The sequence below is a fragment of the Mycobacterium hainanense genome (genome assembly GCF_041890355.1).
In the GTDB taxonomy this organism is placed as follows: domain Bacteria; phylum Actinomycetota; class Actinomycetes; order Mycobacteriales; family Mycobacteriaceae; genus Mycobacterium; species Mycobacterium hainanense.
In genome coordinates, this window is record NZ_CP169059.1 from 2,401,632 (window position 1) to 2,458,949 (window position 57,318).

The following is a 57,318-nucleotide window of genomic DNA, read 5'->3' on the forward strand; positions in this document are numbered from 1 at the left end:
CCCGCTTGCGGATCCGATGGATCGCCTCGTCGCGCTCATGGGGATGGTCGGGGTGGCTTTCGTCAACCTGGGCGGCGGCCTTCGCGGCCTTGCGAACCTTCTTGTAGGCGGCGTCGATGGTGACCGGGGCGTGCTCTTCGCCCGTGGCGCTGCCCGGCGGTTGGGCCGCGATCGCATCGAGGGCGTCGAGCAGGCGGAAGTAGCGCTGGGACCGCATGGCCATCAGCGACCGGCGCAGCCCGGTCTGGTAGCGGCGCTGGGCGCCGCCCACCAGGCGTTCGTGCACCGGCCCACGCACCAAATCCGGTGCCAGCCCGTTCAATTCGTGCTCGTAACGCTCCGCGAGCACCTCGGCGTCGCGCGCGATGCCCAGGATGCCTGCCAGCTCGCGCAGTTCGTCGAGCACCCATCCGTCGTCGGGCAATCCGAACGATTCCTGATAGTCGCGCAGCAGGCTGCGCAGCTTGCGGGTGGTGACCCGCATCTGGTGGATGGAGTCGAAGGCGTCGGCCCGCACGGCGCGGTCCCACACCAGCAGTTCGCGGATCTGCTCGGCCACCGCGCGTTGCAGCGGGTGCTCGGCTGGATCGGCGTCGGGTGTCGGTGTCGTGCCGAGCACCCGGGCCAGCTTGGACGCATGGCCCGCGGGGACGGCGCCGGCGTCTAGCAGCCGGTTACCAAGCCGGTTGAGCAGCTCGGTGTCCGGGGCCCCGTTGGACTCGACGAGTTCGAGTTCCCACTCGCGCCACTCCTGCTGGGTGGGCTCCAGGTCCGCGTCCTCGGAGGTACGGGCCGACCACGCGGTGACGTGGTCATTGCTGAACTCCGCCACCGGCGCGCCGTCGGCGGCGTACAACATCTGGCTCTCGCGCCGGGTGGTGATGCGCGCGACCGGTACCAGGGGGCGGTCGCGGACGATCGCGAGCACGACGTCCACCAACTCCTCGGGCACCGCGTCGGGCTCGGACGCGTCCAGCGGCATCCGGACCTCGGTGCGCGCCTCGGGGCCGGTCGGCAGCTTCAGGTGCCATCCCGCGTCGGAGCCACCGGTCCGGCGGCGCAGGGTGACCTTGTTGCGGGCCAGGTCCTGGTTCGGGGTGTCGAAGTACGTCGCGTCCAGCGTCTGGGTCGGCGACTTGTCGACGTGCGCCACCGCGGCAATCCCTTCGAAGGAAGGTGACACGGCGGACTCGCCGACATCGAACTTGCGCTCGACCTCCAAATGGCGGGAGGTCTGTGGCGCTTTTGCAGGCATTTTCGGCTCCGTTGAGGGCGCGTCGCCGCGGCCTTGAACGTCGGGGACGGTGGTGATGGGCTCCCATAGCCTGCCATACCGGGGTTAAGCGAATGGCGGCGATGGGCGCCGTGTCCCAGGGTCCGACTTCGCAGAATGGGTGCCCGAAGCTCAGCCGGGCGGCGGCCCTTCGCGCAGATGCATCGCCAGCCCGCTCAGCTCGCGAATCGCCTGAACCTCGGGATCGCGGAACGGCCGTCCGTCGGGCGCGAGCAGGTCGTGGAACCACTCGGCGGGCACCGCGGGATACGGGTGCTCCCATGAGTCCCAGGGGAATACGGTCTGGGTTTTTCCGGCGACCAGCCCCCAGTTGAACGCGCCGACGTTGTAGCGCTTGGCGACGGGCAGAATGCCCTCGACGGTGCTGCCCAGCGACCGAGCCATGTATTCGGTGCACAGGATGGGGCGCCCTTGGGGTGTGAGGTCGGCGATGCGGCTCTCGAACTCCGCCGGCTCGGCGTAGGAGTGGAACGTGATCACATCGGAGTTGTCCAGCTGGATGCCGCTGATCACGCTGCGGCGCGCGGGGTCCGCCCATTCGCCGTCCCAGACGCCGCTCGTGAGCGGTTGCGACGGATCGACCGAGCGGGCCCAGCCGAACACCTGGGGGAGCAGGTCGGCGACCAGATCGAGCTTGTCGTCCCGCTCGACCGAGCGGTAGTACTTCGACGGATTGTCGGGCTCGTTCCACAGGTCCCAGCCCAAAACGCGGTCGTCGGTGCGGAACTGGGTCAGCACCCCGGTGACGTAGCCGCGCAGGGTCTGAACGTAGCCGCGGTCGCCGAGCCGCTGCGCGCCCGGGCTCTGCACCCAGCCGGAATTGTGTACCCCCGGCGTCGGCGCGCGCTGCGGACCGGCCTCGGGCCGCGGATCCCAGCAGGAGTCGAACAAGACGAACAGCGGCTTGATGTCGTGGCGCGCGGCGATGTCGACGAACTGGGCGAGTCGGGCCTGGAACCCTCGACCGTCCTGCGCCCACAGTTGGTCGTGCAGGAAGACCCGCACCGCGTTCAGCCCGTTGGCGCGGGCCCACCCCAGCTCGGTGTCAATGCGTCGGGGGTCGAACGTCTCTTGCTGAAACATCTCCAGCTGATTGATCGCGTTCGACGTGATGTAGTTGGCGCCCACCGGCCAGCCCTGCGCCTGATACCAGCGGTTCGCGCGCTCGACGGACCAGCGGCCCGCCTGCGGAGATGTGCCGGGCGCGGGCTGCGCCCCCGCGCGTGGTGCTTTGGCCAGTGCGGCGCCTCCTGCCAGTAGCAGCGGTATCTTCAGCACCGTTCGGCGGTGCACGAAGTCACCGCGAGTCCCCCGGTCGATGTGCTCACCCTTGCTCTCGGTGTTGTGACCTTACCCAAGAGCAATCGTACCCGCTTGCCACACAACGAGTTTCGATGTCGGTGGTTAGCGGGGTCCGGATCTCCTCAGAAGCAGTGCTCGTCGGCGGGAAAAGCGCCCTCGGCCACCTCTTGCGCATATTGCATTGCGGCCCGCCGCAATTCCCCACCGATGTCGGCGAACCGCTTGACGAAGCGGGCGGCCTTGCCGCTGCTGACGCCGGCCATGTCCTGCCAAACCAGTACCTGGCCGTCGCAGTTCGGGCCCGCGCCGATGCCGATGGTCGGGATGGTCAGCTTCCCGGTGATCTGGGTGGCCAACTCGGCCGGCACCATCTCCATCACGACGGAGAACGCTCCGGCTTCGGCGACGGCGATCGCGTCGTGCACGGTTTGTTCCGCGCCGTCGCCGCGGCCCTGCACCCGGAAGCCGCCCAGGCTGTTCACGCTCTGCGGCGTGAACCCGATGTGGGCCATCACCGGGATGCCGGCCGCGGTGAGGCAGGCGATCTGCTCGGCCACCCGCTCGCCGCCCTCGAGTTTGACGGCGTGCGCGCCACCCTCCTTCATGAAGCGAGTGGCGGAGGCCAACGCCGCGGCGGGTCCCGCCTCGTAGCTGCCGAACGGCAGGTCCGCGACGACCAGGGCGTGCCGGGCGCCGCGCACGACGCCGCGGACCAACGGAATCATCTCGTCGATCGAGACGGGCACCGTGGTGTCGTAACCGTAGACGACATTGGCGGCCGAGTCGCCGACCAGCAGGACCGGAATGCCGGCCTCGTCGAAGATCCGGGCGGTCGAATAGTCGTAGGTCGTGAGCATGGCCCACTTGTGCCCTTCGGCCTTCATCTTCTGCAGGTGGTGGGTGCGGATTTTCGTGAGCGGCGGAATGTGCTCGGACGCGGCTGCACCATAAACGTTGTGCTCAGACATCATTGTCCCTAGTGGTGGTCGGGTCGATCCTCGTGGCCCTGATCGGGTCCCCGGGTTCGTCTGACGGTGCCATTCTGCCATCTCCGCTGCGCCGTCGCACCGTCGGAGTGATGTGAGACATACCATGCGGGCACGCAGCGCTCGGTGGCCGATGAGTTTGCGGTGGCGATGGAAGAGCTGCCGGCCGTCACCCGGAAGCCGGACCGTGGTGCCGCTCACGAGGATCTCAGGTTTCCTCTGGCAGCATATGTGGGCATGGGTCTGTCTCGTCGCGTCAAGGTCGCGCGCACGCTGCTGGTTTGGACAACGGTTGCTGCCGTAGCGCTCCTTCTCGCGGGCTGCGTGCGCGTCGTCGGCGGGCGCGCCGTGCTGGCCGAGCCGAAGCTGGGGCAGGCGGTCGAATGGACGCCCTGCCGGTCGGCGAACCCGAAGGCCAAGATTCCGGCCGGCGCGCTGTGCGGCAAGCTGGCGGTGCCCGTCGACTACAACCACCTCGACGGGGACGTGGCCACGCTGGCGATGATTCGCTTCCCGGCGACCGGGGACAAGATCGGCTCGCTGGTGATCAACCCCGGCGGTCCCGGTGAGTCCGGCATCGAGGCCGCGCTGGGCGTTGTGCAGTCGCTGCCCAAGCGGGTCCGCGAACGGTTCGATTTGGTGGGCTTCGACCCTCGCGGGGTCGGGTCGTCGCGGCCGGCGGTCTGGTGCAACTCCGACGCCGACAACGACCGGCTGCGCACCGAGCCGAACGTCGACTACAGCCCGGCGGGCGTGGCCCACATCGAGGACGAGACCAAGGAATTCGTCGGCCGCTGCATCGACAAGATGGGCAAAAACTTCCTCGCCAACATCGGCACGGTCAACGTCGCGCGCGATCTGGACGCGATCCGCGCGGCGCTCGGCGACGACAAGCTGACCTACCTCGGCTACTCCTACGGCACCCGGATCGGCTCGGCCTACGCCGAGGCCTACCCGGACAAGGTGCGGGCGATGATCCTCGACGGTGCCGTCGACCCCAACGCCGACCCGATCGAGGCGGACCTGCGGCAGGCCAAGGGATTTCAGGACGCCTTCAACGACTACGCCACCGAGTGCGCGAAGCAGCCGACCTGCCCGCTGGGCACCGACCCCGCCAAGGGTGTCGACGTCTACCACAGCCTGGTCGACCCGCTCGTCGACCCCAACAACCCGATGGTCGGCAGGCCGGCGCCGACGAACGACCCACGGGGACTGAGCTATAGCGACGCCATCGTCGGCACCATCATGGCGCTGTACTCGCCGACGTTGTGGCACCACCTGACCGACGGGCTGAGCGAACTGGTCAACCACCGGGGCGACACCCTGCTCGCCCTGGCCGACATGTACATGCGCCGCGACGCGCACGGTCACTACACCAACGCAACCGACGCTCGGGTCGCGATCAACTGCGTCGATCAGCCGCCGATCACCGACCGGGCCAAGGTGATCGACGAGGACCGGCGCTCGCGGGAGATCGCGCCGTTCATGAGCTACGGCACCTTCACCGGCGACGCGCCGCTGGGCACCTGCGCGTTCTGGCCGGTACCGCCAACCAGCAAGCCGCACACCATCTCCGCGCCCGGGCTGGCGCCGACCGTGGTGGTGTCGACCACCCACGACCCGGCGACCCCGTACAAGGCCGGGGTCGATCTGGCCAACCAGCTGCGCAGTTCGCTGCTCACCTACGACGGCACCCAGCACACGGTCGTATTCCAGGGCGACGGGTGCATCGACAATTACGTCACGGCGTACCTGGTCGGCGGCGCCACGCCGCCCAGCGGGGCAAAGTGCTAGCGCGCGTACGGGTCTGAGGTCGAAGCTCAATCCAACGCGCCGGACGAGGGGCGCAGGCGAGACCAAGGCGTAACCGTTTCGCGCCGCTTCGGGTACCCGAGGCTGACACGATGACAGCCATGTCGCGCCTGAGATCCTTGAGCTCGGCGCTGTTGTCATTCGGGCTGTTGGTCGGCCAATCCGCGGTGGCATCGCCGGTGGCCGGCGCAACCCCGGAACCCGGTGCGGGGCAGACCCCGGCCCCGAAGCCGTCCGCCGCGACGCCGCTCACATGGGGGAGTTGCGGTCAATTCGCAACGGACACAAAGGATATCCCCACCGCGCAGTGCACCACTGTCTCCGTTCCGGTCGACTACGACAATCCCGGTGCGGCACAGGCCAAGTTGGCGGTGATCCGCGTCCCGGCGACCGGCCAACGGATCGGCTCGCTGTTGGTCAACCCGGGCGGACCCGGCGGGTCCGCGGTCGACATGGTGGCCGGCATGGCGTCGGATCTGGAGGCCTCGCCCATCAGGCGCAACTTCGACCTGGTCGGTTTCGATCCGCGGGGGGTGGGCCACTCGACGCCGGCGCTGCGCTGCCGGACGGACGCGGAGTTCGACGCCTACCGGCGCGAGCCGATGGTCGACTACAGCCCGGCCGGGGTGGCGCACATCGAACAGCTCTACCAACAGGTGGCTCAGCAGTGTGTGAGCCGGATGGGCACCGGTTTTCTGGCCAACGTCGGCACCGCGTCGGTGGCCCGCGACATGGACATGGTGCGCCAGGCGCTGGGCGACGACCAGATCAGCTACCTCGGCTACAGCTACGGCACCGAGCTGGGCACCGCGTACCTGGAAAAGTTCGGTGCCCACGTTCGGACCATGGTGCTCGACGGCGCGATCGACCCGACCGTCGGCCCGGTCGACGAAAACATCCAGCAGATGGCGGGATTCCAAACCGCCTTCAACGACTACGCCGCCGACTGCGCCCGCTCGCCGGGTTGCCCTTTGGGCACCGACCCGGCCCAATTCATCAACCGCTACCACGCCCTGGTCGACCCGCTGGTGGCCAAGCCGGGCCGCACCTCGGACCCCCGCGGCCTGAGCTATGCGGACGCGACCACGGGCACCATCAACGCGCTGTACACCCCGGCGCACTGGAAGTACCTGACCAGCGGGCTGCTCGGGCTGCAACGCGGCACCGACGCGGGCGACCTGCTGCTGCTCGCCGACGACTACGAGGGCCGCGACCGCAGCGGGCACTACACCAACGATCAGGATGCTTTCAATGCGATCCGGTGCGTCGACGCGCCCACGCCGAAGGACTCGGCGAGCTGGGTGTCCGCCGACCAGCGCATCCGCCAGGCGGCACCGTTTCTGAGCTACGGCCAGTTCACCGGGAACGCGCCCCGCGACCTGTGCGCGCTGTGGCCGGTGCCGGCCACGTCGACGCCGCACGCCGCCTCACCCGCCGCGCCCGGCAAAGTCGTCGTCGTCTCCACCACGCACGACCCCGCCACGCCGTACCAGGCCGGGGTCAACCTCGCTCGCCAGCTGGGCGGGCCGCTGATCACCTACGACGGGACGCAGCACACGGCGGTGTTTAACGGCGACCAATGCGTGGACTCCGCCGTCACGCGCTATCTGGTCGCGGGCACGTTGCCACCTCCGGCCTACCGCTGCCGGCCCTGACCGCACTGAGCAGCCTGTTTGCAATGTTCGCAACGGTTCCGATCGCGAGTCGGTAACACAGAATTAACAGCTGTTGCCTACTGTTTCGGTTATGGATCGCCAGAAGGAATTCGTCCTCCGCACCCTGGAGGAGCGGGATATCCGCTTCGTTCGGCTGTGGTTCACCGATGTGCTCGGCACGCTCAAATCGGTGGCCATCGCCCCGGCTGAACTCGAAGGCGCCTTCGAAGAAGGCATCGGCTTCGACGGCTCCTCGATCGAGGGCTTCGCGCGGGTCTCGGAATCCGACACGGTGGCCAACCCCGACCCGTCAACCTTCCAGGTGCTGCCCTGGGCCACCCCCTCCGGTCACCATCACTCGGCGCGGATGTTCTGCGACATCACCATGCCCGACGGCTCGCCGTCCTGGGCGGACCCGCGGCACGTGTTGCGCCGCCAGCTGCAGAAGGCCAACGACCTCGGCTTCTCCTGCTACGTGCACCCCGAAATCGAGTTCTTCCTGCTCAAGCCCGGCCCGGACGACGGGACGAGGCCGGTTCCGGTGGACGCCGCCGGCTATTTCGACCAGGCGGTGCACGACTCGGCCTCCAACTTCCGTCGGCACGCCATCGAGGCCCTGGAATTCATGGGCATCTCGGTGGAGTTCAGCCACCACGAGGGCGCGCCCGGCCAGCAGGAGATCGACCTGCGCTTCGCGGACGCCCTGTCGATGGCGGACAACGTGATGACGTTCCGCTACGTCATCAAGGAGGTCGCGATCGAGAACGGCGCGCGGGCGTCCTTCATGCCCAAGCCGTTCGCCGAGCACCCCGGTTCGGCGATGCACACCCACATGAGCCTGTTCGAGGGGGACGTCAACGCGTTCCACAGCCCGGACGACCCACTGCAGCTGTCCGACGTGGGCAAGTCGTTCATCGCCGGGATCCTCGAGCACGCCTCCGAGATCAGCGCGGTCACCAACCAATGGGTCAACTCCTACAAGCGGCTGGTGCACGGCGGCGAGGCGCCCACCGCGGCGTCGTGGGGCGCGGCGAACCGGTCGGCTCTGGTGCGGGTGCCCATGTACACCCCCCACAAGACGTCGTCGCGGCGCATCGAGGTGCGCAGCCCGGACTCGGCCTGCAACCCGTACCTGGCCTACGCGGTGTTGCTCGCCGCCGGGCTGCGCGGGGTGGAGAAGGGGTACGTGCTGGGGCCTCAGGCCGAGGACAACGTATGGGACCTGACGCCCGAGGAGCGGATCGCGATGGGCTACCGCGAGCTCCCCACGAGCCTGGACAGCGCGCTGCGCGCGATGGAGTCCTCCGAGCTCGTCGCGGAAACGTTGGGGGAGCACGTTTTCGACTTCTTCCTGCGCAACAAACGCTCGGAGTGGGCGAACTACCGCAGCCACGTCACGCCCTACGAGCTGAGCACCTACCTGTCGCTGTAGTCGACGCGAGCCCGCCTTACCCCTGCCGGGTACGGGGGTTGCGATACCGTCGTGGTCGTGACCAAACCCGCGACGCAGCGCCCGCGGCTGCCCAGCGTCGGACGGCTCGGCTTGCTCGATCCCCCGGCGGGCGATCGGCTGACGCAGCTGGGTTGGTATGACCACGACGACCAGGCCCACGTCGACCTGCTGTGGTCGCTGTCGCGCGCACCCGACCCCGACGCCGCGCTGCGCGCCCTGATCCGGTTGGCGGAGAACCCCGAGACCGGCTGGGACGAGCTCAACGCCGCGCTGCTGACCGAGCGCCCGTTGCGCGGGCGGCTGTTCGCGGTGCTCGGCTCGTCGCTGGCGCTGGGGGATCACCTGGCTGTGCACCCGCAGTCGTGGAAACTGTTGCGCTACAAGGTGAAACTGCCCTCACACGAGGAGCTGTGTGCGTCGTTCACCGCATGCGTCGACGAGGTGTCGGCCGACCCCGCGTCGGCCGTGCAGCGCCTGCAAACCCTGTACCGGGACCACCTGCTGCTCGTGGCCGCGCTCGATCTTGCCGCGACGGTCGAGGACGAACCCGTGCTGCCGTTCACCGTGGTGGGCGCCCAGCTGTCGGACCTGGCGGACGCCGCGCTGGCCGCCGCGCTGCGGCTGGCCGAGGCGACCGTGTGCGGCGACGGGGCGCCGCCACGTCTGGCGGTCATCGCAATGGGCAAATGCGGTGCGCGCGAACTGAATTACGTCAGCGATGTCGACGTCATCTTCGTCGGTGAGCGTAACGATGCGCTGACCACGCGGCTGGCCAGCGAAATGATGCGGGTGGCCTCGTCGGCCTTCTTCCAGGTCGACGCCGGGCTGCGGCCGGAGGGGCGCAGCGGTGAGCTGGTCCGCACCGTCGAATCGCACATCGCCTACTACCAGCGCTGGGCGAAGACCTGGGAGTTCCAGGCGCTGCTGAAAGCCCGCGCGGCCGTTGGGGATCGGGAACTGGCCGAGCGGTACCTGAGCGCGCTCATGCCGATGGTCTGGGTCGCCTGCGAGCGTGAGGATTTCGTGGCCGAGGTGCAAGCCATGCGCCGCCGCGTCGAGCAGCTGGTGCCCGCCGACGTGCGCGGCCGCGAAATCAAACTGGGCAGCGGCGGGCTTCGCGACGTGGAGTTCGCGGTGCAGCTGCTGCAGCTGGTGCACGGCCGCAGCGACGAGTCGCTGCACGTGGCGTCGACGGTGGACGCCCTGGCCGCGCTGGGCCAGGGCGGCTACGTCGGGCGCGAGGACGCCGCGAACCTGACCGCTTCCTACGAGTTCCTGCGCCTCCTCGAGCACCGGCTGCAGCTGCAGCGGCTCAAGCGCACCCACCTTCTGCCCGAGGCCGACGACGAGGAAGCGGTGCGCTGGCTGGCGCGGGCCGCGCACATCCGGCCTGATGGCCGCCACGATGCGGCGGGCGTGCTGCGCCAGGAGCTGCGACACCAGAACCTGCGGGTCTCCCAGCTGCACGCCAAGCTCTTCTACCAGCCCCTGCTGGAGTCGATCGGGCCGGCCGGCCTCGAGATCGGACACGGCATGACCGCGGAGGCCGCCGAACGGCAGCTCGCCGCGCTCGGTTACGAGGGGCCCCAGACCGCGCTGAAACACATGTCGGCGCTGGTCAACCAGAGCGGTCGGCGGGGCCGGGTGCAGTCGGTGCTGTTGCCCAGGCTGCTGAACTGGATGTCCTACGCCCCCGACCCCGACGGCGGGCTGTTGGCCTATCGGCGCCTGTCGGATGCGCTCGCCGCGGAGACCTGGTATCTGTCCACGCTGCGCGACAAGCCCGCGGTGGCCAAGCGGCTCATGCACGTGCTGGGCACGTCGGCGTACGTCCCGGACCTGTTGATGCGCGCGCCCAGGGTGATTCAGGACTACAGCGACGGCCCGGCCGGGCCCAAACTGCTCGAGACGGACCCCGCTACGGTGGCCCGGGCGCTGGTCGCCTCGGCCGGCAGGCACCACGACGCGGTCCGCGCGATCGCCGCCGCCCGCACGCTGCGCCGCCGCGAACTGGCCCGCATCGGGTCGGCCGATCTGCTCGGCTTCCTCGAGGTCACCGAGGTGTGCCGGGGACTCACCTCGGTGTGGGTGGCCGTGCTGCAGGCCGCGTTGGACGCCATCATTCGCGCCAATCTGCCCAGGGACGGCTCCGAAAAAGGAAAAGCGCCGGCGGCCATCGCGGTGATCGGCATGGGCCGGCTGGGCGGCGCCGAGCTGGGGTACGGGTCCGATGCCGACGTGATGTTCGTGTGCGAGGCGGCGCCCGGTGTCGAGGACTCGGTGGCGATCCGGTGGTCGACGACGGTCGCCGAGCAGGTGCGCACGCTGCTGGGCACACCCAGCGTCGACCCCCCGCTGGAGGTGGACGCCAACCTGCGCCCCGAGGGCCGTCAGGGTCCGCTGGTGCGCACGCTGGGTTCCTATGCCGCCTACTACGCACAGTGGGCGCAGCCCTGGGAGATCCAGGCCCTGTTGCGCGCGCACGCGGTCGCCGGCGACGCGGACCTGGGCCAGCGGTTCTTGTTGATGGCCGACAAGACGCGCTACCCGGCCGACGGGGTGTCCGCCGAGGCGGTGCGGGAGATCCGCCGCATCAAGGCCCGGGTGGACGCCGAGCGGTTGCCGCGCGGCGCCGATCCGAACACGCACACCAAGCTGGGCCGTGGGGGATTGGCCGACGTCGAATGGACCGTGCAGCTGCTGCAGCTGCGGCACGCGCACGAGATTCCCGCCTTGCACAACACCTCGACGCTGCAATGCCTGGACGCGATCGCGGCGGCCGAGCTGGTTCCCGCCGAGGAGGTCGACCTGCTGCGGCAGGCGTGGCTGACCGCCACCCGGGCCCGCAACGCGCTGGTGCTGGTCCGCGGCAAGCCGACCGATCAGCTGCCCGGGCCGGGGCGCCAGCTCAACGCGGTGGCGGTGGCCGCGGGCTGGCCCACGGACGACGGCGGGGAGTTCTTGGACAACTATCTGCGGGTGACGAGGCGGGCAAAAGCCGTGGTAAGGAAGGTGTTTGGGAGTTGAGTCAGGAAGCCGGCGCGTTGGACGCCATATTCGAGGTGCTCGACGCGGCGGAGGCTGACCGAGTGACCGCCCTGTATGCCCCGTTGGCCGCTGCCGTGCGCGAACTCGTCGACGCCACCATCCGCACGGAGGTCGACGACGACGTCGTCGCCCAGGCGCGATCGGCGATCGAGGCTGTCACCGCGTCCTTGCGGCAACGGACCCGGCCGGTCGGCGTGAGCTACCGCGTCAACGGTCGTCCGCTGCCACTGGGCAACGCCGCCATCGGCGTGTGCAACCCGATCGCGCCGCCGATCGTCGTCCACCACGACGGGGGCGGCCGCTGCTCAAGCGAGTTCGTGCTCGGGACGGCGTACGAGGGCCCGCCCAAGCTTGTGCACGGAGGCGTCAGCGCCCTGGTGCTCGACCACATGCTCGGCGAGGCGGCCAGTGAGGGGCTGTCCAAGGCGCGCTTCACCGGCACCATCACCGTGAAGTACCTGCGGGGTACGCCGCTGGGCCCGCTTCGTTGCGACGCGTGGGTCGAGGGCAAGGAAGGCCGCAAAGTGTTTGCACGCGGCACGATTTCGGATGCCGCCGGGGTTACCGTCGAGGCCGAGGGCGTGTTCATCGAGCCGGCGTGGGCGCGGGACGCGGAATGAAGTTCTACATCAGCAGCGCCTTTCTGAACACCCGGGAGATCATCGAACTCGCCAAAGCCGCCGACGAACTCGGCTACGACGGCATCGGGATCCCCGACCACGTCGTCAACCTGGAGACCCTGGACACCCCGTACCCGTACACCAAGGACGGCGAGCGACGCTGGCAGCCGTTCACCGACTGGCCGGATCCGTGGGTGCTGATCGGCGCGCTGGCTCAGGTCACCACGCGGCTGCGATTCGTCAACACCGTCTACATCCCCGCGATGCGGAACCCCTACTCTGCGGCCAAAGCCATTGGCACGGCGGCCGTTTTGGCGTCCGGCCGGGTGGAGCTCGGCATCGGCGTCGGGTGGTGCCGCGAGGAGTTCGCGTTGATGGGCGAGCGGTTCGAGGCCCGCGGGAAGCGGACCGACGAGATCATCGAGTTGATGCGGGCGCTGTGGCAGCCGGGCTGGACGGAGTTCGAGGGCGCGTTCTATCGGACACCGCGGCTGGAAATGGAGCCGACGCCGCCGCCGATACCGGTGTACGTCGGCGGGCTCAGTGACATCGCGCTGCGCCGCGCCGCCCGCAACGACGGCTGGATCGGCGATCTGATCAAGACCGAACGCGCCATTGAGGCGGTGGGCAAGCTGCGGGAGCTGAGGGCCGAAAACGGTTTGCCGATGGACGATTTCACGGTCCTGACGCCGCTGACCGACGCCTTCACCACCGCCGACTACCGGCGCGCCGCCGACGCCGGCATCACCGGGATCATCACCATGCCGTGGATGTTTTACGCGGGTCCGGATGCGTCGTTGGACGACAAGATCGACGGCATGCAGCGCTTCCGCAAGGACCTGGCGCTCGACGGTTAGGTCTCGCCTTCTCGCCTTTTCGCCTTCTCGCATTCTCGCCGCGACACACCTTCTCGCCGCGACACATAACCTATGGCGACGACGCGCCGCGGAGGCGCGCCATACTTTCAGTCTCGCGAATTCGATGGCGAGGGATCGCCGTTTGTCCCTTGCCGGCCTGGAAGAATGATCCGCATGCCAATCGGCCGGGTGCGTCCGGCGTCCGCGCGGGATGCCGAGGCGTGCCTGGGCATCTATCGGCCGTATGTCGAGGACACGGCCATCAGTTGGGAAATCGAGGTACCCAGCGTCGGGGAGATGGCCGCCCGCATCGTCGACGCCCACGAATGGCTGGTGCTCGAAAGGGACGGTCAGGTCGTGGGTTTCGCCTACGGCCATGTGTTCTGGCGCTTGCCCAGCTTCCAGTGGTCGGTCGAGACCGGAATCTATGTCGACCGCGACCGTCACCGCACGGGTGCCGGCCGCCAACTCTATGCGGAGCTACTGCGCCGGCTCACGGAACGCGGTTACCGGCAGGCTTTCGCCGGAATCACTCAACCGAACGAGGCCAGCAACGGATTTCACCGGTCGTTCGGGTTCCACGACGTCGGCCTATATCGTCGCGTCGAATGGAAACACGGCCGTTGGCACGACGTCGCGTGGATGCAACTCGACCTGGGTGGCGCCGCCGAACGCGAGGAGCCGCCCGGGCCGATCGTGTGATCGGTTAGCGGCCCCCGCCGGCACCGCCGCCGACGAAGCCTCCGCCGGCACCGCCGCCGACGAAGCCCCCGCCGGCACCGCCACCCACGAAGCCCCCGCCGGCACCCCCACCGACGAACCGGCCCCCGCCGGCACCGCCACCGACCATTGCTTGCGCGCTGCTGATAATCATGACCGAGAAGCTAACGCCGGATCGGTTGCCGCCGCAAGAGTTTAAATCTGAACTTTCGGCTTCGACGAACAGGGCTCGCGGCGTTGATGGCTTGTATTGCGGCGGTCGGCTTTTGCGGTCGGGCGACCTACCGCCGGATCGCGTTCGAAAACCCACGCGCCCTGCCTCTCCGGCGCCGGCGGCCAAGCCGGGGTCCGCCGCCAAAACGAAACCACCCGCGCGGCGGCTGCCGACGCGGGTGGTTTCGTTTGCGGATTACACGTCGTAGTAGAGCGCGAACTCGTACGGGTGCGGGCGGATCTGCACCGGCAGGATCTCGTTCTCGCGCTTGAAGCTGATCCACGTCTCGATCAGGTCGGGCGTGAAAACGCCTCCCTCGGTGAGGTATTCGTGGTCCTCTTCGAGACGGTCGATCACCGCGGACAGCTGGGTGGGAGCCTGCGGGATGTTGGCGGCCTCCTCCGGCGGAAGCTCGTAGAGGTCCTTGTCCACGGGGGCCTGCGGCTCGATCTTGTTCTTGATGCCGTCCAGCCCGGCCATCAGCATCGCCGAGAACGCCAGGTACGGGTTGCCCGACGAGTCGGGGCAACGGAACTCGAGGCGCTTGGCCTTCGGGTTGCTGCCGGTGATCGGGATACGCACACACGCCGAGCGGTTGCGCTGGCTGTAGACCAGGTTGATCGGCGCCTCGTAACCCGGGACCAGTCGCTTGTAGGAGTTGACGGTCGGGTTGGTGAAGGCCAGCAACGACGGGGCGTGGTGCAGCAGCCCGCCGATGTAGTGCCGCGCGGTGTCCGACAGGCCGGCGTAACCGGTCTCGTCGTACATCAACGGGCTGCCGTCCTTCCACAGCGACTGGTGCGTGTGCATGCCCGAGCCGTTGTCACCGAACAGCGGCTTGGGCATGAAGGTGACAGTCTTGCCGTTCTGCCAGGCCGTGTTCTTGACGATGTACTTGTACAGCTGCATGTCGTCGGCGGCGTGCAGCAACGTGTTGAACTTGTAGTTGATCTCGGCCTGCCCGCCGCTGCCCACCTCGTGGTGGCCCTTCTCCAGGCTGAAGCCTGCCTTGATGAGGTTCGACAGCATCTGGGCGCGCAAGTCGACGTAGTGGTCGACGGGCGCGACCGGGAAGTACCCACCCTTGGGGCGGACCTTGTAGCCGCGGTTAGGGGTGCCGTCGTTCTCGGTGGGCTCGCCCGTGTTCCACCAGCCCGAGATCGCATCCACCTCGTAGAAGGAGCCGTTGGTGCGCGAGTCGAAGCTGACCGAGTCGAAGATGTAGAACTCCGCCTCGGCGCCGAAGTAGGCGGTGTCGGCGACGCCGGTGCTGATCAGGTAGTTCTCGGCCTTGCGAGCGATGTTGCGCGGGTCGCGCGAGTAGGGCTCGAGCGTGAACGGGTCGTGCACGAAGAAGTTCAGGTTCAGCGTCTTGTGTTCGGTGAACAGGTCGATCTGCGCCGTCGCGGGGTCGGGCAGGAGCAGCATGTCGGATTCGTGGATGGACTGGAATCCGCGAATCGAGGAGCCATCGAACGCCAGGCCGTCCTCGAAGACGCTCTCGTCGAAAAACGAAACCGGAATCGTGAAGTGCTGCATGATGCCTGGCAAGTCACAGAACCGAACGTCGACAAACTCGACGTCCTCGTCCTTTACGAGTTTGAAAACGTCGTCGGGCGTCGTTTCCGTCACAGAAATGCTCCTTTACTTGGTGAGATCCGCGGCCTGACGCTATGGAGCAGATGTTGCCCGCCAGTCAACCCCGTGTTGCGCGCACGTTACGCGACCCATGTTGTTCACAAAAGAGGCGCCGCCCCCGGCGGGTTCTATTGTGGGGCCATGGACCGCTGGATCGTATCTCTTCCGGTGCCCGGACGCAGCGTTCAGTCGGGGTTGGCGAACGCGCTGGTGGCCGAGTCGAAGCCCGGTTGCAGACGATGACGCCGAACTCGCCGTCCACCTATCCCGGCGAGCGGCTGGGACTGCCGCAGACCGGACCGGGTTCCCTGGCCCCGATGGGTCGCCGGTTGGGCGCGCTGATGATCGACTGGCTGATCTCGTATGGCTTGGCGGCGCTGGCCTTGCGGTTCGGCGTCTTCTCCGAACACACGCTGGCGACGGCGGTGCTGGGGATCTGGTTCGTGCTGGGCGTGGTGTCGGTGCGGCTGTTCGGCTTCACGCCCGGTCAGCTGGCGCTGGGTCTATTGGTGGTGACGGTCGACGGGCGCGGGGCGGTCGGCATCGTCCGCGCGGTGGTCCGCGGCGTGCTCGTCGGAATGGTCGTCCCGGCGCTGTTCACCGACTGGGACGGCCGAGGCATGCAAGATCGGCTGACGGCGACGGCGGTTGTGCGGCGCTGACCGCTCGGCGACCCGCCGCGCCCGGCTTCGCCGCGCTTGCGATCGCCGCGGGGTTGACCGCTCGGCGACCCGCCGCGCCCGGCTTCGCCGCGCTTGCGATCGCCGCGGGGCCTACTTCCGGCGCACGGTGCGCTGCACCCCGCGCATCTTGCCGGCGTTGGGCAGCGGGCCCTTCGGCAGGACGGCGGCGCCGGCCCGCGTGCCCAGCGCGGCCAACCGAGACTCGAGCGTGTCCATCTGTTTGGCGGTGATGTTGGCCGGCAGGCGGTTGAGGTGACGCTCCAACTTGGCCAGCGGAACCTCGTCGTCGCCGTTGCCGACGACGATGTCGTAGATCGGCACGTCGCCGATCAGCCGCGCCGTGCGCTTCTTCTCCTGCGCCAGCAGCGGCCGGAGCCGGCCCGACGACCCTTCGCCGACCAGGATGACGCCGGGCCGGCCGATGACCCGGTGCACCGCGTCAAGGTGACCCGTCGCGGCCACCCCCGGCGTCACCCGCCACTTGCCGCGCAGGTTGTCCAAAGCCCATGCGGCCGCGCCGGTTTGGCCCTCGGCCTTGCTGTAGACGCTCTTCTGGGCGCGACGGCCGAAGACGATGAACGCCGCCAGCGCGCCGAGTACCACGCCGAGCGGGATCACGGTGATCATCGTCAGCCCGCCGGCCCACACACCGACCGCCACGGCGATGGCCACGATGACGACGAAGGCGCCGATCATGTAGGGCAGCAGCCGCTTGTCCTCCCGGCGCTGCAGGTTGAACGCCTGCCACAGCTGGGCGCGGCGCTCCTTCGCGGCGGCCTTGCGCGCGGCCTGCGCCTGTGCCCGGGCGGCCTTGTTCTCAGCGGCGGTGCGGGGTTTAGCCATAGTCAAAGAATACGTATCGACGTGCACCGCCACGGCGGCGCGGCAGCTTCAGGCGCGGGCGCGCGCCGCTTGCTCGTAAAGCCGGCCCGCGCGGTAGGACGAGCGCACCAGCGGCCCGGCCAGCACCCCGGAGAAGCCCAGCCCCTCCGCGTCGCGGGCGAACTCGACGAACTCCTCGGGCCGCACCCAGCGCTCGACCGGGTGGTGCCGCGTCGACGGACGCAGGTACTGGGTGATGGTGACGATGTCGCAGCCGGCGCCCCGCAGGTCGGCCAGGGCGGTGCGCACCTCGTCGGGGGTTTCGCCCAGCCCGAGGATGAGGTTGCTCTTGGTAACCAGCCCGAAGTCGCGCGCCGCGGTAATGACGTCCAGGCTGCGCTGGTAGCTGAAGGCGGGCCGGATCCGCTTGAAGATCCGCGGCACGGTTTCGACGTTGTGCGCCAACACTTCCGGGCGTGATTCGAACACCTCGGCAAGCCGCGCGGGCTCACCGTTGAAGTCGGGGATCAGCAACTCCACCCCGGTCGACGGGTTGAGTTCTTTGATCGCGCGGACGGTCTCCGCGTACAGCCAGGCCCCGCCGTCGGGCAGGTCGTCGCGGGCCACGCCGGTGACCGTCGCGTAGCGCAATCCCATGGTCAGCACGCTTTCGGCGACGCGCCTCGGCTCGTCGCGGTCCAGGTCGGCGGGCTTGCCGGTGTCGATCTGGCAGAAGTCGCAGCGACGGGTGCATTGGTCACCGCCGATCAGGAAGGTGGCCTCGCGGTCTTCCCAGCACTCGAAGATGTTGGGGCAGCCGGCCTCCTCGCAGACCGTGTGCAGTCCCTCGCGGCGGACCAGGCCCTTCAGCTGCGTGTATTCGGGGCCCATGCGGGCCCGGACCTTGATCCACGGCGGCTTGCGCTCGATCGGGGTTTGCGCGTTGCGGACCTCGAGGCGCAGCAGTCGCCTGCCTTCGGGTGCAACAGTCACATGGCTGATGCTACGCGCGTGCCCGGGTGTTCCTGGACCGGCAGGACCCCGTCGAGGGCGTCGCAGACCGCGTCGGCGACGGCGGCACGGACGTCGTCGACCGGCACCGGGCGCCCCAACTCGGCCGACAACGAGGTCACGCCGGCGTCGCTGATGCCACAGGGCACGATGGTGCCGAACGCGTCGAGGTCGCAGTCGCAGTTGAGCGCGAACCCATGCAAAGTGGTCGCCCGCGACACCCGGACGCCGATGGCGCCGACCTTGCGGTCGGGCCGCCCGGCGCCGGCCGCGACCCACACCCCGGACCGGCCGTGCACCCGGCACGCCTCCAATCCCAGTTCGTCGCACACCTTGATCAGCGCCTCCTCGAGGCGTCGAACGTAATTCACCACGTCGAGAGGCTCACTGAGGCCGATGATCGGATAGCCGACCAGCTGCCCCGGGCCGTGCCAGGTGATCTTGCCGCCCCGGTCGGTGTCGACGACGGGCGTGCCGTTCACCGGTCGCTCGTGCGGTTCGGTGCGCCGCCCCGCGGTGTAGACCGGCGGGTGCTCCAGCAGCAGCAGCGTGTCGCTGCCGCCGGCGACCCGGGCGTCGGCCAGCTCGCGCTGCAGCTGCCAGGCCGTGCGGTATTCGACGGTGCCGAGCTGACGGACGTCGATCGCGGCCCGGCTGGACCGGATGGAATCGATCACTTCCGCGACGGTACTCGCCGGGTGAGTGAGCCGCGACGCGGCGTCACGCTGGCGTGACGCTGGGCGGCGTCAGCCACGCTGGCGTGACACTCGCCGGGCAGGCGCTAGTCGTGATCGCGCTGGGCGGTGGCGTAGCCGAGCGCCTCGCCAATGGTGTTGTGGTGGAACTCGAAACCGGCCCGCTCGAGCGCGGACGGGATGGCGCGCTGGCCGATGAGCAAGCCCTCGTCGGCGAACTCGCCGAGCGCGGCCCGCACCGCGAAGCCCGGCAGCATCAACGGGGTCGGGCGGTTGACCGCACGGCCGAAGGCGGTGGTGAATTCGGCGTTGGTGACGGGTGCGGGCCCGGTCATGTTCACCGGGCCGGACAGCGCGGCGTTGGAGATCGCGAACAGCAGCGCCCGCACCTCGTCCTCCAGGGTGATCCAGGACATGTATTGACGGCCGCTGCCCAGCCGAGCCCCCAGGCCCGTGCGGAACAACGGCCGCAACCGCCCCAGCGCTCCGCCGGCGGGGGAGAGGACCAGGCCGGTGCGGGCCAGCACCACCCGGGCGCCGCTGTATTGGGCCGGCAGCGTGGCGGCTTCCCAGTCCTCGCACAGCTGGGCCAGGAAACCCTTTCCCGCGCGGTCATTTTCGTCGACCACCCGGTCCTTGGTGTCCCCGTAGTAGCCCACCGCGCTGGCGTTGACCAGCGTCGCCACCCCGGCGTCGGCGACGGCGTGCGCCAGGACTTCGGTCGGGGCGATGCGGCTGTCGCGCAGGCTCTGCTTGAAGGCGCCCGACCAGCGACGCTGGCCGACGTTGACGCCGCAGAGGTTGACGACGGCGTCGACATCGCTGATCGCGTCGACGTCGAATTCGCCGCTCTCGGGGTTCCAGTGCAGCTCGTCGGAATTCGACGGCGCGCGGCGCACGATGCGCAACACCCGGTGGTCGGCCGCCCGCAGGGCGGCGGTCAAGGCGGATCCGATCAGGCCGGATGAACCCGCGATGGCGATGACGGGCTTGGCCACGGTTCGCCAGTCCTCCTAAAGACCCAAGTCGGCCTCGAACGCGCCCTCTTCGAGCCGGTGCTTGATGGTGGTGAGGAAGCGTCCTGCGTCGGCGCCGTCGATGAGCCGATGGTCGTAGGTCAGTGGGAGATAGCAGATGGACCGGACCCCGATGGATTCGTTGCCGAATTCGTCGACGATCACCCGGGGCCGCTTCACGATCGCGCCGGTGCCCAGCATGGCGGCCTGCGGCGGAACCAGGATCGGGGTGTCGAACAACGCGCCCTGGCTGCCGATGTTGGTGATGGTGAAGGTGCCACCGGACAGCTCGTCGGGCTTGAGGTCGCCCGACCGGGCGCGCGCGGCGATGTCGGCGATGGCCCGGGCCAGCCCGGCCAGCGACAGGTCGCCGGCGTTGTGGATGACCGGGGAGAGCAGCCCCTGCTCGGTGTCGACGGCGAAGCCGAGATGTTCGGCGTCGTAGTAGGTGATCTCCTTGGTCTGCTCGTTGTAGCTGGCGTTGATGTTGGGGTGGATCTTCAGCGCATCGATCACCGCCCTGGCGATGAACGGCAGGAAGGTGAGGTTGACCCCCTCGCGCTCGGCGAACGCGGACTTCGCCCTGGCCCGCAGCCCGACGATCCGGGTCATGTCGACCTCGTGCGTCTGGGTGAGCTGGGCGGTGGCCTGCAGCGATTCCCGGGTCTTGTTCGCGGTGAGCTGGCGGATCCGGCTCGCCTTCTGCGTGGTGCCGCGCAGGTGCGCCAATGCCGGCGCAGGGGCGGCTGCGGCCGCCGGGGCGGGCCTGCCGTCGGCGGCGGGGGCGGCGGGTGCCTGGGCCGGCGCGGGCGCCTTCTGCGCCTGCTGCTTCTTTTCCGCGGCGGCGAGCACGTCCTGCTTACGGATGCGCCCCCCGACGCCGGTGCCGGTGATCTCGGCCAGGTCGATGCCGTTCTCGGTGGCCAGCTTGCGCACCAGCGGGGTCACGTACGGCGCACCGTCGGGGCTCGAGCCGCCCGGCTCGGCGGCCGGTTGTGCTTGTGCCGGTTGGGCTTTGGGCGCGGGCGCCGGCTGGGACACCGGCTGCGGTTCGGGCTTCGCCTCGGCCTTGGGTGGTTCGGCCTTGGGCCGTTCGGGTGCCGGCTCGGGCTTGGGTTCCGGCTTGGGTTCCGGCTTAGGAGCGGGCGGGGGGGTGGGGGCGGAGGCTGCCTCGGAGCCGGTGCCGATCCGGGCCAGCTCCCCGCCGACCGGGACGGTGGCGTCCTCCTCGGCGGTGATGCTGACCAGCACACCGGCCACCGGCGACGGGATCTCGGTGTCCACCTTGTCGGTCGACACCTCGACCAGCGCCTCGTCGACGCCCACCGAGTCGCCGACCTTCTTCAGCCAGCGGGTCACCGTGCCCTCGGTCACCGACTCACCCAGCTCGGGCATCAGCACCGGGGTCGCGTCGCCGCCGCCGGAACTCTGCGGCGCGGGTTCGGGCTCGGGCTGGGCGGGTGCGGCCGCTTCGGGCTCGGGTTGGGCAGGCGGGGCGGACTCGGCCTGCGGCTCAGGCTGGCTGGGCGCCTGGGGGGCCGCCTGCGCATCGCCGCCGTCGGACGAGTCGCCGATGACGGCCAGCTCGCCGCCGACCTCGACGGTGTCGTCCTCCTGGGCGACGATCTTGGTCAGGACACCGGCGGCGGGCGACGGGATTTCGGTGTCGACCTTGTCGGTGGACACCTCGACGAGGGGTTCGTCGAGTTCGACCGTGTCGCCTTCCTGTTTGAGCCAGCGGGTGACCGTCCCCTCGGTGACGCTCTCACCGAGTGCGGGCATCTGGACGGAGAAGGCCATCGTCTTTGACTCCTCGATCGCTCGTGGGTCGGTGTGGGTCGAACATCTCGCTAGCCGTTGCAAGTAGCTAGCCAAAACTATCCTGTCACTGCGTCCGCGCCGGCACACATCCAGGGCGGACCGCCGCGGTTGCCGGGACGGCCCCAACACCCTTGCTACGGTGTGGCCACTGCAGTTGGAGCGGGGAGGTCGAAGATGCCGGCAACACAACAGCGACCCCAGCATTTCGTCGACAGCGCCGACGGCGCGCGAATCGCGGTCTACGAAGAGGGGAACCCGCACGGCCCGACCGTCGTGCTGGTGCACGGCTTTCCCGACTCGCACGTGCTGTGGGACGGTGTCGTGCCCCTGCTGGCCGATCGGTTCCACATCCTGCGGTACGACAACCGCGGCGTCGGTCTGTCTTCGGCGCCCAAGCCGGTGTCGGCCTACACCATGGACCGGTTCGCCGACGACTTCGCCGCGGTCACCGGCGAGCTCAGCCCCGGCCGGCCGGTGCACGTGCTCGCCCACGACTGGGGCTCGGTGGGCGTGTGGCACTACCTGAAGCGGCCCGGCGCCGGTGACCGGGTGGCCACCTTCACGTCGGTGTCCGGCCCGAGCCAGGAACAGTTGGTCGACTACATCTTCAGCGGCCTGCGGCAACCGTGGCGCCCGCGCCGGTTTCTGCGATCGGTCAGCCAGGCGCTGCGGTTCAGCTACATGCTGTTCTTCTCGATCCCGCTGCTCGCGCCGCTGTTCCTTCGCCTGACGCTGTCGATCCCCGCCCTGCGGCGCAACGCCGTCGACAACATCCCGGTCGAACAGATCCACCACTCGCCCCAGCTGGCCCGCGATGCCGCCCGTTCGGTGAAAACCTATCCCGCCAACTACTTTCGCTCATTCTCCGGCCGCGGGCACGGCGTCCACGTCGTCGACGTGCCGGTGCAGTTGATCGTCAACACCAAGGACAAGTACGTGCGGCCGTATGGCTACGACCACACGCCGCGGTTCGTGCCGCGGCTGTGGCGGCGCGATATCAAGGCCGGTCATTTCTCCCCGATGTCGCACCCGCAGGTGATGGCCGCCGCGGTGCGTGAGTTCGCCGATTGGGCCGAGGGCAAGCCGCCGAGCCGCGCGCTGCTGCGCGCCCAGGTCGGCCGCCCCCGCGGCTCCTTCGGCGACACCCTGGTGTCGGTCACAGGCGCGGGCAGCGGAATTGGCCGCGAGACGGCGTTCGCGTTCGCGCGCGAGGGCGCCGAGCTGGTCATCAGCGACATCGACGAAGCGGCCGTCAAGGCCACGGCCGCCGAGGTCGCCACCCGTGGCGGCGTCGCGCACGCCTACGTGCTCGACGTGTCCGACGCCGAGGCCGTCGAGTCTTTCGCCGAGCGCGTGAGCGCCGAGCACGGAGTACCCGACATCGTCGTCAACAACGCCGGCATCGGGCATGCGGGCGGATTCTTGGACACCCCGGCCGAGCAATTCGACCGGGTGCTCGACGTCAACCTGGGCGGCGTGGTCAACGGCTGCCGATCGTTTGCGAGGCGGCTGGTGGAGCGTGGCACCGGCGGCTACATCGTCAACGTCTCGTCGATGGCCGCCTATGCACCGTTGCAGTCGCTGAACGCCTACTGCACGTCGAAGGCGGCGACCTACATGTTCTCGGACTGCCTGCGCGCCGAACTCGACGCCGCCGACGTCGGGCTGACCACGATCTGCCCGGGCGTCATCGACACGAACATCATCAACACCACCCGCTTCGACGCGCCCGCCGGAAAGGGCGAACAGGTCGACGGACGCCGGGGCCAGCTCGGCAAGATGTTCGCGCTGCGGCACTACGGTCCGGACAAGGTCGCCAACGCGATTCTGTCGTCGGTCCAGAAGAAGAAGCCGATCCGCCCGGTCGCGCCGGAAGCCTATGCGCTGTACGTCCTTTCGCGCCTGGCGCCGCAAGGGCTACGCAACGCCGCGCGGCTGCGGGTGATCTGACGCTTGCTAGGTGCCCGCCCGCGCGGCCCCCTGACGGCCGGTCAACAACGCGCCGCCGATCGCGAGCAGCCCGATGATCGCCAGCGGAATCGACCACGTGCGCCGGCTGCCCACCGACGACTGGCACTGCGCCACATAGTCGGTGTGCGGGACGACCTGATTGAGGATCGGGATGTTCGCCACGCTGGTGTTGTTGGCGCTTCTGGCCGCCGACAGGTCCGTGGCGACCGCGTTCCCGCATCCGATCGAATGGCCGTTGCCGTCAGAAATCGACACCGGCACCAGTAGCCCGATCACGCCGGCCAGCAGCAACACGGCGCCCACACCCAGGATCAACCGTCGCACGGTCACGATCTCGCCTTTCTTCGTACACGTTTTCGACCGTGGGAGATTAGCCGCTGGATAGCGCCGGTAAACCCCGGACCGGCCGGATTCAGCGCCCCGTTCGTGGGTATTCCGCCGCGGTAACCGAGAGGGGAATCAGGTCGTGGTACTCATTGCGACGCGGGACGTGGCCGTGCCTTGCGAGCGGGTGTGGGAAGTGCTGGCCCAAGGGTGGACCTACACCCAGTGGGTGGTGGGCAACAGCCGCATGCGGGCCGTCGACCCGAACTGGCCGGAGCCGGGGTCGTCGATCAGGCACTCGATCGGGATTTGGCCGCTGGTGATCAACGACGCGACGGTCGTGGAGGAGTGCGAACCGCCCCACAAGCTGGTGCTGTGCGCTCGCCTCGGGCCGCTGGGCGCCGCGCGGATCACGATGCTGCTGCAGGAGGCGCCGCAGGGCTGCCGGGTGCAGATGATCGAGGTGCCCGTTGAAGGCCCGATGGGGGCCGTTCCCAATTCGCTCGCGTTGGCCGCGGCCTACCCGCGCAACAAGGAGTGCCTCTGGCGGCTGGGGGCTCTGGCGGAGCGCAAGGTGCCCAGCCAGGTGAAATGAGCGCGCGGGACACCGCCGACGCCGTCGTCATCGGGGCGGGACACCACGGACTGGTCGCGGCCTCGATGCTGGCCGACGCGGGTTGGGACGTGTTGGTGCTCGAGGCCCAGCCCGAACCCGGCGGCGCGGTGCGCAGCGCCGAGCTGACCCCGGGTTACATCACCGACCTGTTCAGCTCCTATTACCCGATGACGGTGGCCTCGCCGGCGATCGCCGCCCTGGGGCTGGAGGATCACGGCCTGCGCTGGTCGCACGCCCCGGTGGTGCTGGGACATCCGCGGAGCGCTGACGATGACGACCCGCCCGTCGTCTATCACGACCCCGCTCGCACGGCGGCGGAATTCGCCCGCCGGGTGCCCGCCGACGGCGACAACTGGTGGCGCCTGGTCGACTTGTGGGAGCGGATCAAGGCGCCGCTGCTGGACGCCATGTTGGCGCCCTTCCCGCCCGTGCGCCCACTGGTGCGGCTGCTGGCCAGGCTCGGCACGTCGGAGGCCCTGCGGGTGGCGCGCCTGCTGGTCCAGCCGGCCAACACCATGGCGAGTGAGCTGTTCGCCGGCGAGGCGCCGCGAGTGTTGTTGCTGGGCAACGCAATGCACGCCGACGTCCCGCCGGACGCGCCGATCAGCGGAGCCATGGGATTCCTGATGACGATGCTGGCCCAGGACTGCGGCTGGCCGGTGCCGGTCGGGGGCTCCGGGCAGTTGACGGCCGCCCTGGTCAGCCGCGCCCGCTCCGCGGGAGCCCGAATCGAATGCAACCAGAACGTGTCCCGCATCCAGGTTCGGGGTGGCCGCGCGGTCGGGGTGACGACGGCCGGGGGACGCACGGTCGCGGCGCGGCGGGCGATCGTCGCCGACGTGACGGCCCCCCGGTTGTTCTGCGACATGTTGCCGCCGGATGCGTTGCCGCCCAAGCTGTTACGCGACCTCGAGCACTTCATCTGGGATCCACCGGTGGTGAAGGTCAACTACGCCGTGAGGGCGCCCGTGCCGTGGCGGGCGACGAACCTGCAGGGCGTGGGCACCGTCCATCTGGGCGCCGACGGCGACGGGTTGGTCCGCTGGATGGCCGACCTGAACACCCGCGTGGTGCCCGAACATCCCTTCATGTTGTTGGGCCAGACCACCACGGCCGATCCGACCAGGTCGCCGAAGGGCACCGAAAGTGTCTGGGCCTACACGCATCTGCCGCGCAACGTGGCCGACGATGCGTCGGCTGATCGGCTCGCCGACGCGGTGGACCGGGTCATCGAGGAACATGCGCCGGGTTTCGGCTCTGCGGTCGTGGGCCGGTTCGTCCAACGCCCGTCGGACCTGGAGGCCAGCGACGCCAACCTGCACATGGGCGCGCTCAACGGCGGCACGGCGCAGCTGCAGCAGATGCTGATTTTTCGCCCGGTGCCCGGCATGGGCCGGGCCGAAACCCCGGTACAAGGGCTGTATTTGGGCAGCGCGTCGGCCACCCCCGGCGGCTCGGTGCACGGCGCCTGCGGGCGCAACGCGGCCAATGCCGCGTTGGCGGCCGACGGCGCGACCGGCTGGCCGCGCCGCACGGTGAAGCGGGCGGTGTTCTCGCTGATGACCGGTAAGCGCTAACCGCCGAGCGTCACGCTGCGTGACGCTCGAGCGCGCACGTCACGCTGGCGTGACGCTCGAGCGCGCGAGGGCGTGCGTTAGACGTGGTTAGCCGTTCTCGGCGATGTCCTCGAGTACGGCGAACATGGTGCGGGTCGGCACACCGGTGCCGCCCTTGGGCGTGTATCCCCACGGGCCGCTGGTGTTGTACGCCGGGCCGGCCACGTCGATGTGCGCCCAGCCCACGCCGTCGGCGACGAATTCGCGCAGGAACACACCGGCCACCAGCATGCCGGCGAAGCGCTGGCCGCTGATGTTGGACAAGTCGGCCACCGTCGACTTCAGGTCATCCTTCAGTTCGTCGGGCAGCGGCATCGGCCAGCCGTTCTCGCCCACCCGCTGTGAGATGGCGGCGACCCGGTCGCGGAACTCGTCGCTGCCCATCACCCCGGGGATCCGGGCGCCCAACGCCACCGTCTGGGCGCCGGTCAACGTGGAGGTCTCGATCAGGTAGTCGGGGTTGTCCTCACACGCCCGCACGATGGCGTCGGCCAGGATGAGCCGGCCCTCGGCGTCGGTGTTTTGCACCTCGACGGTGATGCCGCCGTACTGCGTCAGCACGTCACCGGGCCGCTGCGCCGTACCCGAGGGCATATTCTCGGCCATCGGCACGGTGGCGATCACGTCGATCGGCAAGCGCAGCTGCGCCGCCAGCGCCACCGTGGCGATGACCGCCGCCGCGCCGCCCATGTCCGAGGTCATGTAGTGCATCGATGCCGCGGGCTTGATCGAGATGCCGCCGGTGTCGAACGTGATGCCCTTGCCGACCAGCGCCACCTTCTTCGCCTGCTTGCCTTTGGCCAGCTTCGAACCCCGGTGGGTCAGCCGCACCAGCCGCGGCGGGCGCGACGAGCCCTGGCCGACGCCGATCACGCCGCCATACCCAGCCTTCTGCAGCGCCTTCTCGTCGAGCACCTCCACCTCGAGGCCCACCGACTCGCCCAAAGCCCTTGCGCGCCGGGCGAATTCGGCAGGAAAGAGGTGACTCGGGGGAGTGTTGACGAAATCGCGGGCGGTGGCCACCGCGGTCGCCACGGCGGCGCCGTGGGCGCTGGCCGCTTTGGCGTCCTTCGCGGCGGACAGCACGGTGATCTTGCGCAGCCCTTTGTCTTTCGGCGCGGTTTTGCCGCTGCGGAAGTCGGTGAACCGGTAGCTGCCCAGGATCAGGCCCTCGACGGCCGCGGAGCAGACGTCGGCGCTGAAGTCGCCGGGCAGCGTCACCAGCACGGCCTCGGCGGTGCCCAGGGAGCGCGCCGCCACACCGGCGGCCCGCCGGACGGTGTCGGCGGGCCACTCGGGTCGCGGCTTGCCCAGGCCGATCGTCAGCACGCTGGATACCGGCAGCGACGCCACCACCAGGCGGTGGACTTGCTCGCTGCCGCCGGTGGCGTCCAGCGCGCGCAACCCGGATTCGATCTCGGTGACAGCCTCGGCCGGCAGCAACGATTCGCCCGGGGCGACCGTCGCCCCGGGTCTGTCCTCGTCGCCGGTCGAGACCACGGGCACGATCAATACCGAAGAGGCCACTGCACGTTTCGGCAGCGATGCGGCGACGTTGACGGAGGGGCTGTCATAGCTCAAATCGGTGGTCACGGGCAGTTACCCTAATCGCCGGAACCGGCGTCGAGACCGGCGGAGTCCCCACCGTGCAGCTCGAAGGCGATCGTGGGGCTGTCAAAACCCTTGAGATCAAAGGGGCCACGCGCCGTTGCCGGCCAGTGCGGCAACTGTTCGTGCAACGCCGTATCGGCGAGGATCTGGCACGGTGCGGCGGCCCCCACCAGCCGCGCCGCCAGGTTGACCGGGCTGCCGAAATAGTCCCCGTTGATCGCCAGGACGGAGCCGAAGGCAAGGCCGGCGCGAACCTGCAGGCCCTCTTCGCGCGCCCGTGGATGGTCGACCAGGTCCACCGCCGCCCTGGCGAGGCGTTCGGGTGACGCGCTCACCCACATCACCTCGTCGCCGATGAACTTCACCACCCGGCCGCCATCGCGATGCACCACGTCCGCGACGGTGCCGGCGAACTCGTTGAGCAGATACGAAAGTTGCGCGGGGGCGAGCGCGCGGGTGAGCACCGTGAACCCGGACAGATCCGCGAAACCGATGCCGCACACCACGCTTGCCGAGGTGTCGCGCAGGACGCCCTCGAAATGAGTGCGGGCGCTGGTCAGATGGTGCCGGTGGACGACGTCGATCAGCGCCGAAATCCGGGGGACGAACTCCGCGACCGCGCGGTACGCCTGCGCCGTGGCGAGTTCGTCGTTGGTGTAGGTCATCTGGATGTCCGGCGTCCCGGCCCGGATCGCCGTCGACTCGGCCTCCGCGAGCCTGGCCATCGCGGCGCCGAGCACCCGCAGCAATCCGAACGCGCCGTCCTCGCCCACCACCGCCTTCAAGCCGACCCAGGTGGCCAGCGCGTCGACGTCGGCCTGGCTCAGCACCGGGACGTCGGGTCCGGCCACGGTCAGGCCGAGCAAACCCCACGCGTGGGTGACTTCCTCGGGTGACAGGCCCAATTGTTCGGCCGCACTCGCGATCGTGTGGATCGGGCGCCCAGACCATTGCAGGACGTCACCGGCGAGGCCGAACAGCCGGCCACGCTGCTCGGCCTCCACCATCTCCTCGACGGTGAAGCCGAGCTCGTCCAGGTACTTGATGAGGTCGGCCCGCTCACGCGCATTGGCGATTCCCGCGGCCTCAAGCGCCGCGAAGTCCGGGGAATCGACCACCCACCCAAGTGTGCCAGCACCCGCGATTAGGGTGAACCGTCGTGACCGATGACCTACAGCACGGCCCGTTGGAAGACCGCCACCGCGCGTTGGGCGCCAGTTTCGCCGAGTTCGGCGGCTGGCTCATGCCCGTGTCGTATGCCGGCACGGTCAGCGAACACAACGCCACCCGCAACGCGGTCGGTCTGTTCGACGTCAGCCACCTCGGCAAGGCGCTGATCCGCGGGCCGGGCGCCGCCGAATTCGTCAACTCGACGCTCACCAACGACTTGAGCCGCATCGGCCCGGGCAAGGCCCAATACACGTTGTGCTGCAACGAATCCGGCGGGGTCATCGACGACCTCATCGCCTACTACGTCGACGACGACGAGATCTTCCTGGTGCCCAACGCTGCCAACACCGCCGCGGTGGTCGGCGCGCTGCAAAATGCGGCCCCGGCGGGCCTCACCATCACCAACGAGCATCGCTCCTACGCGGTGCTGGCGGTGCAGGGCCCGCGATCGGCGGACGTGCTCGGCGGGCTGGGCCTGCCGGCGGGCATGGACTACATGGGCTACGCCGACGCCACGTACCAGGGGGTGCCGGTGCGGGTGTGCCGGACCGGATACACCGGTGAGCACGGCTACGAGCTGCTGCCGCCGTGGGAATCCGCCGGGGTGGTGTTCGACGCGCTGGCCGCGGCGGTGGGCGCCGCCGGCGGCGAGCCCGCCGGCCTGGGCGCCCGCGACACGCTGCGCACCGAGATGGGCTACCCGCTGCACGGGCACGAACTGGGACTGGACATTTCGCCGCTGCAGGCGCGTTGCGGCTGGGCGATCGGCTGGAAGAAGGACGCGTTCTTCGGCCGGGACGCGCTGCTGGCGGAGAAGGCGGCCGGGCCGCGGCGGCTGCTGCGTGGCCTGCGGATGGTCGGACGCGGTGTGCTGCGGCCCGGCCTGACGGTGCTCGACGGTGAGACGCCGGTCGGGGTCACCACGTCGGGAACCTTCTCCCCGACGCTGCAAGTCGGCATCGCGCTGGCGCTGATCGACGCGGCCGCTTCAGTCGAGGACGGCCAGCGGGTCACGGTCGACATTCGCGGGCGCGCGGCGGAGTGCGAAGTCGTGCGGCCGCCCTTCGTCGACGCGAAAACCCGTTAGTGCCCCCGGTTCAGGTGAAAAGCCCGGTCGCAGGCGGATATACAATCAGCCCCATGACCAGCGGCTCCCTCGAGTTCACGGTTTCACGTTCGGCCAATCCCGCGACCGACGCCGAACGTGGATCCATCCTGGCCGAGCCCGGTTTCGGCAAGTACTTCACCGACCACATGGTGTCGATCGACTACGACGGCGAGCGGGGGTGGCACAACGCGCGCGTCATCCCGTACGGCCCGATCGAACTGGACCCCTCGGCGATCGTGCTGCACTACGCGCAGGAGATTTTCGAAGGGCTCAAGGCCTACCGTTGGGCCGACGACTCGATCGTGTCGTTTCGCGCCGAGGCCAACGCCGCGCGGTTGCGGTCGTCGGCGCGGCGCCTCGCAATGCCCGAGCTGCCCGACGAGCTGTTCATGGGCTCGCTGTGCCAGCTCATCGCCGTCGACAAGCAGTGGGTGCCCGCGGCCGGCGGGGAAGAGGCGTTGTATCTGCGCCCGTTCATCATCGCCACCGAGCCGGGCCTGGGGGTGCGGCCGTCCAAGCGGTACCGCTACCTGCTGATCGCGTCACCGGCCGGCGCCTACTTCAAGGGCGGCATCAACCCCGTCACGGTCTGGGTGTCGACGGATTACGTGCGGGCCAGCCCGGGCGGCACCGGCGCGGCCAAGTTCGGCGGGAACTACGCCGCGTCCCTGCTGGCGCAGGCCGAGGCCGCCGCCCACCAGTGCGACCAGGTGGTGTGGCTGGACGCCGTCGAACGGCGCTTCGTCGAGGAGATGGGCGGCATGAACATCTTCTTCGTGTTCGGCAGCGGCGGGTCGGCGCGGTTGGTCACCCCCGAGCTGTCGGGTTCGCTGCTGCCGGGCATCACCCGGGATTCGTTGCTGCAGTTGGCAATTGACGCCGGCTTCTCCGTCGAGGAACGCAAGATCGACATCGACGAGTGGCAGAAGAAGGCCGCCGCCGGCGAGATCACCGAGGTGTTCGCGTGCGGTACCGCCGCCGTCATCACCCCGGTCTCGCACGTGAAATACGGCGACGCCGAGTTCACCGTCGCCGACGGCCAGCCCGGCGAGGTGACGATGGCGCTGCGCGACACCCTCACCGGGATCCAGCGCGGCACGTTCGCCGACACCCACGGCTGGATGGCGCGGCTGGGCTAAGCCCCCTGCACGGCCCCAGCGTGAAGTTGGTTTCACCTTCGGCCGCGAGCGTGAAGATACGTTCACGCTCGCGGGTTGGCCTGGGCTAGGTCGCGGCTAGAACCGGACCAGCCCGGCGAGCGCCACGGCGCTCACCGTGGTGGTCAGCTCGATCGCGGCGCCCAGCACGTCGCCGGTGATGCCGCCGAATCGGCGCACGCAGTGCCGCACCAGCACCGCGCCGCAGCCCAGGCCGGCCAGCACGGCCGCCGGCCCCTGCCAGGGCCGCGGCCCGGCCGCCAGCGCGGCGACCAGCAGCGCCGCGACCCAGGCCGCCGCGACGATCGCCGGCTGGCTGCCCGCGACCCGCGCGCCCAGCGCGCTGCCCGCGGCCGCCGGCACCGACCGGCGGCTGGCCAGCACCGCGGCCACCCGGCCGGCGACGACCGCGACCGCGATGCCGGTGAGCCCCGGCCTGGCCGCCGCCCCGAGCGCCGCGAAGGCCAGCCCCTGCAGCGCGATCGTCAAGACGACGGCCGCCGCGCCGAACGGGCCGGTCGACCCGTCGCGCATCACCGCCAGGGCGCGCTCGGGCGGCCCGTAACAGCCCAGCCCGTCGGCGGTGTCGGCGACCCCGTCGATGTGCAGGCCGCGGGTCGCCAGCAGCAGCGCCGCGACCGCGAGCAGGCCGGACAGCGCGGAAGACGGCCCGAACGCCTGAGCCCCGCCCCACGTCACGGCGGCGGCGAGCGCCCCCAGGGCGGCGCCCACCGCGGGCAGGGCCGTCATGGCGCCGCGGCCCACCGGGGCGTCGTGTGAACGTGGCACGGGAAGCACCGTGCCGAACGCGAAAGCCGTTGCCAGCGAACGCATCACAGCGGGGGAGCGGCCCGTTCGGACACGCCGGCCTGTGTGAACGTGGCCATCGACGAGAGGGTGGCCACCGCGGCGCGCAACACCGGCAGCGCCAGCGCGGCCCCGCTGCCCTCGCCGAGCCGCATCCGCAGGTCCAAGATCGGTTCCAGGCCGAGCTCGGTGAGCGCCAGCTTGTGACCCGGCTCGGTGGACCGGTGACCGGCCTGCCACCACCGCCGAGCGTCGGGCGCCAGCCGCTCGGCGACCAACGCGGCGGCCGTCACCGCCATCCCGTCGAGCAGCAGGGGGGTGCGCCGCACCGCGGCCTGCGCGCAGAAACCCGCCATCGCGGCCAGGTCGGCACCGCCGCCGCAGCGCAGCAACGCGACCGGGTCGGGCAGCACGCGTGAGGCCCGGAACAGGGCGTCGCGCACCGCGGCCGTCTTGCGCGCCCAGCCGGCGTCGTCGATCCCGGTGCCGAAGCCCACCACCGCGACCGGCTCGGCGTTCGTCAGCGCGGCCACCAGCACTGCCGCCGGGGTGGTGTTCCCGATGCCCATGTCCCCGGCGATCAGCAAGTCGGCCCCGGCGTCGACCTCCTCGTCGGCGATGGCCCGGCCGGCGGCGATCGCGGCGGCGGTCTCGGCGTCGGACAGCGCGTCCTCGACCGTGATGTCGCCGCTGCCCCGCCGCACCTTGTGGGCGCCGATCCGGTCCGTCGGCGCGTCACCGGCCACCGCCAGGTCCGCAACCCGCACGGTCGCGCCGGCGAGGTCGGCCATCACGTTGATGGCCGCCCCACCGGCCTCGAAGTTGGCGACCATCTGCGCGGTCACCTCGGGCGGGTAGGCCGACACCCCGGACCGTGCGACGCCGTGGTCACCGGCGAACACCACCACCCGGGCGCGCTCGAATTGCCTTGGCGGACACTGTCCTTGACACGACGCCACCCACACCGACAGGTCTTCGAGGCGGCCCAGCGCGCCCCGCGGCTTGGTCAGGGTGTCCTGGCGGGCGCGGGCGGCCGCGGCGACGCCCGCGTCGGGCGGCGATACCGGGGCGAACTCCATCACGTCCCCGACGGCTTGATCGGCACCGCCTGGCCGGCCACCACCAGCACCACCCGGTCACAAAGCTCGGCGACGCGCTGGTTGAGGCTGCCCAACTCGTCGGCGAACCGGCGCCCGGATGCGGTGGCCGGCACCACACTGAGCCCGACCTCGGGGCTGACCAGCACCAGCGTGGAGTTGAAGTCGCCGACGGCGGCGAGCATGGCTGCGACGGGGGCGGCGACCGACCCGCCGTCCCACCCGTGGTGGCGGTCAAGCGTGCCGGCCAGCCAGGAGCCCAGGTCGTCGACGAGCGTCGGGGTGTCCGGCGCCGCACGCAATTGGCTTGCGATGTCGCCGGTTTCGACGGTCGACCAATGACCGGGCCGGCGGCCGCGGTGCTCGGCGACCCGGTCCGCCCAGCCCGCGTCGCCGTCCCCGGCGGGGCCGGGGGCCAGATAACAAACCGGCTGGCCGGCCGGCAGCGTCCCGGCGATGGCGTCCTCGGCCCACCGGGATTTGCCCGATCGGATCCCGCCGAGCACCAGCGTGCGCACCGCGCTCAGGCGGGCCTACTTGACATCGGCGCCGCGCTTGACTTGCGGCCGCGGCGTCCGCAGCCGGCGCATCTGCGACGCCCGGCTGGCGGCGTACAGGCCCAGCTTCCAGCGGCTTTCGGTGTTGTCGGGGAACTTCGCGTCCACCAGCTTGCTCACCCTGCGGCCCAACAGCAGCCCGTCGACCAGCATCACCGCCATCAGCAGCAGCATCGCCGGGGAGACGTAGAGCTGCAGCTGTGGGGTAGTGAACAGGGCGAACATCAAGAACAACGTCGCCGGCATGAACAGGCCCAGCAGGTTGCGCCGGGCGTCCACCACGTCGCGCGCGTAGCGCCGGACCGGGCCCTTGTCGCGCGGCAACAGGTACGCCTCGTCGCCGGCCATCATGCGCTCCCGGCGATCGGTCATCTTGGCGCGGTTGGCGGCCCGATCGGCCTTGCGCTCCTCGCGGCTGAGCTTGGGACCGGCCAGCGACTTGCGGCGGGCGCGCGCCTCCGACGCGGTCATCGGTGCGGGCGTGACCGGGCCCTTGCGCGCCGTCCGCCGCGCCTCGTTGCGTTTCGGCGTCGGGCGGCCCTTGGGGCTCGTCCCGCGGGCGCCGCGAGACGTCGTCTCCGCGGCGCCGGCGGCATCGACCGCCGCCGCACCCTCGTCAAGGTCCTCGTCCTGGCCCTTCTTGCGGCCCATCAACTTCACAGAGGCCAGGTTACTTCGCGGATGGGCCACTTCGGAATTGGCTTGGAATGCCTCGCTATTAGACCTGCGTCAGCACGTCACTTGGCCCTACTCTTACCAGTGATGAACGGCTGCCTGTGATGGACGATGGCACCATGGCCTCGGATGATGCTGCTTTGGGCCTCGCTCCCGGCCGTCTGCAGCTGCCGGCCATGCTCGTCCTGGTCGCCCCCGATTGCTATGGCGACAGCATGACCGCCGTAGAGGCCGCCGCGGCCATCGCGACCGGGTGGACGCGATGCCGGCCGGGCGATCGGTTCATCGTCGCCCCGCAGTCCGACGGCGGTCCCGGCTTCGTCGAGGTGCTCGCCAGCCGGCTGGGCAAGGCCCGGCGGCTGCGGGTGTCCGGGCCGCTGTCCACCATGGTCGAGGCCGCGTGGGTGTTCGATCCCGCAACGACGACCGCCTACCTGGAATGCGCGCAGGCGTGCGGCCTGGCCCTGCTGGGTGGTCCGCCCACCCCGGAGACCGCGATGGCGGCCCACAGCAGGGGAGTGGGGCAGCTCATCGCGGAGGCGCTGCGGGCCGGTGCGACGCGGATCGTGGTCGGGCTGGGCGGCAGCGCGTGCACCGACGGCGGGCAGGGCATGATCGCCGAACTCGGCGGCCTGGACTCCGCCCGCCGCCAGCTGGCCAACGTGGAACTCATCGCCGCCTCCGACACCGAATACCCCCTGCTCGGGCCGTGGGGGGCGGCCAGGGTCTTCGGCCCGCAAAAGGGCGCGGACACGGTCACCGTCGCCGCCCTGGAGGTCCGCCTGCAGGCGTGGGCGCTGATCTTGGAGGCGGTCGCCGGCCGCGACGTGAGTTCGGAACCGGGCGCGGCGGCGGCCGGCGGCATCGGTGCCGGACTGCTGGCACTGGGCGGCCGGTGCGAGTCGGGCGCGGCGATCATCGCCCATCACACCCGCCTGGCCGACGACCTGGACATGGCGGAACTGATCGTCACCGGGGAAGGCCGGTTCGACGAGCAGTCGCTGCACGGCAAGGTGGTGGGCTATCTCGCCGATGCGGCGCGGCCGCGGGGGGTGCCGGTGATCGTGCTGGCCGGCCAGGTGGGCCTGGACAACGCCACGGTCAGGTCGGCGGGCATCATGGCCGCCCTGTCCATCGCCGAGCACGCCGGCTCGGTGCGGCTCGCGCAGGCCGACGCGGCCAATCAGCTCATGGGGCTGGCGTCCGTGGTGGCGGCACGACTCGGGAATAGCGGTCCTGCAAGGTACCGTTGAGGGAGTGGACTTTCTCGGGCCCAGCCTGAAGACCCAGCCAACGAGAGGCATGTAGGAGAAGCAATGACGGTGCAAAACGAGTCGAACGCCAAGACGCACGGCGTGATCCTGACCGAGGCCGCCGCCACCAAGGCAAAGTCCCTGCTCGACCAGGAGGGGCGGGACGACCTGGCGTTGCGGATCGCGGTCCAGCCGGGCGGGTGCGCGGGCCTGCGCTACAACCTCTTCTTCGACGATCGGACGCTGGACGGCGACCTGACCGCGGACTTCGGCGGGGTGACGTTGACGGTGGACCGGATGAGCGCGCCGTACGTGGAGGGCGCGTCCATCGACTTCGTCGACACCATCGAGAAGCAGGGCTTCACCATCGACAACCCGAACGCCACCGGCTCGTGCGCCTGCGGCGACTCGTTCAACTGACCGGGTGACGTCCGCTCAGTACGAGCCACCGGTGCGCAGCACGTACGAGCACACCATGATCTGGCCGCGCTGGAACAGCAGCTGGGCGATGCCCTGCAGTTCGCCGCGCATCGGACCCCCGGCCGCGGGCGACGCCTTCATGGTGAACAACGCCTGGGCCTGGTACTGCGACAGGTAGACGATCTTGTCGATCGAGGTCACCTCGACCTCGGAGAACTGCTTGCGGAACGCGTCGCTGCTCAACTTGGCCAGCGCCTGATCGGACCGTTTGTCGCGGACGCCGTCGTACATGCCGCACAGCGCGTTGCGTTCGATCTCCTCGATGTCGCGGTGGTCCAGCGCGTCCAGATAACCCTGGATCGCCGTCTTGGCGGCGCCCTCGGAGAACGTGGCGCCGGTATTGGCCCCGTTGGTGCGCACGCCGTAGACGATCGCCACGGTCAGGGCGGCCGCCAGCGCTACCGCCAACAGGATGCCGATGACCAGCCGCCGCTTGGACCGCCGCTGCGGGTACGGCAGCGGCGGCGGTGCCTGACCGGCATAATTGACGGGAGCCGCGCCGCCGGGGCGGGGATCGTCGGGGAACTCGAGGGGCTGAGACTCCGCTGGTTCTCCTCCGCCGCCGCCGACAGTGTCGTTCGGCGAATGCGGACCTGCCATCGTGGTCTCCTACGGTGGTAGACGGGACTGGTGCGGTATACGCCGACCGCGCATCGCGTCCCGGCGACTTGAGCGAGTTCCCTAGGGAGGCTAGCGCACCGCTTCGCGCCGACCGTGGACACAGCGACGGTCCGGGCGCGTGCGTAAGCTAGGTAACCTTGCTAACGAAGGGCGGAGACATTCGTGACGATCGCGGTGACAGGTTCGATTGCGACCGACAATTTGATGCGGTTCCCCGGCAAGTTTTCCGAACACCTGCTGGCTGAACATCTGCAGAAGGTCTCGCTCAGTTTTCTGGTCGACGACTTGGTGATCCACCGCGGCGGCGTCGCGGGCAACATCGCCTACGCCATCGGCGTGCTCGGCGGTGACGTGGCGCTGGTCGGCGCCGCCGGCGACGACTTCGACGACTACCGGCAATGGCTGCAGTCGCACAACGTGAACTGCGACCACGTGCTCATCTCGGAGACGGCGCACACGGCGCGTTTCACCTGCACCACCGACGAGGACATGGCCCAGATCGCGTCGTTCTACCCCGGCGCAATGTCGGAGGCCCGCAACATCAAGCTCGCCGACGTGGTGTCGTCCATCGGTGAGCCGGACCTGGTGATCATCGGGGCCAACGACCCGGACGCGATGGTGGTGCACACCGAGGAGTGCCGCAAGCTGGGCCTGGCCTTCGCCGCCGACCCGTCTCAGCAGCTGCCCCGCCTGTCCGGCGACGAGATCGACAAGCTCATCGACGGCGCCGCCTACCTGTTCACCAACGACTACGAGTGGGAGCTCCTGCTCAACAAGACGGGGTGGTCGGACGCCGATGTGCAGGGCAAGGTCGGGCTGCGGGTGACGACGCTGGGCCCCAAGGGCGTGGACATTGTCGAGCCCGACGGCACGACGACCCACGTCGACGTCGTGCCCGAGACCAGCCAGACCGACCCCACCGGCGTCGGCGACGCGTTCCGCGCGGGCTTCCTTACCGGACGCAGCGCCGGCCTCAGCCTGGAGCGCTCCGCGCAGCTGGGCTCGCTGGTCGCCGTGCTGGTGCTGGAATCCACCGGAACGCAGAACTGGGACTGGAACCGCGAGACCGCGGTGAGCCGGTTGGCCAGCGCCTACGGCGACGACGCGGCCAACGAGATCGCCGCAGTGCTCACCTGAGCTCGTCCACCAGACGCGAAATCCCATGGCGCGCCCCGGTCGCGCGCGTTTGGCGTCTGCTGGCGGACAGAACCGTCAGAGCTGGACGGGATACACCGGCTCGCTGATCTGCGGGACCACGCTGTGCTCGACGAAGATCGCGTGCCACAGCATGAAGATCAGCACCGTCCACAGCCGGCGGCTGTGATCGCTGACGCCGTTGCGGTGCTCGTCGAGCATCCGCCGGACGGCCGCCAGGTCGACGAGGTGGCCGGCCTGCGAGGACGCCACCAACCCGTTGGCCCAATCCAGCAGTTCGCCGGCGCGCAACCAATGCCGGATCGGCACCGGGAACCCGAGCTTGGGCCGGTGCAGCACGTGCGCGGGAACGATGGGCTCCAGCGCCCGTCGCAGCGCGTACTTGGTGGTGGTGCGGGTGATCTTGGCCTCGACCGGCAGCCGCGACGCCACGGCGAACACCTCCGGATCCAGGAACGGCACCCGCAGCTCCAGCGAGTTGGCCATCGTCATCTTGTCCGCCTTGACCAGGATGTCGCCGCGCAACCAGGTGAACAGGTCGATGTGCTGCATGCGGGCCACCGGGTCCCAGCCCTTCGAATGCGCGTACACCGACGCCGTCACGTCGGTGTGGGTCCATCCCTCGCGGAAGCCAGGCAGCACGTCGCGCAACTGGGCGTCGGAGAAGCTGCGGGCGTTGCCGTAATAACGCTCCTCGAGCGTCAGCGAGCCGCGGTGCAGCAAGCTCTTGCCCCGCATCCCCTCCGGCAGCGGCCTGGACACCTTGCCCATCGACCGTCGCAGCGGCCGCGGTAGGTAGTCGAACGGCTTGAGCGACAACGGTTCCCGGTAGATCGTGTAGCCGCCGAACAGCTCGTCGGCCCCCTCCCCGGACAGCACCACCTTGACGTGCTTGCGGGCCTCGCGGGCGACGAAGAACAGCGGCACCAGCGCGGGATCGGCCACCGGTTCGTCGAGATACCAGACGATTTCCGGCAGGGCCGCGACGAACTCGTCCGGGTGGACCACCTTGGCGATGTGGCGGGCGCCGATCGCCTCGGCGGAGGCCACCGCGACGTCGATCTCGGAGAAGCCCTCCCGCTCGAAGCCGGTGGTGAAGGTGATCAGCTTCGGGTTGTGCCGGATGGCCAGCGCCGCGATGGCGGTGGAGTCGATGCCGCCGGACAGAAACGCCCCGACGGTGACGTCGGCGCGCATGTGCTTGGCCACCGAGTCCTCGAGCACCGCGGTGATCTCGTCGTAGCGGGCCTGTTCGGTGCCGCGGGTGATCGGTGTGGCGGCGAACCGCGGCGCGAAGTAGCGGGTGGTCTCGGGCGGCCGCCCGGGAGTGATCCGCGCGTAGCAGCCCGATTCGAGCCGGCGCACGCCGCGGTGCAGCGTCTCGGGCTCGGGCACGTACTGCAGGACGGTGTAGTGCTGCACAGCCCGCTCATCGATCCCGGTGTCGAATCCGATCAGCTCGGCGAGGTCCAGCAGGCATTTCTTCTCGCTGGCCACCGCGGTGCCTCCGGCGCCGGTCGCCATGAACAGCGGCTTGATGCCGAAGGGGTCTCGGGCGCAGAACAATTCGAGGGTGGCGGTGTCCCACAGGGCGAAGGCGAACATGCCGCGCAGCCGGGTGAGCACGCCGGCGCCCCAGTAGTGGTAGCCGGCGACGATGGCCTCGCCGTCACCGTCGGTGGCGAAAACGGCGCCGTGCGCGGTGGCCAGCTCGTCGCGCAGCTCCAGGTAGTTGTAGATCTCGCCGTTGAACACCAGCACGTAGCGGTCGGGAGCCTCCGCCGGCCCCCACCGCAGCGGTTGGTGCGAGTGGGCGATGTCGATGAACGACAGTCGGTTGAACCCGAACACGACGCTGCCCTCGGCGGCCAGGCCGCCGGGCTCGTCGGGCCCGCGGTGCCGCATCAGGCGCAACGAGCGCGCGATGGCCTCGTCGGCCCGGGCGGCAGCGTCGCCACTGGCACTGTCCGGGGCAGCGACGAACGCCAGCAGTCCACACACGGCGCCCCAGTATGCCGCACTTCGGGTAAGCCCGTACCGGTCGCACCCGGCACGTCGTGCCGGCCCGGCGGGCCGGGGTTTCGTCGCTCGGTTCAGCGGCGTGGTCTACGCTGCGTAGTATTCGATATCCGAGCAGGAGGCGCCAACGTGACACCTCGCGAGCAGGTCCGTTCGCAACGTTTGTCGCAGGGCAGGTTTGACAGCCTTTCTGGCCGCCGTTCCGGGGGCTTTCGGCGGGGTCGGTCCCGTCTGCGGCCGCTGGCGCTGGCCGCGACGTTCGGCGTGTTGGCGGTCACCCTGAGCGGATGCAGCTGGTCGGACGCGCTGGCCCTGGGCTGGCCCAAGGGCATCACCCCGCAGGCCCACATCAACCGCGAGCTGTGGATCGGGGCGACGATCGCCTCGCTGGTCGTCGGGGTCATCGTCTGGGGCTTGATCTTCTGGGCGTCGGCCTTCCACCGCAAGAAGGCCACTGACACCGAGCTCCCGCGCCAGTTCGGTTACAACATGCCGCTGGAGCTGGTGCTCACGGTCACGCCGTTCCTGATCATCTCGGTGCTGTTCTACTTCACGGTGGTCGTGCAGGAGAAGATGCTGCATGTCGACAAGGACCCGGAGGTGGTGGTCGACGTCACCGCCTTCCAGTGGAACTGGAAGTTCGGCTACCAGCGCGTCGACTTCAAGGACGGCACGCTGAACTACGACGGTGTCGATCAGGCGCGCAAGAACGCGATGGTTTCCAAGCCGGAGGGTAAGGACGCCCACGGCGAGGAGCTCGTCGGACCGGTCCGCGGGCTCAACACCTCCGACCGCACCTACCTGAACTTCGACAAGGTCGAGATCCTGGGCACCAGCGACGAGATCCCGGTGCTGGTGTTGCCCACCGGCAAGCGCATTCAGTTCCGGCTGGCCTCGGCCGACGTCATCCACACGTTCTGGGTGCCCGAGTTCCTGTTCAAGCGCGACGTGATCCCCAACGCCGAGGCGAACAACTCGGTGAACGTCTTCCAGGTCGACGACATCAGCAAGGCCGGGGCTTTCGTCGGGCACTGCGCCGAGTTCTGTGGCACGTATCACTCGATGATGAACTTCGAGGTTCGGGTGGTGCCGCCCAACGACTTCAAGGCTTATCTTCAGCAGCGGATCGACGGAAAGACCAACGCGCAGGCGTTGCAGGCGATCGGTCAGGCGCCGCTCGCGGTGACCACCCACCCGTTCGACACCAAGCGCGGTCAGTTGGCCGGAAGCCAGTAGGTTAGGACACCAAATGCATATTGAAGCCAGGCTTTTCGAATTCATCGCCGGGTTTTTCATTTTGGTGGCGGTGCTTTATGGGGTGCTGACAGCGCTTTTCGCCACCGGTGGTGAGGAGTGGGCCGGCACTACCGCGCTGGCGCTGACCGGTGGACTGGCGTTGATCGTGGCCACCTTCTTCCGGTTCGTCGCCCGCCGCATCGACACCCGGCCCGAGGACTACGAAGGCGCCGAGATCAGCGACGGGGCAGGTGAATTGGGCTTTTTCAGCCCGCACAGCTGGTGGCCGATCCTGATCGCGTTGTCGGCCTCGGTCTCCGCGGTCGGTATCGCGTTGTGGCTGCCGTGGCTGATCGCCGCGGGCGTGATGTTCGTCCTCGCGTCGGTCGCGGGATTGGTCTTCGAGTACTACGTCGGCCCCGAGAAGCATTGATTCGTTTCCGTAAAGGTCACAATCAGATCACGTGATCTGCGGCGGGTTCGCCAAGACTTCTTTGCCCCTCTGCGTTCGGTAGTGTTTTGCCCAGGCAATTGACAATTTCTCAAGCGCGCGCGCAACGGTATGGCCGCGGGGCCCCGCGCGCTGGTGAGGCAGTCGGACAGGGCAGGCAGAGATGAGTGGGCCGAAACCCCCGGAATGGGAACCTGAGGAACCCGATTCCGTGAGCGAGGCTCCCCACCAACCGGATTCCGGCGCCGAGCCCGCCGAGCCCGCCGACGCCGCCCCCGATGCCGGGGTCGATGACGAGCTCGAACCGTTCGACGACGGCGCCGAGCCGGAGGCCGACCAAACGGGCCAGACCGACGCCTATTCGCGGGCCTATTCGGCCCCGGAGTCCGAGCACTTCGTCAGCGGCCCGTACCTGCCGGCCGACCTCGCGCTCTACGACTACGACACCTTCGACGAGCCGGCCGAGGACGAGGACGAACACGCCGCCCCGCGCTGGCCGTGGGTGGTGGGGGTCGCCGCGATCGTGGCCGCCATCGCGCTCGTGGTGTCGGTGTCGCTGCTGTTCGCCCGCACCGACACCACCAAGCTGGCCAACCCGAACACCACCACCACCGTGCCGTCGACGCCGCCGCTGCAAGACGAGATCACGACCACCAAGCCGCCACCGCCGCCTCCGCCGCCACCACCGCCGACGACCGAACCGCCGCCCCCGACAGCAACGGAGACCCAGACCGTGACGGTGACGCCCGCACCGCCGCCGCCACCGCCGGCACCCGCGCCCGCGCCGCCGCCGGCCACCTCGACCGCCGCCGCGCCCCCGCCGCCGACCACCCCGGCCGGCCCCCGGCAGGTGACCTACTCGGTCACCGGCACCAAGGCGCCCGGGGACATCATCTCGGTGACCTACGTCGACGCGTCCGGCCGGCGGCGTACGCAGCACAACGTGTACATCCCGTGGTCGATGACCGTCACGCCGATCTCGCAGTCCGACGTGGGCTCCGTCGAGGCGTCCAGCCTCTTCCGGGTCAGCCGGCTCAACTGTTCGATCACCACCAGCGACGGGACGGTCCTGTCGTCGAACACCAACGACGCACCGCAGACGAGCTGCTGATGGTCAGCAGTTATTCGGCGTATCGCCCTGGCGACGACACCATTTCACCGGACGTCATCGACCGCATCCTGATCGGTGCGTGCGCGGCCGTCTGGCTGGTGTTGCTCGGCGTGAGCGTGGCCGCGGCCGTCGCGCTGACGGACTTGGGCCGCGGCTTTCACAAGGCGGCCAGCAACACGCATTCCACCTCGTGGGTGCTGTATGCCGTGATCGTCGTCTCGGCGCTGATCATCGCCGGGGCGATCCCGATGCTGATCAGGGCGCGCCGCATGGCCCAGACCGACCCGGCCGCCCGGGGGATGACCGCGCCCAGCCGGCCCCCGGTGCGGCTGATGTCGCAGGCGCCGCGGACGGCGGCCGAGCGGGCGCGGCAACCGAGGCCCCAGGCGCCGGCTCCGGCGGCCGATTCCGAATGGTCGGGGGAGACGGTCGATCGGGTCTGGTTGCGCGGCACCGTGCTGTTGGTGACCGCGATGGGCGCGGCGCTGATCGCGGTGGCGACGGCGACCTACCTGATGGCCGTGGGCCACGACGGCCCGTCCTGGGTCGCGTACGCAATCGCCGGTGTCGTCACCGCGGGGATGCCGGCGATCGAATGGCTGCACGTTCGCCAGCTGCGCCGGGTCGTCGACGCGGCGTAGGCGCCGATCAGGACGCCTTGGTGTACCTGCGAACCAATTCGTCCTCGCCGAACGTGCCCGTGTGCTGCGCACCGTTGTCGTCGCGGCCGAAGAACGTCCAGCGCCGGGGAGTCGTCTGCGGGCCGCTGATCATCTTGACGGTGTAGCGCAGTTTCGTGGGGCGCAGCGTGCCGATGATGTCACCGACGCGGATCTTCGAGGGGTGGACCTCTGGCGCATCGGCCCAGTCCTGTACTGCCATTACGCCCGTCCTCACCGTTTCGGCCCCCCGCTCACCAGGACAGCGCCACGGTCAGGCACCTGCCACTCTAGTGCAACCGCAGGGGCGACCCGGTTGCCGCGGCGCCAGGGCGCTTCCGGAGTCCGAGGGGTCACCCTGGCCGTCCCGACAGGTCACCGGGGGCGTAGCGTCGACGACGAGCCGTTTCGTTGTCAGCGGTGGTCCGTGCCATCCGTGCAAGTGCCGCCCCCGGGCAATGCGATTCCTCCGTCCGCCCCGCGTTCGCCGGGGCGAACGACGCCGACGTGAAGGAAACCGCCCGTGGATGATGCAACAGTGCCCGGCCGCGACCGCGGTGTCCGTCGATGACCGCAACAGAACGCCGGCGCCGTGCCAACCCCGTCCGGCTGTCGGTGGCGCGGGAACTCGGCCGGGCCATCGACGGCGCGTGGTGGCCCCGCGCGGACCGCATCACCAACGAGCTGCCCGACCTGGTCTCCGTCCTGACCCCGCTGCTCGGGGACATCGAGTCCATCAACGTCAACTGGCCACCGCTGCAGCGACCACCCGACCTCAACTGGTCGGGATGGGAACGGAAACGGCAGCACGTGATGACCGTCATCGGGGCCGACGCACGGGTCAACCTATTGGTCATCCCGTACGCCACCTACAGCGCGCTCGCCCTGATGGTGTTGCGCTGCGCGGCCAACCTGCCCGTCGAAACGCGCGACCAGACGAAGCCGGCGTTCCTGACCGCCGGCTCCGTCCTGCGGGCCGCTCACCAGCAGTGCGGCACGGCCGTCACTGAACCAGCACGAGGCTAGTGGTGCTCGCCGTTCTTCCCGTTTGATCCGACGACGCTCTCCTGGTGCTCGCGCAGGGCGGTCAGGGCGCGTTGCTCCGAGCCGTGTGCCGCCTCGCGCAGCGCCGCGTCCTCCGACGCCGGGTCGGCGAACAGGAAGCTGCCGTGCCCGGGCGAACCGGCCGAGCCCAGCTTGTTCATCCGCTTGGGCAGCGCCGCGCCCTGGTACTCGAGCGGGAGCGGGTGGCCGTGGTCGTCGACCGGGCCGAGCGGCTGGTGCAGCTCGATGTACGCGCCGTGCGGCAGCCGCTTGATGATGCCCGTCTCGATGCCGTGCGCCAGCACCTCCCGGTCGCTGCGCTGCAGCGCGACGCACCACCGGTAGGCGATGAAGTAGACCACCGGCGGCAGGATGACCATTCCGATGCGGCCGATCCAGGTCGTCGCGTTCAGCGAGATCTGGAACTTCAGGGCGATGATGTCGTTCATCGCGCTGAGGGTCAGCACCATGTAGAACGCGATCGCCATCGCGCCGATCGCCGTGCGCACCGGGGCGTCACGCGGCCGTTGCAGCAGGTTGTGGTGGGCGTAGTCGCCGCTGAACCGCTTCTCCAAGAAGGGGTAGACGATCAGCAGGATGAAGATCAGGCCCATCAGCAGCGCCACCCAGACCGGGGCGGGAATGGTGTGGTGCCAGAAGTAGAACTCCCACGGGGGCCAGATACGCGCCAGGCCCTCGGTCCACATCATGTAGAAGTCGGGCTGCGAGCCCGCCGACACGTGAGATGGCTTGTAGGGGCCCAGGTTCCAGATCGGGTTGATCTGCAACAGCCCACCCATCAGGCCGAGCACACCCACGATCGCGGCGAAGAACGCGCCGGATTTCACCGCGAAGATCGGCATCACGCGCACTCCCACGACGTTCTGCTCCGTGCGGCCCGGGCCGGGGAACTGGGTGTGCTTCTGGAACCACACCATCGCGAGGTGCAGCCCGATCAGCGCCAGGATGATCCCCGGAAGCAGCAGGATGTGCAGCGCGTACATCCGCGGGATGATCGTGCCCACGGTGGCGCACTCGTTACCCACACCGCCGCAAGGGAAGTCGCCGCCGAACAGCGCCCAGTGCAGCCAGGTGCCGATCACCGGCATGCCCAGCGTGATCGAGGAGAGCGCGGCGCGCAGCCCGATACCCGACAACAGGTCGTCGGGCAGCGAGTAGCCGAAGTACCCCTCGAACATGGCCAGGATCAGCAGCAGCGAGCCGATCACCCAGTTCGCCTCGCGGGGCCGGCGGAACGCGCCGGTGAAGAAGATGCGGGCCAGGTGCACCATGATGGATGCGGCGAAAATCAAAGCGGCCCAATGGTGTACCTGCCGGACGAACAGGCCGCCGCGCACCTCGAACGAGATGTCGAGCGTCGAGGCGAACGCCTTCGACATGTCCACACCGCGCAACGGCTGGTAGGCGCCGTTGTAGGTGACCTCGGCCATGGACGGGTCGAAGAACAGCGTCAGGTACACGCCGGTGAGCAGCAGCACGATGAAGCTGTACATCGCGATCTCGCCCAGCAGGAACGACCAGTGCGTCGGGAAGACCTTGTTCAGCTGCCTGCGCACCGCCGCCGAGGGGTGATAGCGGGTGTCGATGTCTTCACCCTGGCGGGCCAGGACATCGCCGATCTTCGGCGGTTTCGGGGGACTCAGTTTGGGACTCATGTTGTCGTCCTCTCCCAGAATGCCGGTCCGACGGGCTCGACGAAGTCACCGTTGGCGACCAGATACCCGTTGGAGTCGATCGTGATGGGCAGTTGCGCGAGCGCGCGTGCCGCCGGGCCGAAGATCGGCTTGGCGAAGTGCAGCGCGTCGAACTGCGACTGGTGGCAGGGGCACAGGATCCGGTAGGACTGCTCCTCGTACAGCGACGCGGGGCAACCCAGGTGCGAGCAGACCTTGGTGTAGGCGAACAACTCGCCGAAGTTGAAGCTTTCCTGGCCTTGACGCTTGACCACCCGGGGCATGTCCGACGGCCGGACGCGGATGAGCATCACGGGATTGCGGACGCCCTGGTTGATCGCGCGCAGCTTCTCCTGCGACTCCGGCGTGGTGCCGTCGCCGTCGGATTCCCGCCAGGGGAACACGGTCTCCATGCCGCCGGCGTCAATGTCTTCGGGCCGCATCTTGATGAACGGCGACGCGCCGGCGGAGCCGGTGGCCCGCGCGAGGAAGATGGTCTCGCCCGCATACCGCGGAGTCCACCCAGACGTCCACAGCACCGCCTTCTTGCCGTTGGCGGTGGGCACCACCGGTTTCCACGGGTTCTTGATCAGCCCGCCGGCGAAGGCCACCAGCGTCGACAGACCAAACGCGCCCAGGCCCAGCCCCAGCGAAGCGCCAATCACCTTGCGGCGGCGGACCGTCGAGCCCTCCAGCGCGTCGGTCAGGTTGGCCACGACCGTCTTGCGGTCGATGTCCCGGGAGGCGCCGTCGTGCCGCTGCTGGATCGAAATCTCTTCGGGGATAAACCTTTTCTGGTAGAGGATGGTGCCGATCGCGATCGACAGGATCGACATCCCGAAGGTCAGCCCGTACAGCGGGGTGGCCAGGTCGTAGAGCAGGCTGCCGGCGGCGTTCTTCGGCTTGTACTCCCATGGCCAGAACAGGAAGACCAACAGCAACGCCAGGCCGAAGCCGCCTCCGAGCAGCAGCCACAGGGCGACCCCACGCTCGGCCCGCTTCTCGGCCTTGGTGCCCTCGACGGGCCAGCGGGGTTCCTTGACGATCGTCTCGACGCCGTCGAGCTTGCCGCCCAGCGCCACCAGCTCCTCGCGCGACATCGCGGCCAGCGCTGCGTCGTCGGGTTCCCTCTCACCGACACCATGGGCAGTACCGCCGGTGTCAGAGCCGCGGACGTCCTCGTGCGTCATGATGCTCGTGCCCCAATCCACAGTGCCAAACCGATGGCGGCGACCATCCCGATGATCCACGCCGCCATGCCCTCGGGCGCGGGTCCGAAGCCGCCCAGTCCGTAGCCGCCGGGCTGGCGCTCTTCGGTGACCGCCTTGATGTAGCCGATGATGTCCTTCTTGTCTTCGAAGGACAGCTGGCGGTCGGAGAACTTCGGCATGTTCTGCGGGCCGGTCCGCATGGCCGCCAGGATCTGCTGTTCATTGGGCGCCTCCAACGGCGGCGCGTACTTGCCCGACGAGAGCGCCCCGCCGCGGCCGGTGAAGTTGTGGCAGGACGAGCAGTTCAGCCGGAACAGGTCCCCGCCGCGGCCCAGGTCGTCTCCGCGCAGCGACTTCATGGCCAGGCTGCCGTCGGGGTTGCGGACCGTGGTGGGACCGCCGCCGTTGGCCTGGACGTACGCGCCCAGGGCGTCGACCTGCGCCTCGTCGAAGATCGGCTCCTTGCGCGGCGCCTGGGCCTCGCCCGTCATCGCGGGCATCCGGCCGGTGGACACCTGGAAGTAGACGGCCTCCTCGCCGACCCCGATCAGGCTGGGCCCGCGGTCGGGCACGCCCTGCAGGTTGGCGCCGTGGCACGAGACGCACGACGTCTCGAACAGCTGCTTGCCCGTCCGCAGCAGCGCCGAGGACGACTCGTCGGCGACGGCCACCTGCGGGCGCGGCGTCAGCACGGCGGCCAGGCCGCCGGCGATGGTCAGCGCGATGAGCAGCAGCAGCCCGCCCGACAGGCGGCGGCGCAGGCGCCGCCGGGACCGATCACTCGCCGCTTGTCGCGGCTTCCGGTTTCGCATGGACCCCAGCTTCTTCAACCGAGCACTCCTGTTCATTCCGTTATTCGGAGCCGTCGGCTCATCGGATGAAATAGATCACGGTGAACAGCGCGATCCACACGATGTCGACGAAATGCCAGTAGTAGGACACGACGATGCTCGCGGTGGCCTGCGCCGGGGTGAACTTGCTCATCGCGGTGCGGGCCAGCAGGAAGATGAACGCGATCAGACCGCCGGTGACGTGCAGCCCGTGGAATCCGGTCGCCAGGTAGAAGACGCTTCCATAGGCGCTGCCCGGAATCGTGGTGCCGTGGGTGGCCAGGTGGTAGTACTCGTAGCCCTGCCCGCAAACGAAGAACAGGCCCATCAGGAAGGTGATCACGTACCAGCGGCGCAGCCCGAAGACGTCGCCGCGTTCCGCCGCGAACACCCCCATCTGGCAAGTGAACGACGATGCGATCAGCACCAACGTGACCGGGACGGCCTGATAGAGGTTGAGTTCGGTCGGCGGCGGCGGCCACTTTCCGCCCGACTGCGCACGCGCGGTGAAGTACATCGCGAACAGGCCGGCAAAGAACATCAGCTCGCTGGAGAGCCAAACGATGGTGCCGACACTGACCATGTTGGGTCGATTCAACGAATGAACCCGCGACGTGATTGCAGTACCTGAGGTCCCTACAGCGCTGGTCACATCCGCAAGTATGACGCTTTGTAGTTGTTGAACTCCACCCGGGGCGGCATTTGATGTTTTCGCGTCGCGACCACGCCCGGAGCGGGCGGGCCCCCGCGGCGGTTGGGGCAGGTTCGGTCCTCGTGGGACCATCGGCGCGTGGCTCTGTCATCTGAGGCTTCGGCCCTCGGGGGTTCCGCCGCGGACGCGGTAGGGACGGCGCCGTCGTGGCCGCGGATCCTGGCCCGGTTGACCGACGGGCACGATCTGGCCCGCGGCCAGGCCGCCTGGGCCATGGCGCAGATCATGGCCGGCGACGCGAGCCCGGCGCTCATCGCCGCCTTCGCGGTGGCGATGAAGATGAAGGTGCCCACCTCGGCCGAGGTCAGCGAGCTGGCCGACGTCATGCTCAGCCGCGCGCGCCCACTGCCCGCCGGCCTGCGCGACGACGCCGTGGACATCGTCGGAACCGGTGGTGACGGCGTCAACACCGTCAACCTGTCCACCATGGCGGCGATCGTGGTCGCCGCCGCGGGCGTGCCGGTGGTCAAACACGGCAACCGCGCGTCGTCGTCGCTGTCCGGCGGTGCCGACACCCTCGAGGCGCTCGGGGTGCGCATCGAACTCGAACCCGAGCAGGTCGCGCAGAGCCTCGCGGAGGTGGGCATCGGGTTCTGCTTCGCGCCGCTGTTTCACCCGTCGTACCGGCACGCGTCCGCGGCGCGCCGCGAGATCGGGGTACCGACGGTGTTCAATCTGCTTGGGCCGCTTACCAATCCGGCCAAGCCGCGGGCCGGCTTGATCGGCTGCGCGTTCGCCAACCTGGCCGAGGTGATGGCGGGGGTGTTCGCCGGGCGCCGGTCCAGCGTGCTGGTGGTGCACGGGGACGACGGGCTCGACGAGCTGACCACGACCACCACCAGCACGATTTGGCGCGTGCAGGCCGGCACGGTGGACAGGCTGACCTTCGACCCGGCGGGCTTCGGTTTCGCCCGCGCGGATCCGGGCGATCTGCTCGGTGGTGACGCGCAGGCCAACGCGGCCGAGGTGCGTGCGGTGTTGGCCGGCGGAAAGGGCCCGGTCCGGGACGCCGTCGTGCTCAACGCCGCCGGCGCGATCGTCGCGCACGCCGGGCTATCCAGCCGCGCTGAATGGTTGCCGGCGTGGGAGGACGGGTTGCGGCGCGCCAGCGCGGCGATCGACTCCGGTGCGGCCGAACAGCTGCTCGCGCGATGGGTGCGGTTCGGCCAGCAGCTCTGAATCATGTTGGGCCGCTTGCTCGTAGGCCAACCGGGCGGAGCGCGCGGAGGCGGCCCACGCCGCCCACGCGCCGGCGGAGCGCAACGGTGACGCCCAGCCCGCCGCGTCGGGGGAGTCGTCGACGCGGACGATGCGCACCCCCGGGCCGGCCAGCCAGCGCGCGATGAGGGCGGACTCCTCCACCAACGCACCGCCCAGCGGGGCCGCGCTCGGCAGGATCGCCTGTGCGCCAGCGACAATCGCGTCGACCACCGGCAACGGGGGCACCCCGCGCCGAGCGGAGCCCGCCGCGGCGAGCTGGCCGTGTCGGACGACGGCGAGGTGGTAGCCGCCCTCCCCGTCGGGCGCGGCGGCGATCAGCTCGGGCAGCGTGGCCAGGGCGCGCAACCGCTGGCCGCGCCACAGGATCTCGACCGCGGTGGCGGTGCGGTCGCGCAGGCGCGCGGCACTCTCGAAATGTCGGCGTTCGGCCAGCGCCGTGATCTGGTCCACGGCGGCGACCAGGGCGGCGTTGTCCAGTCCGTCGATCAATGCCGCGGCGCGCGCCACGGCCGCGGCGTATTGGGTGGCCGTGATGTCGCGCGCCGCCGGGCACGGCGACACCTCGACCTCGGCGCAGGACGGACCGTGCAGGCCCGAGCGGCCCAGCCGGGCGGTGCAGGTCCGTAGGCCGGTGAAGCGGGCCAGCAGGGCGGCGGTGTCGGCGGCGTCGGCGCGGGAGCGAAACGGGCCGACGGCGCGGTCGTGGCGGGGCGCGCGCACGACCGCGAGCCGCGGGAACGCCTCGTCGGTGAGCGCCGCCCACCACCACCTGTGCGGGAACCGCGACCTGCGGTTGTAGGGCGGGGCGTGCGCGGCCAGCAGCCGCAGCTCGCGGACACCGGCCTCCAGCGCGTGGGCGCACTCGACGTGGTCGACCGCGGTGGCCAGGTTGACCATCTCCTTCATCCGGCCGCGTGGGTCCGTGCCGGTGAAGTACTGGCCGACCCGGCGGCGCAGATCGACGGCGGTGCCGACGTAGAGCACCTCGCCCGACGGCCCGCGGAACAGGTAGACGCCGGGCCGGCGGGGCAGCCCCTCGGCGAGGACCCGCTTGCGCCGCTGGGCCGGAGTCACGTCCGGCAGGTAGGCGCGCAGGTCGGCATAGGTGTGCACGCCCTGGTTGCCCACCCGTTCGATGAGGGCGTGCAGCACGTCGACGGTGGCGCGGGCGTCGTCGAGGGCGCGGTGGGTGGGCTGCGTGGCGACGGCGAACAACCGCGCCAGGGCGGCCAGCCGCACGCTGGGGGCTTCCTCGCGGCTGAGCACCCGGCGGGCCAGCCGCACCGTGCACAGCACCTGCGGCCGGGGCCAGGCTATTTCGCACCGCGCCGCCGCGGCGCGCAGGAACCCGATGTCGAAACCGGCGTTGTGCGCGACCAGCACCGCGTCCCCGGCGAACTCGAGGAACATGGGCAACACCGCCTCGATGGTCGGCGCGTCGGCCACCATCGCGGTTGTGATGCCGGTCAACTGCACGATCTGCGGCGGGATGCTGCGTTCCGGGTCGACGAGCGTGGCAAATTCGCCCAGCACCACGCCGCCGCGAACCTTGACCGCCCCGATCTCGGTGATGGCGTCGGGGGCGTTTCCGTTCGTGCTCTTCGTGCGGCCGCCGGTGGTTTCCAGGTCCACAACCACGAATGTGGTGTCGCGCAGCGAGACATCCGCAGTGGCGAAGGGCGACCCCAAGTCGGCGAAGCTGAGCTGAGTCGCACCGCCGGCACCCATGGCCGCGAGGTTAAGCGCGACCACCGACACCCGCGGGGCTCCCACGCCGGGGTGAGGCGAGCCTGTTGCCGCCGAAACGCGGGCCCGGCTGGTTGTCGGTGGCTGCGGTTACGGTTCGGTCAGTCCGACCCGACGTTCACCCAGCCCGACCGAGAGGACCGATCCCGATGGCACCAAGCAGCAGGCCCGACAGCTACGGAGCGAAGGCGCCGGATGGGGGCGCCCCGGTGGTGATCGACTGCGACGACTGCGCGGTGCGCGGGCCCGGATGCCGCGATTGCGTCGTCAGCGTGATACTCGGGGTCCCGGAAACTTTGTTGGAAGACGAATGCGCTGCGTTGGCGGTGCTTGCCGATGTCGGCCTGGCTCCGCGTTTGCGGTTGGTGCCTATCCGCCGCGAGCACGATTCGGGCGTCGCCTAAGATGCTTTGCGTGCCAAAGGTTTACGAGGGGGTTGGGATCGTTCACACGATAATGACAGAAATCTATCCAATTTCTTAACCGCCCGCTTTGGACAAACGTCGATATCGTTTCGTAACCTGTTTGAGACCTAAACCAGCTCGACGGCGCGCCGGCGCGTCGATGGCCGTTTAAGGAAGCAAAATCTTGAGGCTTGACTCTAGATACCCGTTTGCGCGTGTCATCACACGAACTGCCATCGGGACGCTAGCGGGCTTCACTGTGTTGTCGGGTGTCCTTGCTGCGCACGTCTCGGCCGACCCGGCCGACGACGCGCTGGCGAAACTCAACGAGTTGTCCCGTCAGGCCGAGCAGACCACCGAGGCGATGCACAGCGCGCAGCTCGACCTGAACGACAAGTTGGCGGCCCAGCGTGCGGCGGACAAGAAGCACGACGACGCCCAGGCCGCCGTCGACGCGGCCAAGGCCCGGTTGGCGTCCTACCAGGGCGCCGTCAACAAACTCGCCGCCGCGACCTACATGGGCGGCCGCGTCGACGGCATGACGGCCATGTTGACCGCCGGATCGCCGCAGGGGCTGATCGACAAGCTGGCCATGCAGCGCCAGATGGCGACGCAGATGGCCGACCAGATGAAGAACTTCCGGGTCGCGGGCGAGCAGGCCGCGAAGGCCGAGCGGGAGTCCGCCAAGTCCGCCGCCGACGCCAAGAGCGCGGCGGAGCAGGCCGCCGCCGTGCGCGCGAGCCTGCAGTCCAAGCAAAGTCAGCTCCAGGTGCAGATCGCGGTCGTCAAGTCGCAGTACGTCTCGCTGTCGCCCGAGCAGCGCACCGCGCTCGCCGATCCCGGCCCCGTGCCGGCCGGACTTCCCGCACCGGGCGCACCCGCGCCGGAGGCCGCGCCCCCGGGCGCGCCGCCGCCCGCGGGGCAGGCGCCCGGTGAGGCTCCGCCTCCCGGCGGAATGCCCGGACCGTTCGGCGGCGGGGCCGGCGGCGGTGACCGCGCGACCGTCGTGCAGGCGGCGCTGACCCAGGTCGGCTCGCCCTATGTGTGGGGCGGTGCCGCGCCCGGCGGATTCGACTGCTCGGGGCTGGTGATGTGGGCGTTCCAGCAGGCCGGGATTTCACTGCCGCACTCCAGCCAGGCGCAGGCCGTAGGCGGCCAACCGGTGGCGCTGTCGGACCTGCAGCCCGGGGACGTGATCACCTTCTATAACGACGCGTCACACAGCGGCCTCTACGTCGGTGACGGCATGGTGATCCATTCCTCCACCTATGGGCAGCCGGTGCGGGTGGTGCCGATGAATGCCGCAGGCCCGGTCCACGACGCCCGCCGCTACTAGAGGCCCCAGCCGCCGGCTTACGCTGCTGCTGGCCTGGGTGTTCCTGGTCGAGCTCGTCGTCGCGGCGGCCGTGCCGCTCGAAGCCGGACGCGGTGTCGGGATACGGCCCGCACAGCTGGTCACGCCCACGCGTAGCCAGGTCAGCGCCACGACGAAGTCGGTGATCGTCGGTGACCGCACCGTTCGGCTGACCGGTTTCGGCGGCCCGGCCAGTGACCGCCTGCTGTCGCGGCTGGCCGCCGACATCGGCGCCGCGATCGACGCGGTCGAGGGGTTCTGGGGCGGGCAATGGTCGCACGAGGTCTCGCTGGTCGCTGCCCGCACCGACGAGGAGTTTCGCGCCGCCGCCGGCGGGGGACCGGCGGCGCAGTGGATCGACATTGCGGCGGTAACGGTCGCCGACCGCGTCGATCCCGCGCACCGGGCGGCGGTGGGTGAGCGGATCGTCTTCGCGCCCGGCGCGGCCACGATGACCGAGGGTGCGCTCCGAATTGTGTTGGCGCATGAGCTTTTTCACTATGCCGCTCGGGCCGATACCGCCGTGGGCGCGCCCCGATGGCTGGCCGAAGGCGTGGCCGACTTCGTCGCCCGGCCGGGCACGCCGGTGCCCGCTGACGCGTTGCCGGTGCCGCTGACATTGCCCTCGGACGCCGACCTGGACGCGCCCGGGTCGCAGCGCTCGCTCGCCTACGACCGCGCGTGGTGGTTCGCGCGTTTCGTCGCGGACAGCTACGGCGCGGCCAAGCTGCGCGACCTGTACCTGGCCGCCTGCGGTGTCGGCCACGCCGACGTGACCACCGCCGTCCACGACGTCCTGGCCACCGACTCGGCCGGCCTGCTCGCGCGCTGGCACGACTGGCTGACCCACTCGGGCTGAGGCGATGCCCCGCACGCGGGCAGGCTAGCCTGACGCGGTGAGTCGGGTCCTGCTAATTACCAACGACTTTCCGCCCCGACCGGGCGGCATCCAGTCCTACCTGAGCGACTTCGTCGGACGGCTGGTCGACGCCCGGTTGCATTCGGTGACGGTGTACGCGCCGCAATGGAAGGGCGCCGACGCGTTCGACGAGTCGGCCCAGGCGACCGGTTACCGGGTGTTCCGTCACCCGGGCACGCTGATGCTGCCGGGGCCGGCGGTGGACGCCCGGATGCGACGGCTGATCGGCGAGAACGACATCGACACCGTCTGGTTCGGGGCGGCGGCGCCGCTGGCGCTGCTGGCGTCGCGGGCGCGACAGGCCGGCGCCAGGCGGGTGGTGGCCAGCACGCACGGCCACGAGGTGGGCTGGTCGATGCTGCCGGTCGCCCGGTCGGTGCTCCGCCGCATCGCCGACACCACCGACGTCGTCACGTTCGTCAGCCGCTACACGCGCGAGCGGTTCGCGCCGGCGTTCGGGCCCAAATCCTCGCTGGAATACCTGCCGCCCGGGGTCAACACCGACCGGTTCCGGCCCGACCCGGCGGCCGGCGCGGAGCTGCGCGAGCGCTACCGGCTGGGCGAGCGCCCCACGGTCGTGTGCGTGTCCCGGCTGGTGCCACGCAAGGGCCAGGACACCCTGATCAAGGCGCTGCCGTCGATTCGGCAGCGCGTCGACGGTGCGGCGCTGGTGATCGTCGGCGGCGGCCCCTACCTGGAGTCGCTGCACAGGCTGGCCCGCGATTGCGGAGTGGCCGAGCACGTGACCTTCACCGGGGGCGTGCCGGCCGCCGAACTGCCCGCCCACCACGCGCTGGCCGACGTCTTCGCGATGCCGTGCCGCACCCGCGGCGCCGGCATGGACGTCGAGGGGCTGGGCATCGTTTTCCTCGAGGCGTCCGCGACCGGCAAGCCGGTGATCGCCGGTGACTCCGGCGGTGCGCCGGAAGCCGTGCGGCACAACAAGACTGGATTAGTGGTCGATGGGCGGTCGGCGGACGCGGTCGCCGACGCCGTCGCCGAGGTGCTCGGAGACCCGGACCGGGCCGCCGCGATGGGGGCGGCCGGACGCGAGTGGGTGTTGGCCCACTGGCGGTGGGACACGCTCGCGGCGCGGCTGGGCGAGCTGCTGCAGGCCTAGCCGCTCGACGGCCTGCGCCACGCTGGCGTGACTCTCGGCGGCCCGCGCCACGCTGGCGTGACGCTCGGCGGCGGAAGAGGCGGCGGAAGAGGCGGGCCGCTAGTCCTTTTCGTAGATCCAGTCGATGTCCGAGGCGAACTTCTCGGCCACCACGTTGCGCTTGACCTTCATCGTCGGGGTCAGCTCACCGGTGTCCTCGGTGAAATCGACCGGCAGGATGCGGAATTTGCGGATGGACTCGGCGTGCGACACCGCCTGGTTGGCGTGCTTGACGGCGGCGTCCACCTCGGCGACCAGGTCCGGGTCGTTGACCAGGTCGGCCACCGACGCGCCGGCCGCCTTGTGGTTGCGTTCCTTCCACGCGCCGAACGCCTCGGGGTCGATGGTGATCAGCGCGCCGATGAACGGCTTCGCGTCGCCCACCACCATGGCCTGGCTGATCAGCGCGTGCGCCCGCAACTGGTCCTCGAGCACCGCCGGGGCGACGTTCTTGCCGCCCGCGGTCACGATGATCTCCTTCTTGCGACCGGTGATCTTCAGGAAGCCGTCCTCGTCGAGCGCGCCTAGGTCACCGGTCTTGAACCAGCCGTCGGTGAACGCGTCGTCGGTGGCCTGCTCGTTGCGCCAGTAGCCGCTGAACACCACGCCGCCGCGCACCAGCAGCTCGCCGTCCTCGGCGATGCGCATGCTGTTGCCCGGCAACAACGTTCCGACCGTTCCGATCCGCACGTTGCCGACCTGGTTGACCGTGATGGCCGAGCTGGTCTCCGTCAGGCCGTAGCCCTCGTGGATGGTCAGCCCGACGCCGCGGTAGAAGTGGCCCAGCCGCGCGCCCAGCGGGGCGCCGCCCGAGACCGACGCGTGGCACTCACCGCCGAGCGCGGCGCGCAACTTGTGATAGACCAGCCGGTCGAACAACGCATGCTTGGCGCGCAGCACCAGCCCGGTGCGCCCGCGGTCTTGCGCCTGGCTCCAGTCGACCGCGGTCTGCACGGCGGCCGCGAAGATCCGCCCCTTGCCGTCGTTCACCGCGTTCTGCTCAGCCGTGTTGTAGACCTTCTCGAACACCCGCGGCACCGACACCACCACCGTCGGCTTGAACACGGCGAACATCGGCAGCAGGTTCTTGATGTCGCTGGTGAACCCGACGGTCACCTTGTTGGCGAACGCCGAGAGCGTCAGCGAGCGCGCCAGCACGTGGGCCAGCGGCAGGAAGATCAGCAGCCGCTGCCCCTCGTCCAGCAGCGTCGGCAAGCACTCCTTGGCGCCCCGCGTCTCGTAGAGCAGATTGGAATGAGTGAGCTGGCAGCCCTTGGGCCGGCCGGTGGTGCCGGACGTGTAGATCAGCGTCGCCGGGTCGTCGGAGCGCAGCGCCTCCTGGCGGGCGGTGAGCTCGGCGGGCTCCACCGACTCGCCGGCCTCGACGAGCTGATCGAACGCCTTGGGGCCCGAGCCGTCGATGTGCAGGACGCGGCGCAGCGCGGGCAGCTCGGCGGTGAGTTCGGTGACCATCGCGGCGTGCGCGTCCGTCTCGGCGAAGGCCAGCACCGCCTCGGAGTCCTGCAGCACCCAGCGCACCTGCTCGGCCGACGACGTCTCGTAGATCGGGACGGTGACCGCGCCGACCGACAGGATCGCGAGGTCGATGATCGCCCACTCGTAGCGGGTGGCCGAAAAGATGCAGACCCGGTCACCGGCCTGGACCCCGAGCGCGATCAGGCC

Annotated in this window: 51 protein-coding genes and 1 pseudogene (2 of these 52 running past the window's edge); 26 read left to right on the forward strand and 26 right to left on the reverse strand. The window is 69.7% G+C overall.

Annotation, left to right across the window (positions count from 1 at the left end):
- From ACEL92_RS11215 to panB, 3 genes are all read right to left on the reverse strand, one after another.
- Positions 1-1,255: the 5' portion of a CYTH and CHAD domain-containing protein gene (locus ACEL92_RS11215; protein WP_374025627.1), read on the reverse strand. Its footprint begins 275 nt before the window's first position; only the first 1,255 of its 1,530 coding nucleotides appear in the window; its start codon is at positions 1,253-1,255; its stop codon lies off the left edge, out of view.
- A 150-nt stretch (positions 1,256-1,405) separates the two neighbouring features.
- Complete coding sequence (locus tag ACEL92_RS11220; protein WP_374025628.1) at positions 1,406-2,587, reverse strand: 1,4-beta-xylanase; 1,182 nt, start codon at positions 2,585-2,587, stop codon at positions 1,406-1,408.
- 131 nt (positions 2,588-2,718) lie between these two features.
- A complete protein-coding gene (panB, locus tag ACEL92_RS11225; protein WP_374025629.1) occupies positions 2,719-3,564 on the reverse strand; it encodes a 3-methyl-2-oxobutanoate hydroxymethyltransferase in 846 nt (281 codons plus the stop codon).
- 249 nt (positions 3,565-3,813) lie between these two features.
- On the opposite strand from panB, the gene ACEL92_RS11230 reads away from it, so the two are divergent.
- The 7 genes from ACEL92_RS11230 (at position 3,814) to ACEL92_RS11260 (ending at position 13,729) form a co-directional block, all read left to right on the forward strand.
- Positions 3,814-5,376 (forward strand): alpha/beta hydrolase, encoded by a 1,563-nt coding sequence (locus tag ACEL92_RS11230; RefSeq protein ID WP_374026175.1) that lies wholly within the window; start codon positions 3,814-3,816, stop codon positions 5,374-5,376.
- 110 nt (positions 5,377-5,486) lie between these two features.
- Positions 5,487-7,049, forward strand: a complete 1,563-nt coding sequence (locus ACEL92_RS11235; RefSeq protein ID WP_374025630.1) for an alpha/beta hydrolase — start codon at positions 5,487-5,489, stop codon at positions 7,047-7,049.
- A gap of 91 nt (positions 7,050-7,140) precedes the next feature.
- The gene (gene glnA, locus ACEL92_RS11240; RefSeq protein ID WP_374025631.1) at positions 7,141-8,481 is read left to right on the forward strand and encodes a type I glutamate--ammonia ligase; all 1,341 of its coding nucleotides are present in this window, start codon (positions 7,141-7,143) and stop codon (positions 8,479-8,481) included.
- Positions 8,482-8,532: 51 nt separating this feature from the next.
- On the forward strand, positions 8,533-11,529 hold the full coding sequence (locus ACEL92_RS11245) for a bifunctional [glutamine synthetase] adenylyltransferase/[glutamine synthetase]-adenylyl-L-tyrosine phosphorylase (RefSeq protein ID WP_374025632.1): 2,997 nt from the start codon (positions 8,533-8,535) through the stop codon (positions 11,527-11,529).
- A complete protein-coding gene (locus tag ACEL92_RS11250; protein WP_374025633.1) occupies positions 11,526-12,170 on the forward strand; it encodes a PaaI family thioesterase in 645 nt (214 codons plus the stop codon). The genes ACEL92_RS11245 and ACEL92_RS11250 overlap by 4 nt, the downstream gene beginning before the upstream one ends.
- Positions 12,167-13,027, forward strand: coding sequence for a TIGR03619 family F420-dependent LLM class oxidoreductase (locus ACEL92_RS11255; protein ID WP_374025634.1), 861 nt, complete (start codon positions 12,167-12,169; stop codon positions 13,025-13,027). Before ACEL92_RS11250 ends, ACEL92_RS11255 begins: the two co-directional genes overlap by 4 nt.
- Positions 13,028-13,201: 174 nt before the next feature.
- Entirely contained in the window at positions 13,202-13,729 is a 528-nt protein-coding gene (locus ACEL92_RS11260) for an N-acetyltransferase family protein (RefSeq protein ID WP_374025635.1), read from the forward strand.
- A gap of 4 nt (positions 13,730-13,733) precedes the next feature.
- Here the strand turns inward: ACEL92_RS11260 and ACEL92_RS11265 are convergent, their stop codons facing one another.
- The gene (locus ACEL92_RS11265) at positions 13,734-13,901 is read right to left on the reverse strand and encodes a hypothetical protein (RefSeq protein ID WP_374025636.1); all 168 of its coding nucleotides are present in this window, start codon (positions 13,899-13,901) and stop codon (positions 13,734-13,736) included.
- 255 nt (positions 13,902-14,156) lie between these two features.
- Positions 14,157-15,593 (reverse strand): type I glutamate--ammonia ligase, encoded by a 1,437-nt coding sequence (gene glnA / locus ACEL92_RS11270; protein WP_067277809.1) that lies wholly within the window; start codon positions 15,591-15,593, stop codon positions 14,157-14,159.
- 245 nt (positions 15,594-15,838) lie between these two features.
- Between glnA (ACEL92_RS11270) and ACEL92_RS11275 the strand changes: the two genes are divergently transcribed.
- Positions 15,839-16,261: an RDD family protein gene (locus ACEL92_RS11275; protein ID WP_374025637.1), complete on the forward strand. Its 423-nt coding sequence runs from the start codon at positions 15,839-15,841 to the stop codon at positions 16,259-16,261.
- 111 nt (positions 16,262-16,372) lie between these two features.
- Here ACEL92_RS11275 and ACEL92_RS11280 read toward each other — a convergent pair whose 3' ends face one another.
- From ACEL92_RS11280 to sucB, 5 genes are all read right to left on the reverse strand, one after another.
- The gene (locus ACEL92_RS11280) at positions 16,373-17,125 is read right to left on the reverse strand and encodes a DUF4191 domain-containing protein (RefSeq protein WP_374025638.1); all 753 of its coding nucleotides are present in this window, start codon (positions 17,123-17,125) and stop codon (positions 16,373-16,375) included.
- A gap of 48 nt (positions 17,126-17,173) precedes the next feature.
- The gene (lipA, locus tag ACEL92_RS11285) at positions 17,174-18,097 is read right to left on the reverse strand and encodes a lipoyl synthase (RefSeq protein ID WP_374025639.1); all 924 of its coding nucleotides are present in this window, start codon (positions 18,095-18,097) and stop codon (positions 17,174-17,176) included.
- A complete protein-coding gene (lipB, locus tag ACEL92_RS11290) occupies positions 18,094-18,792 on the reverse strand; it encodes a lipoyl(octanoyl) transferase LipB (protein ID WP_374025640.1) in 699 nt (232 codons plus the stop codon). The genes lipA and lipB overlap by 4 nt, the downstream gene beginning before the upstream one ends.
- 104 nt (positions 18,793-18,896) lie before the next feature.
- Complete coding sequence (locus tag ACEL92_RS11295; RefSeq protein WP_374025641.1) at positions 18,897-19,808, reverse strand: TIGR01777 family oxidoreductase; 912 nt, start codon at positions 19,806-19,808, stop codon at positions 18,897-18,899.
- A 15-nt stretch (positions 19,809-19,823) separates the two neighbouring features.
- Positions 19,824-21,626, reverse strand: a complete 1,803-nt coding sequence (sucB, locus tag ACEL92_RS11300) for a 2-oxoglutarate dehydrogenase, E2 component, dihydrolipoamide succinyltransferase (protein ID WP_374025642.1) — start codon at positions 21,624-21,626, stop codon at positions 19,824-19,826.
- Positions 21,627-21,821: 195 nt separating this feature from the next.
- Here sucB and ACEL92_RS11305 point away from each other — a divergent pair, with 195 nt between their 5' ends.
- Positions 21,822-23,597, forward strand: coding sequence for an SDR family oxidoreductase (locus tag ACEL92_RS11305; protein ID WP_374025643.1), 1,776 nt, complete (start codon positions 21,822-21,824; stop codon positions 23,595-23,597).
- Positions 23,598-23,603: 6 nt separating this feature from the next.
- Here ACEL92_RS11305 and ACEL92_RS11310 read toward each other — a convergent pair whose 3' ends face one another.
- A complete protein-coding gene (locus tag ACEL92_RS11310) occupies positions 23,604-23,948 on the reverse strand; it encodes an aminopeptidase (RefSeq protein WP_374025644.1) in 345 nt (114 codons plus the stop codon).
- A 136-nt stretch (positions 23,949-24,084) separates the two neighbouring features.
- On the opposite strand from ACEL92_RS11310, the gene ACEL92_RS11315 reads away from it, so the two are divergent.
- Together ACEL92_RS11315 and ACEL92_RS11320 are read left to right on the forward strand one after the other, a co-directional pair.
- Positions 24,085-24,537, forward strand: a complete 453-nt coding sequence (locus tag ACEL92_RS11315) for an SRPBCC domain-containing protein (protein ID WP_374025645.1) — start codon at positions 24,085-24,087, stop codon at positions 24,535-24,537.
- Entirely contained in the window at positions 24,534-26,135 is a 1,602-nt protein-coding gene (locus ACEL92_RS11320) for a phytoene desaturase family protein (protein ID WP_374025646.1), read from the forward strand. The genes ACEL92_RS11315 and ACEL92_RS11320 overlap by 4 nt, the downstream gene beginning before the upstream one ends.
- A gap of 87 nt (positions 26,136-26,222) precedes the next feature.
- Here the strand turns inward: ACEL92_RS11320 and ACEL92_RS11325 are convergent, their stop codons facing one another.
- Positions 26,223-27,767, reverse strand: coding sequence for a leucyl aminopeptidase (locus ACEL92_RS11325; RefSeq protein WP_374025647.1), 1,545 nt, complete (start codon positions 27,765-27,767; stop codon positions 26,223-26,225).
- Between the two features lie 11 nt (positions 27,768-27,778).
- On the reverse strand, positions 27,779-28,903 hold the full coding sequence (locus ACEL92_RS11330) for an adenylate/guanylate cyclase domain-containing protein (RefSeq protein WP_374025648.1): 1,125 nt from the start codon (positions 28,901-28,903) through the stop codon (positions 27,779-27,781).
- A 41-nt stretch (positions 28,904-28,944) separates the two neighbouring features.
- On the opposite strand from ACEL92_RS11330, the gene gcvT reads away from it, so the two are divergent.
- Together gcvT and ACEL92_RS11340 are read left to right on the forward strand one after the other, a co-directional pair.
- Entirely contained in the window at positions 28,945-30,042 is a 1,098-nt protein-coding gene (gene gcvT, locus ACEL92_RS11335; RefSeq protein WP_374025650.1) for a glycine cleavage system aminomethyltransferase GcvT, read from the forward strand.
- A 53-nt stretch (positions 30,043-30,095) separates the two neighbouring features.
- Complete coding sequence (locus ACEL92_RS11340) at positions 30,096-31,202, forward strand: branched-chain amino acid aminotransferase (protein WP_374025651.1); 1,107 nt, start codon at positions 30,096-30,098, stop codon at positions 31,200-31,202.
- 96 nt (positions 31,203-31,298) lie between these two features.
- Here ACEL92_RS11340 and ACEL92_RS11345 read toward each other — a convergent pair whose 3' ends face one another.
- Genes ACEL92_RS11345 through ACEL92_RS11360 form a run of 4 tightly spaced genes read right to left on the reverse strand, consistent with a single transcriptional unit; the run spans position 31,299 to position 34,341 of the window.
- Positions 31,299-32,057 carry an adenosylcobinamide-GDP ribazoletransferase gene (locus ACEL92_RS11345; protein ID WP_374025652.1) on the reverse strand — a complete coding sequence of 253 codons (759 nt, stop codon included), beginning with the start codon at positions 32,055-32,057 and terminating at the stop codon, positions 31,299-31,301.
- Positions 32,054-33,109 carry a nicotinate-nucleotide--dimethylbenzimidazole phosphoribosyltransferase gene (cobT, locus tag ACEL92_RS11350; RefSeq protein WP_374025653.1) on the reverse strand — a complete coding sequence of 352 codons (1,056 nt, stop codon included), beginning with the start codon at positions 33,107-33,109 and terminating at the stop codon, positions 32,054-32,056. Before cobT ends, ACEL92_RS11345 begins: the two co-directional genes overlap by 4 nt.
- Positions 33,106-33,642: a bifunctional adenosylcobinamide kinase/adenosylcobinamide-phosphate guanylyltransferase gene (locus tag ACEL92_RS11355; protein WP_374025654.1), complete on the reverse strand. Its 537-nt coding sequence runs from the start codon at positions 33,640-33,642 to the stop codon at positions 33,106-33,108. Before ACEL92_RS11355 ends, cobT begins: the two co-directional genes overlap by 4 nt.
- Positions 33,643-33,657: 15 nt before the next feature.
- Positions 33,658-34,341, reverse strand: coding sequence for a DUF3043 domain-containing protein (locus ACEL92_RS11360; RefSeq protein WP_374025655.1), 684 nt, complete (start codon positions 34,339-34,341; stop codon positions 33,658-33,660).
- A 191-nt stretch (positions 34,342-34,532) separates the two neighbouring features.
- Between ACEL92_RS11360 and ACEL92_RS11365 the strand changes: the two genes are divergently transcribed.
- On the forward strand, positions 34,533-35,609 hold the full coding sequence (locus tag ACEL92_RS11365) for a glycerate kinase (protein ID WP_374026176.1): 1,077 nt from the start codon (positions 34,533-34,535) through the stop codon (positions 35,607-35,609).
- 63 nt (positions 35,610-35,672) lie between these two features.
- Positions 35,673-36,029 (forward strand): iron-sulfur cluster assembly accessory protein, encoded by a 357-nt coding sequence (locus ACEL92_RS11370; RefSeq protein ID WP_067281389.1) that lies wholly within the window; start codon positions 35,673-35,675, stop codon positions 36,027-36,029.
- Between the two features lie 15 nt (positions 36,030-36,044).
- Here ACEL92_RS11370 and ACEL92_RS11375 read toward each other — a convergent pair whose 3' ends face one another.
- Positions 36,045-36,689, reverse strand: coding sequence for a hypothetical protein (locus ACEL92_RS11375; RefSeq protein WP_374025656.1), 645 nt, complete (start codon positions 36,687-36,689; stop codon positions 36,045-36,047).
- A 183-nt stretch (positions 36,690-36,872) separates the two neighbouring features.
- Between ACEL92_RS11375 and ACEL92_RS11380 the strand changes: the two genes are divergently transcribed.
- Positions 36,873-37,847: a carbohydrate kinase family protein gene (locus ACEL92_RS11380; protein WP_374025657.1), complete on the forward strand. Its 975-nt coding sequence runs from the start codon at positions 36,873-36,875 to the stop codon at positions 37,845-37,847.
- A gap of 75 nt (positions 37,848-37,922) precedes the next feature.
- Here the strand turns inward: ACEL92_RS11380 and asnB are convergent, their stop codons facing one another.
- Positions 37,923-39,866: an asparagine synthase (glutamine-hydrolyzing) gene (asnB, locus tag ACEL92_RS11385; protein ID WP_374025658.1), complete on the reverse strand. Its 1,944-nt coding sequence runs from the start codon at positions 39,864-39,866 to the stop codon at positions 37,923-37,925.
- Positions 39,867-40,013: 147 nt separating this feature from the next.
- Here asnB and ACEL92_RS11390 point away from each other — a divergent pair, with 147 nt between their 5' ends.
- From ACEL92_RS11390 to ACEL92_RS11405, 4 genes are all read left to right on the forward strand, one after another.
- On the forward strand, positions 40,014-41,120 hold the full coding sequence (locus ACEL92_RS11390; protein ID WP_374025659.1) for a cytochrome c oxidase subunit II: 1,107 nt from the start codon (positions 40,014-40,016) through the stop codon (positions 41,118-41,120).
- A gap of 13 nt (positions 41,121-41,133) precedes the next feature.
- The gene (locus tag ACEL92_RS11395) at positions 41,134-41,553 is read left to right on the forward strand and encodes a cytochrome c oxidase subunit 4 (RefSeq protein ID WP_067281379.1); all 420 of its coding nucleotides are present in this window, start codon (positions 41,134-41,136) and stop codon (positions 41,551-41,553) included.
- A gap of 181 nt (positions 41,554-41,734) precedes the next feature.
- Positions 41,735-42,682: an MmpS family transport accessory protein gene (locus ACEL92_RS11400; RefSeq protein WP_374025660.1), complete on the forward strand. Its 948-nt coding sequence runs from the start codon at positions 41,735-41,737 to the stop codon at positions 42,680-42,682.
- Positions 42,682-43,323, forward strand: coding sequence for a DUF2561 family protein (locus tag ACEL92_RS11405; RefSeq protein ID WP_374025661.1), 642 nt, complete (start codon positions 42,682-42,684; stop codon positions 43,321-43,323). Before ACEL92_RS11400 ends, ACEL92_RS11405 begins: the two co-directional genes overlap by 1 nt.
- Positions 43,324-43,330: 7 nt before the next feature.
- Here ACEL92_RS11405 and ACEL92_RS11410 read toward each other — a convergent pair whose 3' ends face one another.
- Positions 43,331-43,564, reverse strand: a complete 234-nt coding sequence (locus tag ACEL92_RS11410) for a hypothetical protein (protein ID WP_374025662.1) — start codon at positions 43,562-43,564, stop codon at positions 43,331-43,333.
- Between the two features lie 344 nt (positions 43,565-43,908).
- On the opposite strand from ACEL92_RS11410, the gene ACEL92_RS11415 reads away from it, so the two are divergent.
- Entirely contained in the window at positions 43,909-44,367 is a 459-nt protein-coding gene (locus tag ACEL92_RS11415; RefSeq protein WP_374025663.1) for a DUF5994 family protein, read from the forward strand.
- Here the strand turns inward: ACEL92_RS11415 and ACEL92_RS11420 are convergent.
- From ACEL92_RS11420 to ACEL92_RS11435, 4 genes are read right to left on the reverse strand one after another with little or no spacing between them, the layout of a single operon-like run.
- Positions 44,364-46,061, reverse strand: a complete 1,698-nt coding sequence (locus tag ACEL92_RS11420; RefSeq protein WP_374025664.1) for a cytochrome bc complex cytochrome b subunit — start codon at positions 46,059-46,061, stop codon at positions 44,364-44,366. The genes ACEL92_RS11415 and ACEL92_RS11420 overlap by 4 nt on opposite strands.
- On the reverse strand, positions 46,058-47,269 hold the full coding sequence (locus ACEL92_RS11425) for a ubiquinol-cytochrome c reductase iron-sulfur subunit (protein WP_374025665.1): 1,212 nt from the start codon (positions 47,267-47,269) through the stop codon (positions 46,058-46,060). The genes ACEL92_RS11420 and ACEL92_RS11425 overlap by 4 nt, the downstream gene beginning before the upstream one ends.
- Positions 47,266-48,120 (reverse strand): c-type cytochrome, encoded by an 855-nt coding sequence (locus ACEL92_RS11430; RefSeq protein WP_374025666.1) that lies wholly within the window; start codon positions 48,118-48,120, stop codon positions 47,266-47,268. The genes ACEL92_RS11425 and ACEL92_RS11430 overlap by 4 nt, the downstream gene beginning before the upstream one ends.
- 40 nt (positions 48,121-48,160) lie before the next feature.
- Positions 48,161-48,772 carry a heme-copper oxidase subunit III gene (locus tag ACEL92_RS11435; RefSeq protein ID WP_067274561.1) on the reverse strand — a complete coding sequence of 204 codons (612 nt, stop codon included), beginning with the start codon at positions 48,770-48,772 and terminating at the stop codon, positions 48,161-48,163.
- A gap of 138 nt (positions 48,773-48,910) precedes the next feature.
- On the opposite strand from ACEL92_RS11435, the gene trpD reads away from it, so the two are divergent.
- Complete coding sequence (trpD, locus tag ACEL92_RS11440; protein ID WP_374025667.1) at positions 48,911-50,011, forward strand: anthranilate phosphoribosyltransferase; 1,101 nt, start codon at positions 48,911-48,913, stop codon at positions 50,009-50,011.
- Here the strand turns inward: trpD and ACEL92_RS11445 are convergent.
- Positions 49,949-51,781 (reverse strand): annotated as a pseudogene (locus ACEL92_RS11445) (DEDD exonuclease domain-containing protein); the annotation flags it as partial. The gene trpD and the pseudogene ACEL92_RS11445 sit on opposite strands and share 63 nt — an antisense overlap.
- A gap of 167 nt (positions 51,782-51,948) precedes the next feature.
- Here ACEL92_RS11445 and ACEL92_RS11450 point away from each other — a divergent pair.
- The 4 genes from ACEL92_RS11450 to pimB all read left to right on the forward strand — a co-directional run bounded on the left by ACEL92_RS11450 (position 51,949) and on the right by pimB (position 55,596).
- Entirely contained in the window at positions 51,949-52,203 is a 255-nt protein-coding gene (locus tag ACEL92_RS11450) for a hypothetical protein (protein ID WP_374025668.1), read from the forward strand.
- A gap of 184 nt (positions 52,204-52,387) precedes the next feature.
- Entirely contained in the window at positions 52,388-53,539 is a 1,152-nt protein-coding gene (gene ripC, locus ACEL92_RS11455; RefSeq protein WP_374025669.1) for a peptidoglycan hydrolase RipC, read from the forward strand.
- Between the two features lie 37 nt (positions 53,540-53,576).
- Positions 53,577-54,416: a hypothetical protein gene (locus ACEL92_RS11460; protein WP_374026177.1), complete on the forward strand. Its 840-nt coding sequence runs from the start codon at positions 53,577-53,579 to the stop codon at positions 54,414-54,416.
- A gap of 37 nt (positions 54,417-54,453) precedes the next feature.
- Positions 54,454-55,596, forward strand: coding sequence for a GDP-mannose-dependent alpha-(1-6)-phosphatidylinositol monomannoside mannosyltransferase (pimB, locus tag ACEL92_RS11465; protein WP_374025670.1), 1,143 nt, complete (start codon positions 54,454-54,456; stop codon positions 55,594-55,596).
- Positions 55,597-55,695: 99 nt separating this feature from the next.
- Here the strand turns inward: pimB and ACEL92_RS11470 are convergent, their stop codons facing one another.
- Positions 55,696-57,318, reverse strand: partial view of a long-chain fatty acid--CoA ligase gene (locus ACEL92_RS11470; protein ID WP_374025671.1) — the 3' portion only. It continues 180 nt past the right edge of the window; only the last 1,623 of its 1,803 coding nucleotides appear in the window; the start codon falls outside the window, past its right edge — the gene reads right to left on this strand; its stop codon occupies positions 55,696-55,698.

Coding starts and splice junctions, on each gene's coding strand:
- ACEL92_RS11415 (WP_374025663.1), top strand. CDS start 43,909: ATGACCGCAACAGAACGCCGGCGCCGTGCCAACCCCGTCCGGCTGTCG.
- ACEL92_RS11450 (WP_374025668.1), top strand. CDS start 51,949: ATGGCACCAAGCAGCAGGCCCGACAGCTACGGAGCGAAGGCGCCGGAT.
- ACEL92_RS11365 (WP_374026176.1), top strand. CDS start 34,533: ATGCTCGTCCTGGTCGCCCCCGATTGCTATGGCGACAGCATGACCGCC.
- ACEL92_RS11370 (WP_067281389.1), top strand. CDS start 35,673: ATGACGGTGCAAAACGAGTCGAACGCCAAGACGCACGGCGTGATCCTG.
- ACEL92_RS11280 (WP_374025638.1), bottom strand. CDS start 17,125: ATGGCTAAACCCCGCACCGCCGCTGAGAACAAGGCCGCCCGGGCACAG.
- ACEL92_RS11275 (WP_374025637.1), top strand. CDS start 15,839: ATGACGCCGAACTCGCCGTCCACCTATCCCGGCGAGCGGCTGGGACTG.
- panB (WP_374025629.1), bottom strand. CDS start 3,564: ATGTCTGAGCACAACGTTTATGGTGCAGCCGCGTCCGAGCACATTCCG.
- ACEL92_RS11260 (WP_374025635.1), top strand. CDS start 13,202: ATGCCAATCGGCCGGGTGCGTCCGGCGTCCGCGCGGGATGCCGAGGCG.
- ACEL92_RS11410 (WP_374025662.1), bottom strand. CDS start 43,564: ATGGCAGTACAGGACTGGGCCGATGCGCCAGAGGTCCACCCCTCGAAG.
- ACEL92_RS11305 (WP_374025643.1), top strand. CDS start 21,822: ATGCCGGCAACACAACAGCGACCCCAGCATTTCGTCGACAGCGCCGAC.
- ACEL92_RS11400 (WP_374025660.1), top strand. CDS start 41,735: ATGAGTGGGCCGAAACCCCCGGAATGGGAACCTGAGGAACCCGATTCC.
- ACEL92_RS11340 (WP_374025651.1), top strand. CDS start 30,096: ATGACCAGCGGCTCCCTCGAGTTCACGGTTTCACGTTCGGCCAATCCC.
- ACEL92_RS11375 (WP_374025656.1), bottom strand. CDS start 36,689: ATGGCAGGTCCGCATTCGCCGAACGACACTGTCGGCGGCGGCGGAGGA.
- ACEL92_RS11395 (WP_067281379.1), top strand. CDS start 41,134: ATGCATATTGAAGCCAGGCTTTTCGAATTCATCGCCGGGTTTTTCATT.
- sucB (WP_374025642.1), bottom strand. CDS start 21,626: ATGGCCTTCTCCGTCCAGATGCCCGCACTCGGTGAGAGCGTCACCGAG.
- ACEL92_RS11235 (WP_374025630.1), top strand. CDS start 5,487: ATGACAGCCATGTCGCGCCTGAGATCCTTGAGCTCGGCGCTGTTGTCA.
- ACEL92_RS11405 (WP_374025661.1), top strand. CDS start 42,682: ATGGTCAGCAGTTATTCGGCGTATCGCCCTGGCGACGACACCATTTCA.
- glnA (WP_374025631.1), top strand. CDS start 7,141: ATGGATCGCCAGAAGGAATTCGTCCTCCGCACCCTGGAGGAGCGGGAT.
- ACEL92_RS11265 (WP_374025636.1), bottom strand. CDS start 13,901: ATGATTATCAGCAGCGCGCAAGCAATGGTCGGTGGCGGTGCCGGCGGG.
- ACEL92_RS11420 (WP_374025664.1), bottom strand. CDS start 46,061: ATGAGTCCCAAACTGAGTCCCCCGAAACCGCCGAAGATCGGCGATGTC.
- ACEL92_RS11320 (WP_374025646.1), top strand. CDS start 24,534: ATGAGCGCGCGGGACACCGCCGACGCCGTCGTCATCGGGGCGGGACAC.
- ACEL92_RS11255 (WP_374025634.1), top strand. CDS start 12,167: ATGAAGTTCTACATCAGCAGCGCCTTTCTGAACACCCGGGAGATCATC.
- ACEL92_RS11425 (WP_374025665.1), bottom strand. CDS start 47,269: ATGACGCACGAGGACGTCCGCGGCTCTGACACCGGCGGTACTGCCCAT.